This window comes from Tardiphaga sp. 862_B3_N4_1, from assembly GCF_051811085.1.
Taxonomy (GTDB): domain Bacteria; phylum Pseudomonadota; class Alphaproteobacteria; order Rhizobiales; family Xanthobacteraceae; genus Tardiphaga; species Tardiphaga robiniae.
The window spans coordinates 399,379-457,049 of sequence record NZ_JBPWQB010000002.1 but is presented as its reverse complement, the minus strand read 5'-3'; the positions used below and the strand labels follow the sequence as shown (position 1 = coordinate 457,049).

52 protein-coding genes, 2 tRNA genes and 1 pseudogene (2 of these 55 only partly in view) are annotated in these 57,671 nt (G+C 60.3%); 49 read left to right on the top strand and 6 right to left on the bottom strand.

Annotation, left to right across the window (positions count from 1 at the left end; translation table 11 throughout):
* Both AB8B02_RS19395 and AB8B02_RS19390 read right to left on the bottom strand, forming a co-directional pair.
* Window positions 1-332, bottom strand: partial view of a hypothetical protein gene (locus AB8B02_RS19395; RefSeq protein ID WP_439064909.1) — the 5' portion only. It extends 142 nt beyond the left edge of the window; the window shows 332 of its 474 coding nt (coding positions 1-332); its start codon is at window positions 330-332; its stop codon lies beyond the left edge, outside the window.
* On the bottom strand, window positions 329-1,240 hold the full coding sequence (locus AB8B02_RS19390; RefSeq protein ID WP_309943636.1) for a helix-turn-helix transcriptional regulator: 912 nt from the start codon (window positions 1,238-1,240) through the stop codon (window positions 329-331). The genes AB8B02_RS19395 and AB8B02_RS19390 overlap by 4 nt, the downstream gene beginning before the upstream one ends.
* A gap of 158 nt (window positions 1,241-1,398) precedes the next feature.
* Here AB8B02_RS19390 and AB8B02_RS19385 point away from each other — a divergent pair, with 158 nt between their 5' ends.
* The 20 genes from AB8B02_RS19385 (at window position 1,399) to AB8B02_RS19290 (ending at window position 24,284) form a co-directional block, all read left to right on the top strand.
* Window positions 1,399-2,949 (top strand): benzoate-CoA ligase family protein, encoded by a 1,551-nt coding sequence (locus tag AB8B02_RS19385; RefSeq protein ID WP_309943638.1) that lies wholly within the window; start codon window positions 1,399-1,401, stop codon window positions 2,947-2,949.
* 21 nt (window positions 2,950-2,970) lie between these two features.
* Window positions 2,971-3,789: an alpha/beta fold hydrolase gene (locus AB8B02_RS19380; protein WP_439064908.1), complete on the top strand. Its 819-nt coding sequence runs from the start codon at window positions 2,971-2,973 to the stop codon at window positions 3,787-3,789.
* Between the two features lie 36 nt (window positions 3,790-3,825).
* A complete protein-coding gene (locus AB8B02_RS19375) occupies window positions 3,826-4,296 on the top strand; it encodes a DUF309 domain-containing protein (protein ID WP_439064907.1) in 471 nt (156 codons plus the stop codon).
* Window positions 4,297-4,407: 111 nt separating this feature from the next.
* Window positions 4,408-6,096 (top strand): 2,3-epoxybenzoyl-CoA dihydrolase, encoded by a 1,689-nt coding sequence (gene boxC, locus AB8B02_RS19370; RefSeq protein WP_439064906.1) that lies wholly within the window; start codon window positions 4,408-4,410, stop codon window positions 6,094-6,096.
* A gap of 105 nt (window positions 6,097-6,201) precedes the next feature.
* The gene (boxB, locus tag AB8B02_RS19365) at window positions 6,202-7,647 is read left to right on the top strand and encodes a benzoyl-CoA 2,3-epoxidase subunit BoxB (protein ID WP_120286981.1); all 1,446 of its coding nucleotides are present in this window, start codon (window positions 6,202-6,204) and stop codon (window positions 7,645-7,647) included.
* A 77-nt stretch (window positions 7,648-7,724) separates the two neighbouring features.
* On the top strand, window positions 7,725-8,918 hold the full coding sequence (gene boxA / locus AB8B02_RS19360) for a benzoyl-CoA 2,3-epoxidase subunit BoxA (protein ID WP_439064905.1): 1,194 nt from the start codon (window positions 7,725-7,727) through the stop codon (window positions 8,916-8,918).
* A 93-nt stretch (window positions 8,919-9,011) separates the two neighbouring features.
* Window positions 9,012-10,901, top strand: coding sequence for a feruloyl-CoA synthase (locus AB8B02_RS19355; RefSeq protein WP_439064904.1), 1,890 nt, complete (start codon window positions 9,012-9,014; stop codon window positions 10,899-10,901).
* Between the two features lie 625 nt (window positions 10,902-11,526).
* The gene (locus AB8B02_RS19350; RefSeq protein WP_439065900.1) at window positions 11,527-12,246 is read left to right on the top strand and encodes an aspartate/glutamate racemase family protein; all 720 of its coding nucleotides are present in this window, start codon (window positions 11,527-11,529) and stop codon (window positions 12,244-12,246) included.
* 75 nt (window positions 12,247-12,321) lie between these two features.
* On the top strand, window positions 12,322-13,182 hold the full coding sequence (locus AB8B02_RS19345) for a VOC family protein (protein ID WP_439064903.1): 861 nt from the start codon (window positions 12,322-12,324) through the stop codon (window positions 13,180-13,182).
* Complete coding sequence (locus AB8B02_RS19340) at window positions 13,182-14,303, top strand: M14 family metallopeptidase (RefSeq protein WP_439065899.1); 1,122 nt, start codon at window positions 13,182-13,184, stop codon at window positions 14,301-14,303. Before AB8B02_RS19345 ends, AB8B02_RS19340 begins: the two co-directional genes overlap by 1 nt.
* A gap of 21 nt (window positions 14,304-14,324) precedes the next feature.
* On the top strand, window positions 14,325-15,338 hold the full coding sequence (locus AB8B02_RS19335; protein ID WP_120286977.1) for a zinc-binding dehydrogenase: 1,014 nt from the start codon (window positions 14,325-14,327) through the stop codon (window positions 15,336-15,338).
* Window positions 15,335-15,760, top strand: a complete 426-nt coding sequence (locus tag AB8B02_RS19330) for a PaaI family thioesterase (protein ID WP_439064902.1) — start codon at window positions 15,335-15,337, stop codon at window positions 15,758-15,760. The genes AB8B02_RS19335 and AB8B02_RS19330 overlap by 4 nt, the downstream gene beginning before the upstream one ends.
* An 89-nt stretch (window positions 15,761-15,849) precedes the next feature.
* Window positions 15,850-17,424, top strand: coding sequence for an ABC transporter substrate-binding protein (locus AB8B02_RS19325; RefSeq protein ID WP_439064901.1), 1,575 nt, complete (start codon window positions 15,850-15,852; stop codon window positions 17,422-17,424).
* Between the two features lie 14 nt (window positions 17,425-17,438).
* Window positions 17,439-18,407 (top strand): ABC transporter permease, encoded by a 969-nt coding sequence (locus tag AB8B02_RS19320; RefSeq protein WP_439064900.1) that lies wholly within the window; start codon window positions 17,439-17,441, stop codon window positions 18,405-18,407.
* Between the two features lie 3 nt (window positions 18,408-18,410).
* Entirely contained in the window at window positions 18,411-19,256 is an 846-nt protein-coding gene (locus AB8B02_RS19315; RefSeq protein WP_093756969.1) for an ABC transporter permease, read from the top strand.
* 7 nt (window positions 19,257-19,263) lie between these two features.
* Window positions 19,264-20,286: an ABC transporter ATP-binding protein gene (locus AB8B02_RS19310; protein WP_439064899.1), complete on the top strand. Its 1,023-nt coding sequence runs from the start codon at window positions 19,264-19,266 to the stop codon at window positions 20,284-20,286.
* On the top strand, window positions 20,264-21,253 hold the full coding sequence (locus tag AB8B02_RS19305) for an ABC transporter ATP-binding protein (RefSeq protein WP_439064898.1): 990 nt from the start codon (window positions 20,264-20,266) through the stop codon (window positions 21,251-21,253). Before AB8B02_RS19310 ends, AB8B02_RS19305 begins: the two co-directional genes overlap by 23 nt.
* A gap of 24 nt (window positions 21,254-21,277) precedes the next feature.
* Complete coding sequence (locus tag AB8B02_RS19300; protein ID WP_439064897.1) at window positions 21,278-22,786, top strand: class I adenylate-forming enzyme family protein; 1,509 nt, start codon at window positions 21,278-21,280, stop codon at window positions 22,784-22,786.
* Window positions 22,783-23,544: an SDR family NAD(P)-dependent oxidoreductase gene (locus tag AB8B02_RS19295; RefSeq protein WP_439064896.1), complete on the top strand. Its 762-nt coding sequence runs from the start codon at window positions 22,783-22,785 to the stop codon at window positions 23,542-23,544. The genes AB8B02_RS19300 and AB8B02_RS19295 overlap by 4 nt, the downstream gene beginning before the upstream one ends.
* A 224-nt stretch (window positions 23,545-23,768) precedes the next feature.
* On the top strand, window positions 23,769-24,284 hold the full coding sequence (locus AB8B02_RS19290; RefSeq protein ID WP_089266090.1) for an Lrp/AsnC family transcriptional regulator: 516 nt from the start codon (window positions 23,769-23,771) through the stop codon (window positions 24,282-24,284).
* 430 nt (window positions 24,285-24,714) lie between these two features.
* On the opposite strand, the gene AB8B02_RS19285 is transcribed toward AB8B02_RS19290, so the two are convergent.
* Window positions 24,715-24,789, bottom strand: a tRNA-Thr gene (locus AB8B02_RS19285).
* 336 nt (window positions 24,790-25,125) lie between these two features.
* Here AB8B02_RS19285 and AB8B02_RS19280 point away from each other — a divergent pair.
* The 5 genes from AB8B02_RS19280 (at window position 25,126) to AB8B02_RS19260 (ending at window position 29,033) form a co-directional block, all read left to right on the top strand.
* The gene (locus AB8B02_RS19280) at window positions 25,126-25,338 is read left to right on the top strand and encodes a hypothetical protein (protein WP_439064895.1); all 213 of its coding nucleotides are present in this window, start codon (window positions 25,126-25,128) and stop codon (window positions 25,336-25,338) included.
* Between the two features lie 35 nt (window positions 25,339-25,373).
* Window positions 25,374-27,083, top strand: coding sequence for an FAD-dependent oxidoreductase (locus AB8B02_RS19275; protein WP_439064894.1), 1,710 nt, complete (start codon window positions 25,374-25,376; stop codon window positions 27,081-27,083).
* Window positions 27,084-27,103: 20 nt separating this feature from the next.
* Complete coding sequence (locus tag AB8B02_RS19270; RefSeq protein WP_092145281.1) at window positions 27,104-27,412, top strand: UBP-type zinc finger domain-containing protein; 309 nt, start codon at window positions 27,104-27,106, stop codon at window positions 27,410-27,412.
* A 41-nt stretch (window positions 27,413-27,453) separates the two neighbouring features.
* Entirely contained in the window at window positions 27,454-28,377 is a 924-nt protein-coding gene (locus tag AB8B02_RS19265) for an alpha/beta fold hydrolase (RefSeq protein ID WP_439064893.1), read from the top strand.
* 149 nt (window positions 28,378-28,526) lie between these two features.
* A complete protein-coding gene (locus AB8B02_RS19260) occupies window positions 28,527-29,033 on the top strand; it encodes a hypothetical protein (protein WP_093756961.1) in 507 nt (168 codons plus the stop codon).
* A gap of 31 nt (window positions 29,034-29,064) precedes the next feature.
* On the opposite strand, the gene AB8B02_RS19255 is transcribed toward AB8B02_RS19260, so the two are convergent.
* Complete coding sequence (locus tag AB8B02_RS19255; RefSeq protein ID WP_244628296.1) at window positions 29,065-29,736, bottom strand: TetR/AcrR family transcriptional regulator; 672 nt, start codon at window positions 29,734-29,736, stop codon at window positions 29,065-29,067.
* Window positions 29,737-29,837: 101 nt separating this feature from the next.
* On the opposite strand from AB8B02_RS19255, the gene AB8B02_RS19250 reads away from it, so the two are divergent.
* The 20 genes and pseudogenes from AB8B02_RS19250 (at window position 29,838) to AB8B02_RS19155 (ending at window position 50,818) form a co-directional block, all read left to right on the top strand.
* A complete protein-coding gene (locus tag AB8B02_RS19250) occupies window positions 29,838-30,773 on the top strand; it encodes an SDR family oxidoreductase (RefSeq protein WP_089266097.1) in 936 nt (311 codons plus the stop codon).
* Between the two features lie 42 nt (window positions 30,774-30,815).
* Window positions 30,816-31,481, top strand: a complete 666-nt coding sequence (locus AB8B02_RS19245) for an epimerase (protein WP_439064892.1) — start codon at window positions 30,816-30,818, stop codon at window positions 31,479-31,481.
* 126 nt (window positions 31,482-31,607) lie between these two features.
* A complete protein-coding gene (murA, locus tag AB8B02_RS19240; RefSeq protein ID WP_439064891.1) occupies window positions 31,608-32,897 on the top strand; it encodes a UDP-N-acetylglucosamine 1-carboxyvinyltransferase in 1,290 nt (429 codons plus the stop codon).
* A gap of 19 nt (window positions 32,898-32,916) precedes the next feature.
* Complete coding sequence (locus AB8B02_RS19235; RefSeq protein WP_439064890.1) at window positions 32,917-33,363, top strand: DUF2948 family protein; 447 nt, start codon at window positions 32,917-32,919, stop codon at window positions 33,361-33,363.
* A 103-nt stretch (window positions 33,364-33,466) separates the two neighbouring features.
* Window positions 33,467-34,762: a histidinol dehydrogenase gene (gene hisD, locus AB8B02_RS19230; RefSeq protein ID WP_439064889.1), complete on the top strand. Its 1,296-nt coding sequence runs from the start codon at window positions 33,467-33,469 to the stop codon at window positions 34,760-34,762.
* Window positions 34,759-35,256 carry a UPF0262 family protein gene (locus AB8B02_RS19225; RefSeq protein WP_089266102.1) on the top strand — a complete coding sequence of 166 codons (498 nt, stop codon included), beginning with the start codon at window positions 34,759-34,761 and terminating at the stop codon, window positions 35,254-35,256. The genes hisD and AB8B02_RS19225 overlap by 4 nt, the downstream gene beginning before the upstream one ends.
* Before the next feature lie 6 nt (window positions 35,257-35,262).
* Window positions 35,263-35,730 carry an arsenate-mycothiol transferase ArsC gene (locus tag AB8B02_RS19220; RefSeq protein ID WP_068734774.1) on the top strand — a complete coding sequence of 156 codons (468 nt, stop codon included), beginning with the start codon at window positions 35,263-35,265 and terminating at the stop codon, window positions 35,728-35,730.
* Between the two features lie 74 nt (window positions 35,731-35,804).
* Window positions 35,805-36,428: a Maf-like protein gene (locus AB8B02_RS19215; protein WP_184511824.1), complete on the top strand. Its 624-nt coding sequence runs from the start codon at window positions 35,805-35,807 to the stop codon at window positions 36,426-36,428.
* Window positions 36,418-36,594 (top strand): DNA gyrase inhibitor YacG, encoded by a 177-nt coding sequence (gene yacG / locus AB8B02_RS19210; RefSeq protein WP_175366280.1) that lies wholly within the window; start codon window positions 36,418-36,420, stop codon window positions 36,592-36,594. The genes AB8B02_RS19215 and yacG overlap by 11 nt, the downstream gene beginning before the upstream one ends.
* Before the next feature lie 158 nt (window positions 36,595-36,752).
* Window positions 36,753-36,828 (top strand) — tRNA-Phe (locus AB8B02_RS19205).
* A gap of 86 nt (window positions 36,829-36,914) precedes the next feature.
* Window positions 36,915-38,459, top strand: a complete 1,545-nt coding sequence (locus AB8B02_RS19200; protein WP_439064888.1) for a DUF6538 domain-containing protein — start codon at window positions 36,915-36,917, stop codon at window positions 38,457-38,459.
* Between the two features lie 343 nt (window positions 38,460-38,802).
* Complete coding sequence (locus tag AB8B02_RS19195; protein WP_439064887.1) at window positions 38,803-40,203, top strand: DUF2130 domain-containing protein; 1,401 nt, start codon at window positions 38,803-38,805, stop codon at window positions 40,201-40,203.
* A gap of 1,310 nt (window positions 40,204-41,513) precedes the next feature.
* Window positions 41,514-42,761 (top strand): efflux RND transporter periplasmic adaptor subunit, encoded by a 1,248-nt coding sequence (locus AB8B02_RS19190; protein WP_439064886.1) that lies wholly within the window; start codon window positions 41,514-41,516, stop codon window positions 42,759-42,761.
* 34 nt (window positions 42,762-42,795) lie between these two features.
* On the top strand, window positions 42,796-45,966 hold the full coding sequence (locus AB8B02_RS19185) for an efflux RND transporter permease subunit (RefSeq protein ID WP_439064885.1): 3,171 nt from the start codon (window positions 42,796-42,798) through the stop codon (window positions 45,964-45,966).
* Window positions 45,914-46,084 carry a COX aromatic rich motif-containing protein gene (locus AB8B02_RS19180; protein ID WP_439065898.1) on the top strand — a complete coding sequence of 57 codons (171 nt, stop codon included), beginning with the start codon at window positions 45,914-45,916 and terminating at the stop codon, window positions 46,082-46,084. Before AB8B02_RS19185 ends, AB8B02_RS19180 begins: the two co-directional genes overlap by 53 nt.
* An 88-nt stretch (window positions 46,085-46,172) precedes the next feature.
* The gene (locus AB8B02_RS19175; protein WP_439064884.1) at window positions 46,173-46,487 is read left to right on the top strand and encodes an XdhC family protein; all 315 of its coding nucleotides are present in this window, start codon (window positions 46,173-46,175) and stop codon (window positions 46,485-46,487) included.
* Window positions 46,487-47,089, top strand: coding sequence for a MarR family winged helix-turn-helix transcriptional regulator (locus AB8B02_RS19170; protein ID WP_439064883.1), 603 nt, complete (start codon window positions 46,487-46,489; stop codon window positions 47,087-47,089). Before AB8B02_RS19175 ends, AB8B02_RS19170 begins: the two co-directional genes overlap by 1 nt.
* Before the next feature lie 115 nt (window positions 47,090-47,204).
* Window positions 47,205-47,955 (top strand): annotated as a pseudogene (locus tag AB8B02_RS19165) (SDR family NAD(P)-dependent oxidoreductase).
* Between the two features lie 412 nt (window positions 47,956-48,367).
* Window positions 48,368-49,378, top strand: a complete 1,011-nt coding sequence (locus AB8B02_RS19160) for a GlxA family transcriptional regulator (RefSeq protein ID WP_439064882.1) — start codon at window positions 48,368-48,370, stop codon at window positions 49,376-49,378.
* Between the two features lie 201 nt (window positions 49,379-49,579).
* Window positions 49,580-50,818 carry an MFS transporter gene (locus AB8B02_RS19155; RefSeq protein ID WP_439064881.1) on the top strand — a complete coding sequence of 413 codons (1,239 nt, stop codon included), beginning with the start codon at window positions 49,580-49,582 and terminating at the stop codon, window positions 50,816-50,818.
* A gap of 583 nt (window positions 50,819-51,401) precedes the next feature.
* On the opposite strand, the gene fahA is transcribed toward AB8B02_RS19155, so the two are convergent.
* Window positions 51,402-52,664: a fumarylacetoacetase gene (gene fahA / locus AB8B02_RS19150; protein WP_439064880.1), complete on the bottom strand. Its 1,263-nt coding sequence runs from the start codon at window positions 52,662-52,664 to the stop codon at window positions 51,402-51,404.
* A gap of 41 nt (window positions 52,665-52,705) precedes the next feature.
* Window positions 52,706-53,410: a TetR/AcrR family transcriptional regulator gene (locus AB8B02_RS19145; RefSeq protein WP_439064879.1), complete on the bottom strand. Its 705-nt coding sequence runs from the start codon at window positions 53,408-53,410 to the stop codon at window positions 52,706-52,708.
* Window positions 53,411-53,525: 115 nt separating this feature from the next.
* Between AB8B02_RS19145 and AB8B02_RS19140 the strand changes: the two genes are divergently transcribed.
* The 4 genes in view from AB8B02_RS19140 to AB8B02_RS19125 are tightly spaced (at most 38 nt apart) and all read left to right on the top strand, a layout consistent with a single transcriptional unit that may run on beyond the window.
* Window positions 53,526-54,314: a cyclase family protein gene (locus AB8B02_RS19140; RefSeq protein WP_439064878.1), complete on the top strand. Its 789-nt coding sequence runs from the start codon at window positions 53,526-53,528 to the stop codon at window positions 54,312-54,314.
* Between the two features lie 38 nt (window positions 54,315-54,352).
* Window positions 54,353-55,495 (top strand): ABC transporter substrate-binding protein, encoded by a 1,143-nt coding sequence (locus tag AB8B02_RS19135; protein WP_439064877.1) that lies wholly within the window; start codon window positions 54,353-54,355, stop codon window positions 55,493-55,495.
* Between the two features lie 28 nt (window positions 55,496-55,523).
* Window positions 55,524-56,393, top strand: a complete 870-nt coding sequence (locus AB8B02_RS19130) for a branched-chain amino acid ABC transporter permease (protein ID WP_439064876.1) — start codon at window positions 55,524-55,526, stop codon at window positions 56,391-56,393.
* On the top strand, window positions 56,390-57,671 hold the 5' portion of the coding sequence (locus AB8B02_RS19125) for a branched-chain amino acid ABC transporter ATP-binding protein/permease (protein ID WP_439064875.1). The gene runs 473 nt beyond the window's last position; 1,282 of the gene's 1,755 nt are visible here — the first part of the coding sequence; its start codon is at window positions 56,390-56,392; the stop codon falls past the right edge of the window. The genes AB8B02_RS19130 and AB8B02_RS19125 overlap by 4 nt, the downstream gene beginning before the upstream one ends.

Genomic DNA, 57,671 nt, shown 5'->3' with positions numbered 1-57,671 from the left:
GCGCGCGCGATGAAGCTGTGTAGCAGGTGCGCGGCGTCGTAGTCGTAGACGATATCGCCGGGAACGCTTCCCGGCTTGCGCAGCAGGAAGGTTCGCAGGCTTGTCAGGCGTGCCTGCCCGCCGTCTGTTGCGGCAAAGGAGAGCACGGCTGTCTGATGCGCGATGCGCGGGCCGTCCTGCATCCGGTCATACATCGGCAGCGCATTGGCGCTGATGACATCGGCGAGATCGCGGAAATCGTTTGAGACGTCTTCGATATGCAGGGTATTGCGGATCGCCATGACCCCGACGGGATCGAAGCCGCGTGCTTGCAGAAGCTCGCCCAGTGTCACGACGCAGCGCTTCTTAGTCCGAAAGCCTGGGCATTGGTGTTCAACACGCGCGACACCGCGCCGACCAGTTGCGCGGCAGCCTTGTCCTTGCTGAGGCCGGCCGTATCGACAATGGCGGATGCCCGGGAATAGAGCGGTTCGCGGCTCAGCAGGATCGTGCGCAATTCCTGCATGGCGGAGCGGTCGTCGGCCATCGGGCGCAAGTCACCTTGGCGGCGGACGCGCGCCATATGTTCTTCGGGCTTGGCCTTGAGCCAGATTGTGTAGAACGACGACAATACCCGATCGAAGGTCACGGGTTCCGAGACGATGCCGCCGCCGGTCGCAAGGACGATGGGCTCCTTGCGTCCCAGCAGGCCGTTCAGCGCCGCCTGTTCCATGCGGCGAAAGCCCTCCTGTCCATAGAGGGCGATGATCTCGGCGACCGATAGTCCGTTGTGCTGCTCGATCTCCTTGTTGAGTTCGACGAAGCTCCAGCCGATCTTGTCCGCCAGCAATTTGCCGAGGGTCGATTTTCCGGCGCCGCGCAGCCCGATCAGGGCGATGCCGCTGAATGACATATAATTCTGGAACTGACCGTTCCCCCGTCCGGCGAGAACGTCCTTGGCCTGGGCGATCTGGTTCGGTGTCGCGTTACGAACGAGGTCGCGAATGATCGGCCATTCCGTTGTCGGTTCGTCCGCTGGAATCAGATCTTCGAGATGGGCACCCATGGCGCCGGACACCCGGCGCAGCAGCACGATAGACACGTTGCCCTTGCCGCTTTCCAGTTGCGCGATGTAGCGCTCCGAAATCCCTGACACTTTTGCCAGCACCTTTCGCGACATGCCGCGCAGGCCGCGCATGGTGCGGACACGCTGACCGAGCTGTTCAAGAAAGGCAGTTTCGGGATCGGCCTGGTCGGTCATGTGGTGTGCGTGCTCGCAGAGGATTTCAGGAAAGATAATTCCGGATGCGATTGACAGCAACCGGAGTTGGTGACTTTATATGAATTATAATTCAAAAAAGACGATAGGGAGAGCACCGTGAGCAACGGTTGTGGAATCGCCCAAGGTGCAGACGCATCATGAGTGGGCCGTCCAGTTCTTACAATGCGGTGACTTGGCTTCTCGACCGCAACATCGATGAGGGCCGTGGCAGCAAGCTCGCCTTCACCGATACGGTGACCGAACTGACCTATGGCGACCTGCAGGTAAAAAGCTGCCAACTGGCCAATTTACTGAAGCGGCTCGGTGTCCGGCGCGAAGAACGCGTCGCGATGATTATGCTCGACACCGTCGACTTTCCGGTGGTGTTCCTCGGCGCGATCCGGGCCGGCATCGTCCCGGTGCCGCTCAACACTCTGCTGACCTCGGACCAATATGCCTATGTGCTGGCCGATTGCCGGGCGCGCGTGTTGTTCATTTCCGCGGCGTTGTTGCCGGCGGTCGACGACATGCTCGGTCGTTTGCCGGATCTTGAGCATGTGATTGTGGTCGGTGGCGCTGGCAATGGCCGCAAGAGTCTGGCTGACGAAGTCAGGAATGAGAGCACAAGCTTCACCACGGTCGCGACCCATGCGGACGAACCTGCCTTCTGGTTGTACTCGTCCGGATCCACGGGCATGCCGAAAGGCGTTCGCCATCTGCACGCCAGCCTGGAAGCAACGGCGACCACCTATGGCAAGCAGGTTCTCGGCATCCGCGAGGACGATGTCGGACTCTCTGCGGCCAAATTGTTCTTCGCTTACGGCCTCGGCAACGCCATGACATTTCCCATGTCGGTTGGCGCCACGACGGTGCTCAATCCGGAGCGACCCACGCCGGCCACCATGTTCGGCTTGATGCGCCGATATCAGCCGAGCATCTTTTTCGGGGTGCCGACATTGTTCGCGGCGATGCTGAACGATGAGGGTTTCAAAACGGAAGCTCGCCTCCCGCGCCTGCGCATTTGCACCTCGGCCGGCGAAGCGCTTCCGGAGCCGGTTGGGAATGGCTGGAAGAGCCGCTTCGGCGTCGATATTCTCGATGGCGTCGGCTCAACCGAACTGCTGCATATCTTCCTGTCGAATGCTCCCGGCGATATCAAATACGGCACGTCCGGCCGGCCGGTGCCAGGCTATCGCGTGCGGCTCGTCGATGATGCGGGCCTCGATATTGCCGATGGAGAAATCGGCGAGTTGCTCGTCGATGCGCCGTCCGCAGGCGAGGGATACTGGAATCAACGCAGTAAGAGTCGTCGCACCTTCGAAGGTCATTGGACGCGCACCGGCGACAAATATGTCCGCGATGCCGACGGGCGCTATACGTTCTGCGGACGTGCCGATGACATGTTCAAGGTGTCCGGCATCTGGGTGTCACCGTTCGAGGTCGAGAGCGCGCTGATTGCGCATCCCGCCGTATCCGAAGCGGCGGTTGTGCCGGAGGCCGACGCCGAGGGGCTGTTGAAGCCGAAGGCCTTCGTGGTGCTGAAGCCGAATGCCGTGGTCGAGGGCCTGCGCGAATCCTTGAAGGATCACGTCAAGCAACGGATCGGTCCGTGGAAATATCCACGCTGGATCGAGGTTGTCGATTCCCTTCCCAAAACAGCCACCGGCAAAATCCAGCGCTACAAATTGCGCGATGGAGCGACGGTCTGAAACCGAGAGATGGATCATTAGATGAGCGCATTGCAATCTGCGGGACGGCTGACCATCGGTGCGTCCGGACTCGAATACCGCATGATCGGTCCGCAACCGGACGCGGCGCCGACCATTGTGCTGCTGCATGAAGGGCTGGGCTCGGTCGCGCTGTGGGGCGACTTCCCGGACAAGCTTCAGGCAGCGACCGGCGCCGGCGTCTTCGTCTATTCGCGCGCTGGCTACGGTGCATCGACGCCGGTCGCGCTGCCGCGGCCGCTGGACTACATGCATGTCGAAGCACTCGAGGTGCTACCGCAACTGCTCGATGCCATCGGCTTTCGCCGCGGCTTGCTGGTCGGTCATTCCGATGGCGGATCCATCGCCGCAATCTATGCCGGCGGCATTCAGGATCATCGCATCCGCGGCGTCTCGATGATTGCGCCGCATTTCGTCGTTGAGGATATTTCCGTCACGTCGATCGCCGAAATCAAAACGAGTTACGAGCAGGGCGACCTCAAGGCCAAGCTCGCGCGCTGGCATGATGACGTCGACAACGCGTTCTATGGCTGGAACGGCGCATGGCTCGATCCGCAGTTCCGTGACTGGGATATTTCCGATTATCTCGCTTACGTGCGCGTGCCCGTGCAGATTTTGCAGGGAGCCGACGATCAGTACGGCACCATGAAGCAGATCGAGATCGCCGAGGTCGAATGCTATTGCCCGGTGGATGTCGAGATCATGCCCGGCGCTGCGCATTCGCCCCATCGCGAAGCCCCCGAGGCAACCTTGCGGGCCGTGGCGGATTTCGCCAATCGTCTGCTGCATTTTCACGGCGAGGGCGAATTACGCGCTGCGTAAGCGAGCACGATCGTGACTGTCACTCCTTCTCTCGCGATGCCGCGCTGGCCCTATCGGCTCGGCAAGCAGACGAAGGCTGATCACGACACGCTCGCGCAGGCCAAGGCGCTGGTCCCGCTGCGCTATGCCCGGTTCGTCCCGGCGGATGATCCGGCGTTGCGCTACGGGCTCGCGCTCAACGATGCCGGCTTCTTCTGGGAGGCTCACGAAATTCTCGAGGCTGTTTGGAAGGTGGCGCCGCAAAGAGGGCGCGACCGGATTCTGCTTCGCGCCTGTATTCAGGTTGCCAATGCCAATCTGAAACTCAGTCTGCAGCGGCCGCGCGCGGCACATCGATTGCTACAGGACGCACTGTCCGAACTCGATGAACTCGCCATGCGCCCGCCGGCGGGTATTGCCGGAAGCTTTTCCGAGCACTTTCCGGTCGCGATGCTGGCGTCTGCGCTCGCGCATCAACTGGCGGTCGACGAGGCCGAGCGGGGTCCGGTCAAGATCACCGGGACATGAAAGAAAATGCATAATTCTATCGGATTTCCCTAGACGCCCCCAATATCATGAATTATTGTGCATATAACCAAGGCGCACGGCGCATAAATCAAGACTGTCAAAGGGTGGAGCATGGCCGCAGAGCAACGCGTTCTCTCGAACGGCGCCAAATTTATCGACTTCCAAACCGATCCGTCGCGCTACCGCCACTGGAAGCTCAGTGTTGATAACGACGTGGCGACGCTCACCATGGATGTCGATGAGAATGGCGGTCTGTTCGAGGGCTATCAGCTCAAACTGAACTCCTACGATCTTGGCGTCGATATCGAACTGGCGGATGCCGTGCAGCGGCTTCGTTTTGAGTATCCCGAGGTCAAGGTCGTGCTGCTGCGCTCTGGCAAGAACCGCGTGTTCTGCGCTGGCGCCAATATCCGCATGCTGGCCGGCGCTACCCATGCTCACAAAGTCAATTTTTGCAAATTCACCAATGAGACTCGCAACGGCTTTGAAGACTCGAGCGAAAATTCCGGCCAGCGCTTCATTTCGGTGATCAACGGGACAGCTGCAGGCGGCGGCTATGAACTGGCGCTGGCCACCGATCACATTATCATGGCAGACGATGGATCGGCGGCGGTGGCGCTGCCGGAAGTGCCGTTGCTGGCGGTGCTGCCGGGCACTGGCGGTCTGACGCGCGTGGTCGACAAGCGCAAGGTGCGCCGCGATCACGCAGATTACTTCTGCACGATCGAGGAAGGCATCAAAGGCAAGCGCGCAGTGGCGTGGCGGCTGGTCGATGACATCATTCCGAACAGCAAGCTTGAAGCCAAGGTCGCGGAGCGGGCCAAAGAGTTTCTGGCGACGTCGAAACGTAGTGGCGCCGGCGATGGTCTCAAGCTGGCACCGCTGAATCGCCGCTTCGATGACAGCGGTATTCGTTACGGTCTGGTCAATGTCGATATCAATCGCGCAGAGCGAATTGCTACCATCTCGATTAAAGCGCCTGACGCGGCGGCGCCGTCGGATGTCGAGGGCATGATGGCGCAGGGCGCTTCCTTCTGGCCGCTGCAGGTGGCGCGCGAGCTGGACGACGCCATTCTGCATCTGCGAATCAATGAACTCGAGACCGCCATGCTGGTGTTCAAGTCGCATGGCGACGGCGCCAATGTACTGGCTCATGACGCCTTCCTCGAAACGCACAAGGCGCATTGGCTGGTCAACGAGATCCGGCAATACGGGAAGCGGGTGTTGAAGCGCATCGATGTGACGTCGCGCACGCTGGTGACGCTGGTCGAGCCGGGCTCGTGCTTTGTCGGCACCTTGGCCGAACTCGTTTTCGCTGCGGACCGCTCCTACATGCTGGTCGGCCAGAAGCAGGGCGACAACCGCGCGCCGCCGGCTATCGTGCTGAGCGCGATGAACTTCGGGCCTTACCCGATGAGCCACGGGCTGACGCGGCTGCAGTCGCGCTTCCAGGCCGATCCGGAGGATGTCACCCGCGCGGAAGCGAGGATTGGTGAGCCGCTCGATGCGGAAACTGCCGAGCAGCTTGGGCTCGTCACCTTCGCGCTGGATGACATCGACTGGGATGACGAGGTGCGTGTGTTCTTCGAAGAACGCTGCAGCTTCTCACCCGATAGCCTCACGGGCATGGAAGCCAATCTGCGATTTGTCGGGCCGGAGACGATGGAATCGAAAATCTTCTCGCGGTTGACCGCCTGGCAGAACTGGATCTTCCAGCGGCCCAATGCGGTCGGTGAGAACGGCGCGCTTGGACGTTACGGCACCGGCCAGAAGGCGCAGTTCGACATGACGCGCGTGTAAGCCTCCGCAACTGGAACAGCGCGGCCATGTGTCACTCTTTGGATAAATGCAAGTCGGTGGCTTGCCCAATTCGAACGATCAGAAATACAGCGGGAGATCCCAGTCATGAACATCATGAATGTCGACTACAGCACGAAGATTCCGAACAACGTGAATCTGGCCGAGGATCGCCAGGTGCTCAAGGCGCTGGAGGGATGGCATCCGGGCTATCTCGATTGGTGGAATGACATGGGGCCTGAAGGCTTTCAGGAATCCCTCGTCTATTTGCGCACCGCGATATCCGTCGATCCCAAAGGCTGGGCCAAGTTCGACTATGTGAAGATGCCTGAATATCGCTGGGGCGTGTTGCTGGCGCCGCAGGATACTGAGCGCAAGGTGAATTTCGGACGACACATGGGCGAACCCGCTTGGCAGGAAGTGCCCGGCGAATATCGCGCGATGCTCCGCCGTCTCGTGGTGATCCAGGGCGACACCGAACCGGCCTCGGTCGAGCAGCAGCGTCATCTCGGTCAGACCGCGCCGTCGCTCTACGACTTGCGCAACCTGTTCCAGGTGAATGTGGAGGAGGGCCGCCATCTCTGGGCGATGGTCTATCTGCTGCAGAAATATTTCGGCCGTGACGGCCGCGAGGAGGCCGACGATCTTCTCCGTCGCCGCTCGGGCGATGCCGATGCGCCGCGCATGCTCGGTGCGTTCAATGAGGCCACGCCGGACTGGCTGTCCTTCTTCATGTTCACCTTCTTCACCGACCGCGACGGCAAGATGCAGTTGGAGAGTCTCGCGCAATCCGGCTTCGACCCGTTGTCGCGGACCTGCCGCTTCATGCTGACGGAGGAGGCGCATCATATGTTCGTTGGCGAGACCGGCGTCGGCCGCGTGCTGCAGCGAACCTGCGAAGCGATGAAGGCGGCGGGGATCGAGGACCCCAACGCCATCGAGAAGATCCGCGCGCTCGGTGTGATCGACCTGCCGACCATGCAAAAGAAGATTAACCTGCACTATTCGCTGTCGCTCGATCTGTTCGGCTCTGAAGTCTCGACCAATGCCGCGAATTTCTACAATTCCGGACTGAAGGGCCGCTTCCAGGAGACCAAGATCGAGGACGATCACCAGCTCACCAACGACATCTATCAGGTCCTGAAATTCGTCGATGGCGAAATCAAGCTGGTCGACGAGCCGGCGCTGACCGCGCTCAACATGCGTCTACGCGACGATTACACCGCGGATTGTGCCAAGGGTGTTGAGCGCTGGAACAAGATCATCGAGAAAGCCGGCGTCAATTTCCGCTTCGATTTGCCTCACACCGCATTCCATCGCCAGATCGGTGAATTCCGCGATGTGAACGCTTCGCCGAAGGGCATCATCATGAGCGATGCCGCCTGGGCGAAAGCCAGGAACGACTATCTGCCGTCCGTTGACGACGGTGATTTCATCGCATCGCTGATGACGGCGGTCAGCGAGCCCGGCAAGTTCGCCAGCTGGATATCGGCGCCGAAGGTCGGCATCGATAACAAGCCGGGCGACTTCGAATACGTAAAGATTGCGGCCTGAAACGAGCGGATGCGGCGGAGGGATTTCCAGCTTCCCCCCGTCGCTGTCAGTCCTCGATGGCACGTGCGGGATTTGCCATGAACGCCCCTTTCAAACAGCATCTGATCGATCCGGAAATCTGCATCAGGTGCAACACCTGCGAAGAGAGCTGCCCGGTGGATGCGGTGACGCATGACGACAACAACTATGTCGTCAACGCAGAGATCTGCAATTACTGCATGGATTGCATCTCGCCATGTCCGACCGGCGCGATCGACAACTGGCGTGTCGTCGCGGCGCCGTATTCGCTCGACGAGCAGTTCTCCTGGAGTGACTTGCCGGCGCAGGAGGAGATCGCGGACAATAGCGCTGGTGCGGGCGCCATCGAAGCACTCGAGGATGAAATCGGCGCGTTGCTCGAAGAAGCGCGTAAGGGACTGGGCGGCAAGCCCGTCGCGCCGCTGTCGTCGAGCAAGGCGTCGGTCAATCTTTATAACCGCGGCAAGCCCGCGCTGGCCACGGTGACCGGCAATTTCCGGCTCACCCACGCGACGGCCGACTCCGACGTGCGCCATATCATCCTGGATTTCGGCGAGCAGCCGTTTCCCATCCTCGAAGGCCAGAGCATCGGCATCGTCGTGCCGGGCCTGGGTGCGGATGGCAAGCCGCATCAGGTGCGGCTCTATTCGATTGCGAGTTCGCGCGATGGCGAGAAACCGAACACCAACAATCTCGCGCTGACCGTGAAACGTGAGGTCGGTGGGCTGTGCTCGAACTACCTGTGCGATCTGCCGCGTGGCGCAAAGGTCGAAGTCACTGGACCGTTCGGTGCCACCTTCCTGCTACCGAACGATCCTTCGGCGAATGTTCTCATGGTCTGCACTGGCACAGGCTCTGCGCCATTCCGCGGCTTCACGGAGCGCCGCCGGCGCGCGATGCCTGGCGCGCCCGGGCGGCTACTCCTGTTCTTCGGTGCGCGCCGGCCCGAGGAGTTGCCCTATTTCGGCCCGTTGCAAAAGGTCCCGGAGGAGTTGCTGGGCAAGCACTTCTGCTATTCGCGCGTGCCGGGCGAGCCACGAGTCTATGTGCAGGATCGTATCCGCAGCGAGGCTGCTGCGATCACGTCGCTGCTGCGCGACGCACAGACCCACGTCTATATCTGCGGGTTGAAAGGCATGGAAAGCGGCGTTGAAGAGGCGTTCGCGGATATTTGCCGCACCGCCTCGATGGATTGGTCGGATATGAAAGCGGCGATGCGCGGCGGTGGAAGATATCACGTCGAGACTTACTGATCGATGTTGCATCCGATCCGAGCCGGCAACGACCGTTTCGATTGAATAGCCCGAATAAGAACAAAGACGGGTACGTTATGGGGGAGAGAAGCGATGGTTCTGGACCGCGACAATGCGGCTGGCTCAGGCAGTCCATTTTTTCTGACGCCGTCGGTTGACGCAGAACAGCGATCCGACGGTACGATCCTTCTTCGATCTGACACAGGGCTGCGTCCCTATGCGCGTTGTGTCGGGGACTGGCTTGAACATTGGGCACAACAGGTGCCGGAGCGGATCTTTCTGGCGGAGCGGTCCAGTCCGGATTTGCCTTGGGTGACGCTGAGCTATGCCGAGACGCTTCGGCGCGTGCGCAGCGCCGCTAGCTGGATTCTTGCACAAGAGATGAGTGCGCAGCGGCCCCTCGCAGTGCTATCGGACAACGGCATCGAGCATGCCGTTCTGGCCCTGGCAGCGATGCATGTCGGTGTGCCCGTTGCTGCGATTTCCCCGGCCTATTCGCTGATGTCGAAGGATTTCGAAAAGCTGCGTGGCGCGATTCAGCTTCTTGATCCCGGTGCCATCTACGTCTCGAACCTGCATCAGTTCGGTCCGGCCCTCGCTGCGATAGGCCCGTTTCACACTGCCGCCGTCATCGGCGGCGGCGCGGCTGCCGGAGCGGGATACTCATACGCCGATGTGATCACGACGCCGGTGAGCGCAGCGATCTATCATGCCTTCGCAGCGGTCGATGCCGATACGATCGCCAAGTTCCTGTTCACGTCGGGATCGACCGGCGCGCCGAAGGCGGTCATCAATACCCAGCGCATGCTGACCTCGAGCCAGCAGGCCAAGGCGCAGACTTGGCCGTTTCTCGAAACTCAGCAGAGCGAACTCGTTCTTCTGGACTGGCTGCCATGGAGTCATACCTTCGGCGGAAATCACAATTTTAATATGGTGCTTCGGAACGGCGGAACGCTTTACATTGATAGCGGCAAGCCCGCACCCGGATTGTTCGCGACGTCGATCGCCAATCTGCGCAACGTCATGCCAACTGTCTATTTCAACGTGCCGCGTGGCTTCGACATGCTTATTGCAGCCCTGCGGAAGGAGGATGGGTTGCGAGAGCGATTCTTCAGCGAGGTGAAGTTCGTCTTCTATGCCGGTGCGGCTCTGCCGCAAAGCACATGGTCGGCGCTGGAGACACTTTCCATCGAAACAATCGGGCGTCCGTTGCCGATGGTCTCCGCCTGGGGATCGACGGAAACATCGCCGCTTGCGACCGATTGTCATTTTCAGGCGCCAAGATCAGGCAATATAGGCGTGCCTATTCCTGGTACGGAGCTAAAGCTCGTGCCATCTGACGGCAAGTTCGAGGTGCGGGTGCGCGGGCCCAATGTGACGCCGGGCTACTGGAAGGCGCCAGACCTCACCGCGAAAGCTTTTGATGCGGACGGCTTCTATCTGATCGGCGATGCCGTTGCATTTGCAGATCCGGCTCATCCCGAGCAGGGCTTGCTGTTCGACGGGCGCATCGCCGAGGATTTCAAGCTGACATCAGGCACATGGGTCAACGTCGGAACGCTGCGCGTGGCGGGAATCTCTGCATTGGCGCCGCTGGTTCAGGATATTGTCGTGGCCGGCCATGGCGGCGAGGATGTGCGCTTCCTTCTTGTTCCCAATCTGGCTGCCTGCCGCGCCGTGTCGGGCCTGCCGGATTCAGCGAGCATCGATGCCGTGCTTGGCTGCGAAAATGTGCGTTCGTCCATAGGGGAAGGGCTCGCAAGACTGAAGGCGGCAGGCGGAGGGTCTTCCACCTATGCAACTTGCGCGCTGTTGCTGGCAGAGCCGCTATCTGTCGACGGCGGCGAGATTACTGACAAGGGCTACGTCAATCAGCGCGCCGTTCTTGCGCGCCGCGTAGCCGACGTGGAAGATCTGAACAGAGGGTTCTCAGGCCGCTTGATAATCTGCGCGAGCATCGAGCAATACGCCCGTCATGCCTAGCCGGGATATCCAGAACTCGAACGATGCATCGGGACAATAAAATATCGCGTTGATGGTGAAGGCATAAGGTCGAGCGACCACACGCAAGACTCTGCCGATGCGATCAACTGTCACATGCCGTGTCATGTCGTCGTCACACACCAGCGCGGGCGCCGTGGTCAAATATGGCGCTCTTCCCCAGAGCACATGGACCGGCGCGAGGGCATTCGCGCGCTCCACGAGGTCGCCTTTCCCTCCAGGAGGCGACCTCGTTTGTTTCTGATGAACGGCTCATGCGAAGTGTTCGCGGAACATGTCTGATTCGCATGCGTGTTAAGTTGCACTGAGTTCTACTCCTGGTGCAGACCGAACTCCGGCATTCTTCTCACACAGTGAGATTTCACGCGACACACACGGCAACTCCCGGCGCTGCACGTCGTTGCATCATTCTGGTCCGTCAGGGCCGAGCGAAGAAACGTTGATGCGGCGGAATGAAAAATTTGAAATCCTATTCCGCCGATCGCTCGAACTATGAAGTTTCATCTCAAGCAAACAGAGTATGATCGCTGCGATCCGCAATCGGATTGCGCGGCACCGATGCTATCGTTCCCGTCAAATACATCGACTGGAGAAGCGAGCAATGGTGATGCGGACGATAGGTTTGATTGGTGGAATGAGCTGGGAAAGTACTGCTGTTTACTACCGCCGGCTGAATGAGAAAGTCCGCACGGAGCTCGGTGGGCTCCACTCCGCGGATATTCTGATGCGCTCTATCAACTTCGATGCGATTGTGAGCCTGCAGAAGCAAGGGCGTTGGGACGAGGCCTGCCAGGTTCTTGCTGACATCGCCCGGGATCTGGAAGGAGGCGGTGCCGGTTGCATTCTGATCTGCACCAACACGATGCATAAGCTTGCCGACGAAGTGCAGCAGGCAGTGTCGATCCCGCTTCTTCATATTGCCGATGCGACTGGTGCTGCCGTGAAGGCTGCAGGGTTGCAGCGGCCGCTACTTCTGGCAACGCGCTACACGATGGAGCAGGACTTCTATGTGACGCGATTGCGCGAGGGGTTCGGGCTAGATCCCGTTATTCCGGCTGAGGCCGATCGTGTGTTCATTCACGACATCATCTTCGATGAACTATGCCAAGGCGTTGTTCGCGAGGATTCGCGCCGTCTCTATCTCGATGCGATTGCACGAGGAAAAGAGCACGGCGCTGACGGTGTAATTCTTGGTTGCACCGAGATATGTCTGTTGGTCGGCCCCGAGCACATCGATCTTCCCGTCTTTAATTCAACAATTCTGCACGCGGATGCGGCGCTGGCTTTTTCAATGTCGAAAGAAGAGCCGCGACCACGTGCTGCATGACATCGGCGTGATTGATCTTTGGATTGGCATCGATCTTGCTCGTCTCTCTAACCTGGAAGGCAATGAGGCTTTCGTATGAGTGATATGCGTACCGCGCAACGTAAGATCTCGCCGGTCCTCGACCACGTCGTCATTAACGTGATGGGCCAGCTTGATGAGGCTGCTGCGCAATATACTCGCCTCGGCTTTCAGTTGACGGAGCGCGGTCACCATACGCTCGGCTCCAGTAGTAACCTGGCGATCTTCGGCACGAACTATCTCGAACTTCTCGGCTATTTGCCGGGGCGTGAAACGATGCGTGCAGATCTCTGGACACATCCGCCAGGATTGAGCGGTCTGGTTTTCAAGTCCGTCGATGCCGATCTGGTTTATGCGACACTGAAGGACAACGCTGTTCCCGTCATGGAGCCAATGAGCTTCGCGCGGCCGGTCGAATTGCCGGGCGGCGCCCAAGACGCGCGTTTCAAGGTCATCCGCGTGGCGGGCGACGAAGTGCAGAACGGCCGCACGTTCTTCTGCCACCATGATACGCCGGAACTGGTGTGGCGCCCCGAATGGCAGACGCATGCCAATGGCGCTACTGAAATCGTCGAATTTGTCATCGCCTCGCAGCAACCGGCGCGAACTGCAGCGCTCTATGAACGCATGTTCGGCGCACCGCTCCTGACGCCGACGGATGGCGGCTTTTCGTTCAGCGCCGGTGCCGCGACGATCTTCATACTCGATCCTGCAGCCGTGGCCGATCGCTACGTCGGGGCCGCGCTGGTCAATCCGGATGGCACTGACCGCATGGGCGCGCTGGTGTTCAAGGTCGCGGCGCTCGACACGCCGCGCGCCGTATTCGATGCGGCCGGCGTTTCCTTCAAGCCCTATGCTGATGGCATCATCGTGTCGCATGCCGATGCAGCCAATGTCGCTCTGGGGTTCACGGCGTGATGGTAGCGCTCCCTAATGATTTCACCCGGAGTTTTGCGCTCGACTATGACGGCGCACGCGTGAAGTTTCGCAACGCTGCGAATGACGTCGGCGCCGCGTTGACCACCTACACCCATCCGGCGCTCAAGGGCCCGAATGGCCAGGATCTGTGCATCGACGTGGCGCGGCTCGGCGATCCGCGCGCAGCTTCGCAACTGGTGATCCTGAGCGGTACGCACGGCCTCGAAGGCCTCAGCGGTTCGGCGGCGCAGATCGGTTGGATGCAGAGCAATTTTGCACGCGCCCTTCCGCGCGGCGTGTCGCTTCTCTTCGTTCACGCGATCAATCCCTACGGCTTTGCCTGGGGTACGCGGACCACTGAAAACAATGTCGATCTCAATCGCAACTTCATCGATTTCGCCGCTCCCCGTCCGGCCAACCCGGGCTATGCGAAGCTCTATCCGCATCTGCTTCCGGAGGACTGGACGCCGGCAGCCCTGCAGATCTACGCCGACGCCGTCGAATCTTTCAAGGACGCGCATGGAGACGACGGTCTGTTCGACACGCTGGCGCGCGGGCAGTACGATTTTCCGGATGGTTCCAATTATGGCGGCGACGGGCGCGAGTGGTCCAATCTGACTCTGGAGACCATTGTCGCCGATCATCTCGGCGCGGCCGAGCGCGTCGGCTTTATCGATTGGCATACAGGCATCGGCGATTTCGGCGAGTCCTTCTTCCTGTGCTTCAACCCTGAAGGCGGCGCGCTTCATGCGGAAGCCGTGCGCTGGTGGGGGCGTGACCGCATCGTCGGCCAGAAGCCGAACAATTTTACGCGGCCCAATTATCAGGGACTCGTGTTTCACGGCATGACCAGGTTCCTCGGCGAGCGACCGATGGTCGGCGCAGTAATCGAATTCGGTACGCGCGGTACCAAGGTTCGTCGCGCCTTGCAGCTCGATCTCTGGCTGAAGTTCAAGGCCGAGAAAGACAGCGAGCGCGTTCGCATGCTGCGCGCAGACCTGCACGATTGCTTCGTGCCCGTGTCGTCGCACTGGCGTGAAGAGACCACAGAACAAGCCATTTCCATCACTCAACAGGCGGTAGAGGGGTTAGCAAGCTGGTCCCTCTCCGCCGCAGCCTGAACCAACGGAGCGAGGTAGATCATGCGAGCAGTTGTCCTTCACGAACACGGCGATAACGATAAGCTGCAATTCACGGCGGATTATCCGACGCCGAAAGCGGGCGAGGGCGACGTTGTCATCCGCGTGCGGGCATCGTCGATCAACTATCACGACGTCTTCACCCGCCGGGGTATGCCCGGCATCAAGGTGCCGCTGCCTGTCATCATTGGTCTCGACGTGGTCGGCGAGATCACCGAACTTGGCGCGGGCGTCACCGGCTGGAACATCGGTGATCGCGTGCTGATCGATCCCGTCAACCGCGTCGAAGGCGGCCTGATGGGCGAGACCCAGGACGGCGGCCTCGCCGAATTCTGCCGCGCCAAGGCGCATCAGCTCGTCAAGATTCCGGAAGGCGTCAGCTTTGAGCAGGCGGCCGCGCTGCCGGTCGCCTATGGCACCGCTATTCGCATGATGAACACCATCGGCCAGATCAAGGCCGGCGAGAAGGTTCTGATCCTTGGCGCCAGCGGCGGCGTCGGCGTGTGCTGTGTCCAGCTCGCCAAGCTGGCCGGCGCCTACGTGATCGCCTGTGCCGGCAGCGAGGAGAAGGGTAAGCGTCTCACCGAACTCGGCGCGGACGAGATCATCCTCTACACGCAGTCCGACTTCATGAAGACGATCTATGAGCGCCACGGCAAGCCACATCGCCGGCGCTTCGTCGAAGGCGGCGGTGTCGATGTGGTCGTCAACTTCACCGGCGGCGATACCTGGGTCAAATCGCTGCGCTGTCTGAAGCTCGGAGGCCGCATTCTGACTTGCGGGGCGACTGCCGGCTACTCGCCTACTGAAGATCTTCGCTTCATTTGGACCTTCGAACTGGAGATCAAGGGCTCCAACGGCTGGGAACGTGACGATATCACAAAACTGTTCGATCTCGTCGCAGCCAAGAAGCTGCAGGTGCTGATCGACAAGACCTATCCGCTGGAAGAAGCAAAGGAGGCTGTGCGCGTCATCGAGGACCGTGCGGTATTCGGCAAGGTCGTGGTGACGCCGTGAGCAAACCCGACGCCAAGATTTTGACGGCTGCCGAGATTCAGCAAATGCTGGACGTGTCGCCGTTCAATCTGTTCCTCGGCCTTGAGGTGATTAAGGCCGATCCGGCAACGCAGGAAGTGACGATGCGGTCGCCGATGCGGCCGGAATTCGAACGCCGCCCGGGCTCCAAGCAATGGCATGGCGGCGTCATTGCCTCGGTCATCGACACCGTCGGCGATTTCGCCGTCGGCATGATGGTCGGGCGCGGCCTTCCGACCGTGAACTTCCGGGTCGATTACCTGAAGCCGGCTGTCGATACCGCCTTGGTTGCCGTGTCGCGGGTGCGCCGTGCCGGCAAGAGCGTCGGTGTCGCTGATGTCGATGTGTTTGACGAAAAGGGGGCGCTGCTCGCCATCGGTCGCGGCACCTATTCGACGCTTTAAGCAAATAATAGCAGGAACGCGCGACGGGCCCGGCTCCTGTTTCCAACAAAGGACGAACAATGAGCGGTTTTAGCAGACGTGATTTTTTGATGACGACAGCCGGTGCTGCTTTGGCCTCCGGCTTTGCCGGTTCTTCCAAGGCGGCAACCGGGGCCCCGAAGCGCGGCGGCACGCTAGTCGGCACATGGGGCGGATTTGAGCCGCAATCGCTGTTCGTTCCAGCGGGTGGCGGCTCCAGCCCGTATTTCACGTCGACCAAGGTGTTCGAGCGGCTGATCCGCCTGACCGCCGATCTCAAATTCGAACCGGTGCTGGCTCTCGGGATCGAACCGGCAGAAGATTTCCGCAGTTACACGATCAAACTACGTCCGAACGTCACCTGGCATGATGGCAAGCCGCTGACCTCGGACGATCTGGTCTTCAATGCGATCCAATACTGGAAGCCGATATCCGCCGGCGTCACACTGGATGCGCTGCAGACCGCAGAGGCCGTGGATCCGCTGACCGTGGTGCTGAAATTCAAAGTGCCCGTGCCAGAGTTCTTTCTCAAGTCCGTACTGGCCGGCAAGGCCGGTCTTGTCATTCCCAAGCATATCTATGACGGGTCGAATATCATGACGAACCCGATCAACAACACGCCGATCGGCACCGGTCCGTTCAAGGTCAAGGAGTGGGTGCGCGGCAGTCACGTCGAATATGCCCGCAATGACACCTATTGGAATGCTGGCAAGCCCTATCTCGACAAGCTGGTGATCCGCTGGTGGCGGGATCCGGCGTCGCGGTCGGCTGCGTTCGAGGCTGGCCAGCTTGATATAGGCACATTCAATCCGATTCCTGCGCCGGACATCGCGCGCCTGACGGCCACCAAGAAGTTCGTTGCCGAGACCAAGGGCTATTCGAATTCGGCGTGGATCACGAGTGTAGAGTTCAACCAACGTCGCGAGATCTTCAAGAAGCGCGAGGTGCGTCAGGCCCTGCTTCATGCGATCGACCGCAGCTTCATCGCGGATACGGTTTTCTTCGGTCGCGCGCGTCCCTCGCTTGGTGCTCTCCACTTCTCGAATTCGATCTTCTTCACCAAGGACGTTCAGGATTATCCGTTCGACGTTAAAAAGGCGGCCGCGTTGCTCGATGCTGCCGGCTATCCGGTGAAGGCCGGTTCGCGCTTCAAGATGAGCCTGGTATCGGCCGGGTGGTTCGAGGAAAACGTCAAGATCGGTCAGTATCTGAAGCAGGCCTTCGAGGACGTCGACATCACCGTCGATCTGGCGATCCCCGATCGCGCGACCTCGCTGAAACGCATCTACACCGACTATGACTATGACGTCGCGGTGTCGAACAATTCAGCCAGCATCGAGCCGATCCCGCAGACAACGCAATACTACACCACCGACGGTATCGTGAAGGGGGCGGCCTTCCGCAACGCCACGGGCTATTCCAATCCGAAGATGGACGAAACCGTCAGCAAGATGGCGATCGAGACCGATGAGAAGAAGCGCGTATCGCTGGTGCACGAGTTCGACAAGCTCGCAGCGAGCGACGCGCCGGTCCTTCCGATGGTCGACCTTGAACCCGTGACGATCGCTCGTTCTGATGTCCGCGATCATTCGCTGACAGCGGACTTCATGGGCGAAAGCTGGGCCGAGGTCTGGCTGGACCGCTGAGAGCGGAGGCAAACGTGCGTCGCATCATCATCCGCAGGCTCGTGCAAATCATTCCGCTGATCTTCGCGGTCATTGTGATGAATTTTGTTCTGATCCATCTGGCGCCGGGGAGTCTGTTCGACGTGATGACGTCCGAACAGCAGATCACCGACCCGAAGATGCTGGATCAGCTGCGTCACACCTACGGCGTCGATCAGCCGGTGTCGGTGCAGCTTGCCAAATATATCTGGTCGGTGATGCGGCTCGATCTCGGCTATTCGTACCGGCAGAACGCGCCTGTGTTTGATGTGATCATGCAACAGCTTCCGGCGACCTTGATCCTGATGCTGGCGGCAATCGGAATTGCTTTGCTCGTTGGCGTCACGGCCGGCGTGCTGGCGTCGATCAAGGTCAACACAATCTGGGATAATCTGATCTCGCTCGGTGCGGTATTCTTCTTCGCTGCACCGAGCTTCTGGCTTGGCATCATGATGACGGTGATGTTTGCGGTGAAGCTCGGCTGGTTTCCGGTGGGCGGCATGCGCACCATCGGCGTCGACGAAAGTGCCTTCGGTGCCGTTCTGGATGTGATGCATCATCTCGTCCTTCCCGCAACGGCACTAGGGCTGTTCTATGCCGCGACCTTCGCGCGCGTGATGCGAGCCTCAATGTTGGAGGTCGCCCGGCTGGATTTCGTGCGAACAGCGCGTGCCAAGGGCCTGTCGGGCGGTCGGGTGGTGCTGGCACATGTAATGCGTAACGCGATGTTGCCGATCGTCACGCTGCTCGGACTGCAGCTTGGCACCATGCTCGGCGGCAGCGTCGTCATCGAGGCCGTGTTCAGTTGGCCCGGCATCGGCAGCCTGCTGTTCGACAGCGTGATGAGTCGCAATTTCCCCATGGTGCTCGGTGTGCTCATCCTCGGTTCGCTGCTGGTCGCGGTCTGCAACGCGACCGTCGATCTGCTGTATCTGCGGCTCGATCCCCGGATCAAGGCGAGGTAGATCATGCTGACATTGTTCTTCGACTTCGCCCGGCGCTTCGCCCGCAACCGCGCGGCGCTGGTCGGTCTGTTTCTCGTCCTGGTCGTCGTCGGTGTTGCTATTGCCGCGCCATGGTGGTTCCCGCGCAACCCGCTTCGTATTGTCGGGCGGCCGGAGATCTGGCCCTTCATGTCGTCGCGTTATCCGCTTGGCACGGATTCTCTGGGTCGTGACATTGCGGCGATGATTGCCCACGGCGCCCGCACCACGCTTCTGATCGGTCTCTGCGCCAGCCTGACCGCCACCATCATCGGCATCACCGTTGGCGCCACCGCGGCCTATGTCGGCGGCTGGGTCGATGAGCTGCTGATGCGCCTGACCGAATTGTTCCAGACCATCCCAAACCTGATCTTCGTGCTGACTATCGTGTCGATCCTCGGGCAGAAGATCGAATATGTCACCATCGCAGTGGGCGTCGTGACCTGGACGCCGATCGCACGGCTGACGCGTGCAGAGTTCATGTCGCTGCGCGATCGCGAATTTGTGCAGGCCTGCCGGGCCATGGGGATGGGCAGTCTGCGGATCATGTTCGGCGAGATACTGCCGAATGCACTGCCGCCGGTGATCGTGCTGTCATCACTGGTCGTTGCCGGGGCCGTTCTGTTCGAGTCCGCTGTGGCATTCCTCGGGCTCGGCGATCCCAATGTCACCAGTTGGGGACAGTTGATCGGGGACGGCAGGACGCTCATCCGCTCGTCCTGGTACATCTGCGCGGTGCCGGGTCTCGCGATCATGCTCACTGTGCTGGCGCTCAACCTTGTGGGCGATGGCCTCAACGATGCGCTCAACCCCAAACTGCGGGACCGCTGAGATGATCATGGGCAGCAAAGCCGGTCCAGCGCCGATCCTCTGCATTGAGAACCTGCAGGTGTCGTTGTTCACGCGCCGTGGCGTGTTGCCTGCGGTCGATGGTCTGTCGCTGACAGTCTCGGCCGGCGAGACTCTGGCCATCGTCGGTGAATCCGGCTGTGGCAAGTCGTTGACGGCGCTGGCGATCATGCGGTTGTTGCCGAACCCGCCGGCAAAGATCGTCGGTGGCGCCGTCCGCTTCATGGGGCGTGATCTCGCTGCCTTGTCCGAGCGCGAGATGCAGCGGGTCCGCGGCAAGGACATCTCGATGATCTTCCAGGATCCGATAACATCGCTGAACCCTGTGGTCGCGGTTGGGGATCAGCTGATCGAGGCAATCAGGCGCCACAATGACGTGTCGCGTCACGAGGCGAGAGACCGCGCGGTCGAGTTGCTGCGCCGGGTGCGTATCCCGGATGCGGAACGCCGCTTCAACGATTATCCGCACCAGATGTCCGGCGGCATGAGCCAGCGCGTCATGATCGCCATGGCGATTGCTTGTGGGCCGAAGCTCCTGATCGCCGACGAGCCGACGACTGCGCTCGACGTCACGATCCAGGCGCAGATCATCGAACTGATGAAGGAGCTGCAGTCCTCATCCGATATGGGCCTTATCATCATCACCCACGATCTCGGCGTGGTTGCCGAAGTCGCCGACCGGGTGGCCGTGATGTATGCCGGCCGCAAGGTCGAGGAAGCGCCGGTGGAGGCATTGTTCGAGCGGCCGCTGCATCGCTACACGCGTGGGCTGCTGGGGGCGACGCCGTCGGCACAGCGCCGACGTGGCAGTCGTCTCATCGAAATTACGGGCAACGTGCCGGCGCTGTCCGATTTGCCGCAGGGCTGTGCCTTCCAGAACCGCTGTCCCGATATATTCGATCGCTGCCGTGCCGAGCGACCACAGCTGGCGCCGTTGCTGCCGCACCGTTCCGCCGCATGTTTTGCTGCCGAGAAGGAGTTATCGCGCGATGCCGCTACTATCGGTGCTTAGTCTCTGTGTCCAATACCAGAGCGCACAGGGCGTCGTGCGGGCGATCGACGATGTGAGTTTCGACCTGGAGCCCGGCGAGACTGTGGGGCTGGTCGGGGAATCCGGCTGCGGCAAGTCCACGCTCGGCAAGGCGATCATGCGCCTGGTGCCGACGTCCGACGGACGCGTCTTCCTCGATGGTGACGATGTCACGCGGATGCAGGCAGGCGCGTTGAAGGCCTCGCGGAAGTCGATGCAGATGATCTTCCAGGATCCCTATGGCTCGCTCAATCCACGCCACGACGTCGGCACCATCGTCGGGCAACCGCTCAGCGTCGCCGGCTGGTCGCGCCGTGATATCAAGGATCGTGTCATTGAGCTGATGGGACAGGTGGGCCTGCCGGCCGATGCGATGCGGCGCTATCCGCATGAGTTCTCTGGCGGCCAGCGCCAGCGTCTCGGCATTGCGCGTGCACTTGCGCTCAAGCCCAAGGTCATCATCTGCGACGAGCCGGTATCTGCGCTGGACGTTTCGGTGCGCGCGCAGGTCATCAATCTGCTCGAGGACCTGCAGCAGGCAACGGGCGTGTCGTATCTATTCATCTCGCACGATCTCTCGGTCGTCGAGCATATTTCGGATCGGCTGATCGTGATGTATCTCGGTCGGATCGTCGAAACAGGCCGCAGCGAGGACTTCTGGGATAGACCGGCGCATCCTTATACGGAGGCATTGCTTGCCGCCGCGCCGATCGCCGATCCGCGCACCGCACGCAGCCGCACCCGCAGCGTGCTGCAGGGTGAGTTGCCCAGCCCGCTCAATCCGCCGCCAGGCTGCAGCTTCAATACGCGCTGCCCATACGCTCAGGCGCTTTGCCGCGAGGAGCGACCGATGCTGCGCGATGTCTCCGACGGCCGCAAGGTGGCTTGTCATTACGATCTGCTTGAACAACCCGCGGCGCTGCCGCGGGTTGCGCGGGTGGCCAATTGAGTTCTCAGAAGTGGAGTATTGCCAATGCGGTGGAATAATCTCGGTGACCTGATCGATCGCAGCGGTGACCTTGATCGGGAGGCGGTCATCGATCTGATCGATCCCGCGCATCCCAGGCGCTACACGCACCGTCAGATTGACGAGATGGCAAACGGGGTCGCCGAGTATCTTGTCGATAGTGGCTACAAGCGCGGCACACATATCGCGATCCTGTCGTTTAACCGCGCCGAATACATCATCTGCTATTTCGGCATCATGCGCGCCGGATGCATCGCTGTTCCGGTCAATATCAAGGCTGCGCGCGACACGGTCGATTTTGTGATGGACGACGCGAAGATCGCGCTGGCATTCGTCGACAATGTCAATCGGCCGATGGTGCGCGACGACATTCCCGTCATCAATTTCGACGACAACGGCCCAGAGGGCTTTTTCGCGACGATCAAGCCCGCCTCGTTCACAGCGGTCGAAACCACGCGGGAGGAGGTCGGGCAAATGCTCTATACGTCCGGCTCCACCGGCCGCCCCAAAGGCGTACCGCTATCGCATTACGGCCAGCTTTGGGCGATCTCAACACGGACCAGCGGTGCGCTCAATCAGGATGATCGCTACATCATCGCGCAGCCGCTGTTTCACATGAATGGCCTGTTCGCTATCAAGACGATCTTCGCTCAGAATGCGTCTGTGGTGGTGCTGCCGTCGTTCGAGACCCGCAGTTATATTGAGGCCATCGCCAAGTACAAGGTGACCGCCGCCACGGCCGTTCCCACCATGTGGGCCCGTGTCGTCAAGGAAACGGAACTGCTGGCGAAGAATGATATCACCTCGGTTCGTCGCCTGATGCTTGGGTCGGCGCCGATGACCATGGGTCTGTGGGACAGGATCAAGCAGGCGCTGCCCAACGTCGTAATGACGATGGGCTACGGCACCACGGAAGCGGGGCCGGCTGTGTTCGGCCCGCATCCCGACAATATCCCGACGCCGCCGTTGGGCTTGGGCTATCCGATCCGTCTGGAGGATGTCCGGCTCGTCAACGGCACCGAGAACGAAGGCGTGCTGTTGATGCGCAATCCGGCGGTGCTGGATCACTATCACAATCTGCCGCAGCAGACCGCCAAGGTGCTGACCGACGGCTGGTACTACAGCGGCGACGTGATGCGCCGCGATGCCAACGGCTTCTATTTCTTCGTGGGCCGTGCGGATGACATGTTCGTCTGCTCCGGCGAAAACATCTATCCGGGCGAAGTCGAAAAGCTGTTGGAGCGTCACCCGCAGGTCCAGCAGGCGGCGGTGGTGCCGTTGCCCGACGAGGAACGGAGCCAGGTGCCGGTCGCCTTTATCGTCACGCGCGCCCAGCCGATTCCGAGCTTCGATGATATCCGTCAGTTCGCCATCGCCAATGGTCCGGCATATCAGCACCCGCGCCGCGTTGAATTCGTCCACGAATTGCCGTGGGCGGGCACCAACAAGATCGATCGCAAGGCGCTGATCGATCGGGCGCGCAGCCTGGAAGCCAGTCACGGCTGGTCCGCATGAGCGGGCTGACGGGGAAAATCGCGCTGGTGACTGGCGCAAGTCGGGGGATCGGTCAGGCTATCGCGCTTCGCTTGGCGAAGGACGGCGCAACCGTCGCGGTCCATTACAACGCCTCGGTCGATGCCGCGAATGCGACTGTGGCGGCCATCGCCGCTGCTGGGGGCAATGCCTTTGCCATCAAGGCCGATCTCTCGGAGCGCAGTGGAGCAACCTCCCTGGCCGCTGATCTTGGTGCCGAACTGACCAGGCGTTATGGCAGCCCTGCATTCGATATTCTCGTCAACAACGCCGGCGTCGGAAAACGCGCGACCATTGAGGATATTTCCGAGGACGACTTCGATCTTCTGCTGCAGACCAATCTGAAATCGCCGTTCTTTCTGATCAAGGCACTGATGCCGCATCTTCGCAATGGCGGCCGTATCATCAATATCTCGTCGATGGGGACGCGTTCGGCCTATCCGACCATGGCCGCCTACGCGCCGGCCAAAGCGGGTCTGGAAGCGCTGGGCCGATTGCTGGCCGTTCAACTCGGTGGTCGACAGATCACGGTGAATTCCGTGATGCCCGGTGCGACCGCGACCGACATGAACATCGTCGCGCGCGATCCGGTAGCCAGTCGCGCAGTGGCTGAGACAATCGCGCTCGGCCGGGTCGGGCAACCCGACGATATCGCAAGGGTCGTCGCCTTTCTCGCGTCGGGCGAAGCGGGCTGGGTCACTGGCCAGCAGATCGATGCCAGTGGTGGCCAGCGACTGTAAGAGGCCACGCGTTCAATCAACGAGCCGATATCACGACACGCGGTAGCGAATTCATCTTAGCACTGCGTTAGCAGAGGCGTCGCTTTTGACGCCAGCCTGCTGCTCGAATGCGCAGCGATGATAATTGTTTATGCTCGCGAACTTTCAAATCTCGCAATAGCATTGCGTCACGATGGCAATGAACGGCAGAAATATTCTGCGTACACCCTTCATCGGAGGTCACAATGCTCGACGAGCTCGACCGCAAAATTCTCGCGGCACTCCAGGTAGACAGCAGCCTTTCCATGCAGGACCTGGCTGATCGCGTTGGCCTGAGTTCCACGCCGTGTTGGCGTCGCATCCAGAAGCTCGAAAGCTCTGGCTACATCAAGCGACGCGTTGCACTTCTCGATGCAGATAAGCTGAATTTGGGTGTCAGCGTTTTCATCGCCGTGCGAACGAACCAGCATAACGCGGAGTGGGTTCAGCGTTTCCGGAAAATCGTCGTCAGCTTCCCCGAGGTGGTCGATTTCTATCGCCTGAGCGGCGACGTGGACTATCTGATCCGGGCTGTGGTCTCGGACATCCGGGCCTACGACGATCTTTATCAGCGGCTGATCGCCAAGATTGATCTGCATGATGTGTCGTCGATGTTCACCATGGAGCAGATCAAGTCGACGACCGAATTGCCGCTCATGAATGCTTTGGTGAAGCAGGGGCGGGGCGATATATCTTCGGCGGCGCATTCCCTGTCGCATTGAGAGGCCGCGGCTCCGAAGCTGCCGCATGGAGTGTAATCGTTCGTGTGCTGCGGGCAGCACCGTTCCACGATTTCCGGCTAGAGCGGTACGTGCCGGCCGATCGCATCTGCGTCTTCTACGGTTCGACGAGGGTCGGCAGAGGCATTATGTGGGCCAAACGAAAAACCCGCCGGTTAGGGCGGGCTTCGGCGGTCGTCTCGATTTTGGTCCATCATTCAAAGCCACAAGTGTACTGCCCCCGCGAAGGGGGTCTGTTTCAAGCTCGTTTGAGTCCGGTGATAGGGCTGCTTATGCCGGATGATTGGAACAGGCAGGGAACAGAGCCCCGGATAGTCCCGTATTGAACCGCGATTGGCGTTCTGTTCTGCCGCGAGATGCCTGATTGTCAGGTGCCTCGGTCGGGAGAACTTATTGATTTAACAGGGAAAAATGGTGCTGCCAGACAGGATTGAACTGTCGACCTCTCCATTACCAATGGAGTGCTCTACCACTGAGCTACGGCAGCATGCTGGGTGCAGGAATCAGCCTCGAGGGCGCCTACCAAGCGGGGCGATCCTTGCCACAAGGTCACGGGCGGCGCAAGCGCGGGTGGCACTTAGAATGCATCATTATAACAGGGGTGTGGTCGGCCTGTTGCGGTTGCAGCCGCCTTGCGCTTCGCCATTGGCGAGTCGATCCGGTTCCCCATGGCCTCGATAACCGCCGGCAGAGCCTTCATTGGCCGGATCATCATCTCGAAGTCGATCATCTCGCCTGACGCGTTGAAGGCGGTTATGTATGGGGTCACAGGATCCAATCGGGCGCATCTGTGTGCACGCCATTCGATCGACCATAACTGCCCATGACCGGTAAGCCGAGCAAACCCGCCAAGGAAAGTGCAACTGCCCGTCAGGACAGGCTGCGCCAGGCGCTGCGTGAAAATCTCAAGCGCCGGAAGGTGCAAATGCGCGGGCGCGCCAGTCAGGCCAGCGATGCCGTCGCAGTCGAGGCGTCATCGGATGACGATAAGACACAGGACTTCTGTTCAAGACCCGTCGATCCCGATCGAGATTGATGGCACCTGTCCGCCGCGTGAGCATGCGAGTTTAAATGTCATCAGAATCCCAGGCATCATCCAGCGCCGAGCTGCCGGCCTACGCGCCGCGGGCGGCGCTGCCGCGTCACGATCAGACTTTTCCCGTGCTGACGGCGGCGGAGATCGAGCGGATGCGCCGCTTCGGTGAGATCCGGCATTACAAGGATGGCGATTGCCTGTTCGAGACCGGCAAGCCCGGTCCCGGCATGTTCGTGGTGTTGTCCGGACATGTGGCGATCACCCAGCGCGACGGCTTCGGCCGCATCACGCCGGTGGCCGATCAGTGCACCGGACAGTTCGTGGCCGAGATCGCGCAACTGTCGGGCCGCGTCGCGCTGGTTGACGGTCATGCTGAAGGCGATATCGAGACACTGCTGATTCCGCCGGAACGGCTGCGCGCGCTGTTGATCGCGGAAGCGGATCTGGGCGAGCGCATCATGCGTGCGCTGATCCTGCGTCGGGTGAACCTCCTGCAGGGCAGCGCTGGCGGTCCGGCTTTCATCGGCACGGCCAATTCCAGCGATGTCATTCGCCTGCAGGGCTTCCTCTCCCGCAACGGCTATCCGCATCATCTGCTCGACCCCGCAACGGACAAGGACGCCGCCGATCTGATCGCGCGCTATACGCCGTCGCCGGAGGATCTGCCGCTGGTGGTGGTGGCCGACGGCACGGTGCTGCGCAATCCGTCCTTCTCCGAACTCGCCCGCGCGATGGGCATGATCAGCCATATCGCCAAGGGCAAGACCTATGACGTCGCCATCGTCGGCAGCGGACCTGCGGGCTTGTCCACCGCGGTGTATGGCGCGTCGGAAGGCCTGTCGGTTGCGGTGTGCGATGCCAAGTCATTCGGCGGCCAGGCCGGCGCCAGCGCGCGGATCGAGAACTATCTCGGTTTCCCGACTGGCATCTCCGGGATGGCACTCACGGCGCGTGCCTTCAACCAGGCGCAGAAGTTCGGCGCCGATATCATGATCCCGGCGGCCGTGAAGTCGCTGGACTGTTCACGCAAGGACGGACTGTTCGCTCTTGAACTCGACGATGGCGATGTCATGCGTGCCAAGGCCATCGTGGTGGCATCGGGCGCACGCTATCGCCGGCCGGACATCGAGCGGCTCGCCGATTTCGAAGGTCGCGGCGTCTGGTACTGGGCATCTCCGATCGAGGCCCGACTCTGCAGGGAGCAGGAAATCTACCTGGTCGGCGGTGGCAATTCGGCAGGTCAGGCGGCGGTGTTTCTCGCGAGCCAGGCCAACAAGGTGCATATGGTGATCCGCGGCGGCGGCCTCGGCGCCAGCATGTCGCGCTATCTGATCGAGCGCATCGAGGCGACACCGAATATCGAGCTGGCCTTCAACACCGAAGTCGTGGCGCTGGAGGGGACGCAGGAGGCGGGGCTCGAACGGATCTGTACCCGTAGTCGGCTGTCCGGCGAGGAGTCCTGCGCTGACATCCGTAATCTGTTCCTGTTCGTCGGCGCCGATCCCGCCACCGAGTGGCTGGCGGACTGCGGCGTCACGCTCGATCGTCATGGCTTCATCATCACCGGCATTCCCGCCAATGGCCGCAGCGTGCAGGCGCTGGAGACGTCGGTGTCCGGTGTCTTTGCGGTCGGTGATGTGCGCTCGGGTTCGGTGAAGCGTGTCGGCGGCGCGATCGGCGAGGGCGCCCAGGTGGTGGCGGCGCTGCATGGTTTTCTCGGCGATACGGCCACGCCAACCCTTTGAGCTCATAACGGGAGATCATCATGCCGAAAGGCTGCACGCATATTTCCGGCATTCGCGATGTGACACCCAGCGCACTTGGTTGCGAGGAATGCCTGAAAACGGGCAGTATGTGGGTGCACTTGCGGATCTGCCGGACCTGCGGTCACGTCGGCTGCTGCGACGACTCCCCGAACAAGCACGCGACCAAGCATTTCCACGCCACGAAGCATCCGATTATCGAAGGCTACGATCCACCCGAAGGCTGGGGCTGGTGCTATGTCGATGAAGTCATGTTCGATTTGTCGGATCGAAAGACTCCGCACAACGGGCCGATTCCGCGCTACTACTGAGACAATCGTCCCGACGCGGGCGACGTTTCAGTGGGGACTTCATGCACATTTTTACGATCGGACGCCGGGCTTTGTTGGGTGTGCTGCTGGCCGTCCTGGCAGCGCCGTTTCTCCCCGTATCCGCTTCAGCGCAAGCTCCGCAAAGCCGCTTCGCCACCATCAACGGCGTCAAGCTGCATTATCTCATTGCGGGCAAGGGCGATCCGATCGTGCTGCTGCATGGCTATGCCGAGACTAGCCATATGTGGCGCCCGTTGATCGCAAAACTTGCAGCCAGTCATACGGTGATCGCACCGGATCTGCGTGGCTTCGGCGATTCCGACGCGCCGGCCGATGGCTACACCAAGGTGGCGATGGCCCGCGATATCCATGCGCTGGTGGTCGGCCTGAAATATCCCAAGGTGAAAATTGTCGGCCACGACATCGGCCTGATGGTCGCCTATGCCTACGCTGCGCAATATCCGAGCGAAGTCGATCGTATCGCGTTGATGGATGCCTTTTTGCCTGGTGTTGGCGACTGGACGCATGTCTGGCTGTTGCGCGACCTCTGGCACTTCCATTTCTACGGCAAGACGCCGCTGGCGCTGGTCGCGGGCCGCGAGCGCATTTACCTTGAGCACTTCTGGAATGATTTCGCCGCGGACCCGAAGAAGTCGGTGCCGGAAAAGGACCGCGTGTTTTACGCCAAGGCCTATGCGAAGCCCGGCCATATGGCAGCCGGTTTCGAGGTCTTCCGCGCTTTTGAGAAAGATGCCGCCGAGTTTGCCGAACTTGCCAAGACCAAACTGCCAATGCCGATGCTGGTCCTCTCCGGTGAGAAGGCCGGTGGGTCCTTCCTGATCGAGCAGGGGCGCCTCGTCGCCAGCAATGTGGACGGTGTTATCGTCAAAGGCTCAGGCCATTGGCTGATGGAAGAAGCCCCCGATCAGGTGATCCCGAAACTGGTTGAGTTTCTCAACAAGTAGGATTTCGCGGCTCTATCGATCGAACGCAAATATCTTGAACGAAACGGCACCTTGCACGCAAATGTATATGATGAGTGTCAGCCAAAAATCATTGGCAAGTTCCCGTGTCGCACCCTAAGATTTGAGGGGTTCTAAAGCAGGGGTGCATCATGGTTTTGGGAATGAGCTTGGCAACGTTCACGTTGCTTCATGTGGTGGTCAGCCTGATCGGCATCGTCGCGGGCCTGGTCGCAATGGTCGGCCTGCTGAAATCAAAGTCGCTGCCCGGCTGGACCGGTCTGTTTCTGCTGACGACGATCCTGACCAGCGTGACCGGCTTCTTCTTCCCGGTCGAGAAATTGCTGCCGTCGCATGTCATCGGCATCATTTCGCTGGTGCTGCTGGCGATCGCCTGCCTGGCGCTCTATGGCCAGAAGCTGGCGGGGCGCTGGCGCTGGATTTATGTGCTGACTGCGATGATCTCGCTTTATCTCAACGTGTTCGTCCTGGTGATCCAGAGCTTCCTGAAGGTCCCGCCGCTTCATGCGCTGGCACCGAGCGTGCCGCCGAGTGAGCCGCCTTTTGCGATCGTTCAGGGCATCGTGCTGGTGTTCTTCGTCGTCACGACCTTCCTTGCGATCAGGAAGTTTCGCCCGATGCCCGGCGGCTTCGCCTGATCGCCGGGCGGCGATCTCCCGCCGATAGCCGCTAGGCTTTGCCTTTTCGGGCGGGCGATTCCCGGAGGATCGCCCGTATCTCGCCGAAGGTGCGCTTCACAAGCGCCTCGGGTCTTTCGCCTGCGTCCTGCGCCAGCCAGATCTCGCCGCCGATCCGCATCGCGCCTGTCGTGATCATGGCGACCAGCCGCGCCTGCAATTGCCCGGATTTGTCTTTGGCGCGGTTGCCGAGCGCGGCAGCGATGGCGCGCTCCATCTTTTCGTATTTCACGTGGTCGCGCGCGCGCAGCGCGGGATTGCCGTGCTTCAATCGCGCAATGGCGATCGCCTCGGAGCTCTCGAGCTGCTGTGCCATCGAGAGCAAAGCATTTTCCGCGGCCAGCAGCATCGGCTCGTCTGCGGGCCTTGCGGCGATCGCGGCCACAAGGAAATCCGTGCTGGCATCCTGCCACGCCAGCACGAGGTCTTCCTTCGACGCGAAATAATGGAAGAAGCTGCGGCGCGAGATCTCTGCGGCGGCCGCAATGTCGTCCAGCGTCGTTTCCTCGAAACCGCGCTTAAGAAACAGCTCCATCGCGACCTTGGTGAGCCGCTCTCGCGTCTGCTGGCGCTTCCTTTCGCGCAGGCCGGTCGGCGGCGCAGCAGGTGCCGCAACCGATTCCGCTTCTGTTTTCCTCGGCTTAGCCGGCATCCTGGCGGTCACAACAATCCTCGATCTGCACCTATTGCAAGTTTGCACTGAGTGCACATTTATGTCCGGCGGCCGCGCCGCGCAACGATTCTCGATCCTGGGGAGATATAAGCATGACGGACTGGAGCATCGACCATATTCCACCCATGACCGGCAAACTGGCCGTGGTGACCGGGGCGACAGGTGGCCTCGGCTTCGAGACGGCAATGGCGCTTGCGGGAGCTGGCGCCGAAGTGGTGCTGACCGGCCGTAGCGACACCAAGGGGAGCGCTGCGATCGAGCGCATCTGCGAGCGACATCCCGACGCGATCATCAGCTATGAGCACCTCGATCTTGCCAGCCTGGACTCGGTCGCTACTTTCGCACGCCGTTTCGATGCGATGTATGCGTCGCTTGATCTGCTGATTAATAATGCCGGCGTGATGGCGCTGCCGACGCGCCAGACCACCGCCGACGGCTTCGAGATGCAGCTCGGTACCAATTATCTCGGTCACTATGCGCTCACGGCGCGTCTGCTCCCGGTGCTTCGCCGCAACAAGGCGCCGCGTGTGGTCAATCTCAGCAGTCTTGCGCATCGTTCGGGCCTCATCGATTTCGACGATCTTCAGGGCGCGACATTCTACAAGCCGTGGAAAGCCTATCAGCAGTCGAAGCTCGCGATGCTGATCTTCGCGATCGAGTTGCAGCGGCGCAGCGATGCCGCAGGCTGGGGTCTGATGAGCAATGCCGCGCATCCCGGTTTCGCGCTCACCGATCTCATTCCGAACGGCCCCGGCAGCGGTGGCTTGATGGGGCTCGGAAGCCGGTTGCTGCGTCCGCTGAGCCATTCAGCCGCCGCCGGTGCCTTGCCGACATTGTTTGCAGCCACCTCACCCGATGCGAAGCCAGCTGGCTATTACGGCCCGAACGGCGTCTACGAAATGAAGGGGCCGCCGGCTCCCGCGAAGATCATGCCGCGAGCTCAGGATGCCGCCGTCGGCGCGCGGCTGTGGGAGGTCTCAGCTGCGCTCACCGGCATGTCGTTTGATCAGGTCGCAATTGCCGCCTGATTGCATCGCGCGATCGACTGTCAGTCATCCAAAGGAAGTCTCATGAAAGTCATTCTGTTCGGTGCGACCGGCATGGTCGGGCAAGGCGCGCTGCGCGAATGCCTGCTCGATCCCGATGTCGAGGCCGTGCTCGTGGTCGGCCGCAGTCCTACCGGGCAATGTGATGCCAAGTTGCGTGAGATCACGCATACGGATTTTTTCGATCTGTCGGCCATCGCGCCCGACTTGACGGGCTATGGCGCCTGCCTGTTCTGCCTTGGCGTCTCGTCGCTGGGCATGAGCGAGCCGGACTATCGTCGGATCACCTACGACATCACCCTCGCGGTGGCGAACACGCTGGCGCGGCTCAATCCTGGCATGACCTTCGTCTACGTGACCGGCCAGAGCACCGATAGCACCGAGCAGGGCAGCGTGATGTGGGCGCGGGTCAAGGGCAAAACCGAGAACGACTTGCTCAAGCTGCCGTTCAAGGCGGCCTATATGTTTCGCCCCGGTGGCATCCAGCCGCTGCACGGTGTGCGCTCGAAGACGGCGTGGGTTCAGGCGATCTACACCGCGACCGCGTCTCTCTGGGCGCTGCTGGTCCGGATCGCGCCAAAATACGTCACCACGACGGAGAAAGTCGGCCGCGCCATGATCCGGGTGGTTCGTAACGGTTATTCCAAGCCAATCCTGGAAACCCCGGATATCAATCAGGTCGGAGCGTAAACGGGCCGATTCGGCCCTTTTTTAGATTTGCTGCCGGCCTCATCGAAAAACCGCAAATTTCGACGCTTTTGCTTTAAAGAGGCCATCCGCCCTATAGTCGGGGCACAGCAATCAGCGGGAATCGGTATGGATCGCATTCGCATCGTCGGCGGCAGCAAACTCAATGGCACGATCCCGATTTCGGGCGCCAAAAACGCGGCGCTGCCATTGATGATCGCCGGTCTGCTGACCGACGAGACGCTGATTCTCGACAACGTGCCGCGTCTGGCCGACGTCGCGCAGTTGCAGCGCATTCTCGGCAATCACGGCGTGGACATCATGTCGGCCGGCAAGCGCCCGGGCGACCATGAATATCAGGGCCAGACCCTGCATATCTCCGCCGCCAACATCATCGACACGACAGCGCCCTACGAACTGGTCTCGAAGATGCGCGCGTCCTTCTGGGTGATCGCGCCGCTGCTGGCGCGTATGCACGAAGCCAAGGTGTCTCTGCCCGGCGGCTGCGCCATCGGCACCCGTCCGGTGGATCTCTTGATCATGGCGCTGGAGAAGCTCGGCGCAGAACTCACCATCGACGGCGGTTATGTCATTGCCAAGGCCCCCGGCGGCCTCAAGGGCGCCGAGATCGATTTCGCCAAGGTCACCGTGTCCGGCACCCATGTAGCGTTGATGGCTGCGACGCTGGCCAAGGGCACGACCGTCATCAACAATGCTGCGTGCGAGCCGGAAATCGTCGACGTCGCCGACTGCCTGAACAAGATGGGCGCGCGCATCTCCGGCGCCGGCACCCCGACGATCACGATCGAGGGCGTGGCCAAGCTGAATGGCACGCGCCACACCGTGCTGCCGGATCGCATCGAGACTGGTACCTATGCCATGGCCGTGGCCATGACCGGCGGCGATGTGCAACTTTCAGGCGCACGGCCTGAATTGCTACAGTCGGCGCTCGACGTACTGGTCGAGGCCGGCGCGACGGTGACGCCGAACAACGACGGCATCCGCATCTCGCGCAACGGCGCGGGTATCAAGCCGGTGAACGTGTCGACGGCACCATTCCCCGGCTTTCCGACCGATCTGCAGGCGCAACTGATGGCGCTGATGACGACAGCCACGGGCTCCTCGCGTATCACCGAAACGATCTTCGAAAACCGCTTCATGCATGTGCAGGAGCTGGCACGCTTCGGCGCGCGAATTCACCTCGACGGTGAAACCGCGACCATCGACGGTACGGCCAAGCTGCGCGGCGCGCCCGTGATGGCGACCGATCTGCGCGCCTCGGTCTCTCTGGTGATCGCCGGCCTCGTTGCGGAAGGCGAGACCATGGTCAACCGCATCTATCATCTCGATCGCGGCTTCGAGCGGCTCGAGGAAAAGCTGTCCGCCTGCGGCGCCACCATCGAGCGCATCAGCGGCTAGGTTCTCACATGAGGTCGTCGTGACGGGTCAACGCAAGCTGATTGCACTGGATGCCGACGACCTCGCGGTGATTTCCGCGCATGTTCAGGATGCGGCTGTCAATGTCGGCGACATTATCTGGCGGCAGAGCGAGAAGCGGCTCGTGGTCGGCATGAGCCGGCTCGACTGGGATCAGACGATTTCAGGGGAAGTCACGCCGCGCCGGCTGGTCTCGGCGCTGCGCTTCGACCGCGTGCTGGCCTGCAAGTCCCGCGATATCGATCTCGACACGCCCGACATCGCGCTGGAACTGTTCGGCATCGAATTCCATGCCGCCGAGCCTCCTGGCGGTAGCGTCGTCCTGATCTTCGCCGGTGGGGGCGCACTCCGGCTGGATGTCGAGTGTCTCGAGGTCGAACTGGCCGATCTCGGCCCGGACGATCTGACCAGCGATGCCGGCACCGAGGCCTCCGGTCTGGACGCCTGATCCGCTATTCATCCTTTCCATGGCAGCACAGGGTTGACGGCCCTTTGTCGCCGCGCCATTGAGCAGGGGGCCTTGGCCGGCAAGGCCCCGCCGGAACACCAGAATGCCAATTCGTATCGATACCGCCAGCGCCGATTTCACCCAGCGCTTCAATGCTTTCCTGACCATGAAGCGTGAAGTAGCGGCCGATATCGAGGCCGCCACCCGCGCCATTGTCGACGATGTCGCCGCCCGCGGCGACGATGCGCTGCTCGAAGCGACCCGCAAGTTCGACCGGTTGGACCTCAAGGCCTCCGGCCTGCGCGTGACCGCGGCCGAGGTCGATGCCGCCGTGGCGGCCTGCGATGCAGAGACAGTGGATGCCCTGACATTCGCCCGCGACCGCATCGAGCTGTTTCACAAGCGCCAGCTGCCCAAGGACGACCGCTTCACCGATGCGCTCGGGGTCGAGCTTGGCTGGCGCTGGAGCGCCATTGAAGCTGTCGGTCTCTATGTGCCCGGCGGCACCGCCGCCTATCCATCGTCGGTGCTGATGAATGCCGTGCCGGCCAGGGTCGCCGGCGTCGAGCGCGTGGTGATGGTGGTGCCGTCGCCGGACGGCAAGCTCAACCCGCTGGTGCTGGCCGCGGCGAAGCTCGGCGGTGTGTCCGAGATCTATCGCGTCGGTGGCGCGCAGGCCGTGGCCGCTTTGGCCTATGGCACCGCGAGCATCGCGCCGGTGGCCAAAATCGTCGGTCCCGGCAATGCCTATGTGGCCGCTGCCAAGCGCCAGGTGTTCGGCAAGGTCGGCATCGACATGATTGCCGGCCCCTCAGAAGTGCTGGTCATTGCCGACGATACCGCTAATGCCGACTGGATTGCCGCCGATCTGCTGGCGCAGGCGGAGCACGACGCCAATGCGCAGTCGATCCTGATCACCGACAGCGAGCGCCTTGCGGACGATGTTATCCTTGCCGTCGAGGCCCAGCTCACCACACTGCCGCGCGCCGAGATCGCGCGTGCGTCGTGGGAGAGTTTCGGCGCGGTCATTCTGGTCGATAAGCTCGATGACGCCGTGCCGCTCGCCAACGCCATCGCCGCCGAGCATCTCGAAATCATGACGGCCGATCCTGAGGCGTTCTCGCTCAAGATTCGCAATGCCGGCGCCATCTTCCTCGGCGGCCATACGCCGGAAGCGATCGGCGATTATGTCGGCGGCTCGAACCACGTGCTGCCGACCGCACGCTCGGCGCGGTTCTCGTCGGGTCTCGGCGTACTTGACTTCATGAAGCGAACATCGATCCTGAAGTGCGGGCCGGATCAGCTGCGGGCGCTGGGACCGGCTGCGATGACGCTGGGCAAGGCCGAAGGCCTCGATGCTCACGCACGTTCAGTCGGATTGCGCCTCAATTTGCGATGAGTAATGCCCCTCCACCAGAGGATGACAGCAACAACCGCATCGTCGCGGTGACGCTCGATGAGGAATCGATCGGCCGTTCCGGGCCGGATATCGAGCATGAGCGCGCGATCGCGATCTACGACCTGATCGAGCAGAATCTGTTCGCGCCGGAAGGCGCACACGTCGGCCCGTTTACGCTGCATATCGGCATTACCGGCAGCCGGCTGATGTTCGACATCCGCCGCGAGGACGGCACGCCAGTCGTCGCGCACCTTCTGTCGCTGGGGCCGTTCCGCCGCATTGTGAAGGACTACTTCATGATCTGCGACAGCTACTATCAGGCGATTCGCACCGCTACGCCCGACAAGATCGAGGCCATCGACATGGGCCGCCGCGGCATCCATGACGAAGGCTCGCGGACGCTGCAGGAACGATTGGCCGGCAAGGTGCGCGTCGATTTCGAAACGTCGCGCCGGCTTTTTACGTTGATCTCTGTCCTTCATTGGAAAGGCTAGTCGCTGATGGCCGCGCCGCCACGCGCGCGTACGCCGCAGGCGGTGTTGTTTGCCTGCGGCCAGAATAGCGTGCGCTCGCCGATGGCCGCCAGCCTGTTGCAGCAGATGTTTCCGCAGGCGCTGTATGTGAAATCCGCCGGGGTGAAGAAGGGCGAGCTCGATCCCTTCGCAGTGGCCGTGATGGCCGAACTCGGCCAGGACATCTCCAGACACAAGCCCATGACCTTCGAGGAGCTTGAGGACTGGGAAGGGCTCAATTTCGATCTCATCATTACGTTGTCGCCGGAGGCGCATCACAAGGCGCTGGACCTGACGCGCACCGATGCCGCCGAGGTTGAATACTGGCCGACGGTGGATCCCACGGGAACCGAAGGTAATCGCGACCAGAAACTGGCCGCCTATCGCGAGGTCTGCGATGGACTGCTGCTGCGGATCCGCAAGCGTTTCGCCAAAGGCGGTGCTGCCAGCGGTTAAATAACCGCACCGCGGTTGTCGAAGCAGAGCCCTTCCGATAGGTTCCGGCCGCATTTCCAGGATCATCGCCCCGCATGCTCGGCCGCCCCAAATTCGTTCTCGCCTCCGGTTCGCCCCGTCGTCTCAGCCTGCTCAATCAGGCCGGGATCGAACCCGATGCGCTGCGCCCCGCCGATGTCGACGAGACCCCGAAGCGGGGCGAGTTGCCGCGCGCCTGCGCCAATCGCCTGGCACGCGCCAAGGCGGAAGCGGCGCTCAAGTCAGTTCAGCTCGACGACGAACTCCGCGGCTCGTTCATTCTTGCAGCCGATACCGTGGTGGCCGTCGGTCGTCGCATCCTGCCCAAGGCGGAACTGGTCGATGAGGCTTCGCAGTGCCTGCGGTTGCTGTCGGGCCGCAACCACCGTGTCTATACGGCGGTCTGCATCGTCACCCCCAAGGAAAGCTTTCGGCAGCGGCTGATCGAGACCAAGGTGCGCTTCAAGCGCCTTAACGAAGAAGACATCTCGACCTATATCGGCTCTGGCGAATGGCGCGGCAAAGCCGGTGGCTACGCCGTGCAGGGCATTGCCGGTTCCTTCGTGGTCAAGATGGTCGGCTCCTACACCAATATTGTCGGCCTGCCGCTCTACGAGACCGTCACACTCCTCGGCGGCGAGGGCTTCCCGATCCGTTTCGGATGGTTGAATGCAAGCTAAGGCGTCCAAATCTGGCGAAAAGCCGTGCCCGATCTGCGGCAAGCCCGCGGTGGAGGCCTCCAAGCCGTTCTGCTCCGAGCGTTGCCGCGACGTCGATCTCAATCGCTGGCTGTCGGGTTCCTATGCGATTCCCGGCAAACCGACGGATGACGAGGACGCCGAATAGGCTTGACGGGCATTCGCGCTGTCCAAGCCGGTCCGAAGCGGTCATTTCCCATTGTTTTGACGGGAAAATCTTCGTTCACAGAAATGCCATCGGGCGGGTGGACAGGGCCGATTTGCCTGACTATAAACCGGCGCTCCCTGGACCTGATCCGGGGCGGCGCCCAGGTAGCTCAGTTGGTAGAGCATGCGACTGAAAATCGCAGTGTCGGTGGTTCGATCCCGCCCCTGGGCACCATAGGCTTCCTAAGCCTTTGTCCCTAAAGACAATTCAGTGAAAACAATGACTTGAGGGCTACCCGGTAATACACACGGGTGATACACATGCCCCTTCAAATGTCACGTCCTTGGAAGCACCCCAAAACGGGTATCTATTGGCTGCGAAAACGCGTTCCGGACGAGCTCATTAAGCTCGTGGGAAAGCGAGAGGAGCTTCGCACGCTCGGGACCAAGGATCCCGCGCTAGCGAAAGTGAAGCATTCCGCCGCCCTGGCTGAAATCGAGGCGAAATGGGCCAATCTCAGATCCGGCCAGAAGAGCCTGACTGAGCGTGAGGCGCATCATCTGGCCGCGGCATTCTACGACAGATGGTTACAGCGATACCTGGAAAATCCGAGCCAGCAGACTGATTGGCGCGTGGATCTAGGCCCGCGGCTTTTTCAGCCCAGCCCGATCTCGGCGAATTACGAGTTCCTCTACGACGCCGCTGCGATCGTCGTAGATAGGGATGAGCTACGGGTCCGAGAAATGGAGCGGTGGTGCCTGGAATGGGCCGATAGCTGCGCCTCAAATGTCGGCCTTCGACTGGCCGCAAGCGACAACAGGATATTGGCTCGCGCGATCGGAGCTGCGGTTCAGCGTGCCAGTGTCGCTTTGCAGCAGCTGTCGCAAGGCGTCGGCGCGGCGGCGCCTATCGCTGCGAGCAGCTCGCCTATCTTAGCTTCATTGCCCTCTCAGGAGCCATTCCCATTCAACGATCTGGTTGACGGCTGGGCTAAAGAGCGCCGTCCTGTTGAGAAGACGTTATATGAATGGTCACGCGTCGTGAAACAGCTGGTCGCGTTCTTAAAGCATGACAATGCTCGGGCCCTTACTGGCGACGACATGGTTCGCTGGAAAGAAGCTATGTTGACCGAGGGTCTTCGGCCCAAGACCATCCAGGATGCCAAACTCGCACCGGTTCGGGCGATCCTTCAATGGGGCGTCGCCAATAAGAAGCTGACCACGAATGTTGCGGATGGAATTTCGCTCGATACGCGAAGCAAGCAGAGTGAGAAGAAGCGAAGCTTCACTGATGAGGAGGCCAAGATTGTTCTGCTCGCCGCAACGGCGTCTTCGGATCCGGTGAAACGTTGGGTGCCCTGGATTGGGGCTTATTCCGGAGCTCGCGTATCTGAGATCTGCCAATTGCGTCGCGAGGACGTGGTCGAGATCGACGGCATCTGGTGCATGAAAATCATGCCGGAAGCTGGCTCGGTAAAGACGTCTGGATCTGAGCGTATTATTCCGGTGCATCCCGCACTGGAAGAGAGTGGGTTTTTGAAATTTGCACTTCAGAAAAAGACCGGGCCCATATTCTCCGAGCTGTCGCCAGATAAATTCGGAAAACGCGGCGGCAACGGGACAAAGGTTATTGGCCGCTTTGTTCGCCAGCTCGGTATTAGAGATCCTCGCATCTCTCCCAGCCATTCATGGCGCCACCGTATAAAGACGTTGGGGCGCCGCTACGGGCTTGCGAAGGATATTCTGGAAGCCATGACCGGCCACGGCTCGAAGTCAGTGGCTGACGCGTACGGAGAGTTTCCGGTCGAAGCATTGTATAGGGAGCTGTGTAAGTTACCTAAACTGAGCATCAGTGCTTCCGGATGATCGGCAGGCCACGAATTCGTCGGTCATAGGCACGCTCTTGTGCACACGGCACGGCGATGCGGCTAGCCGTGCGCGGGGGGGGGGCGGCAAATGTGGGCCCACCCGGGCGTTCATTGGGCAGACTCCCTCTCGATGTCAGTCAGCCCGCTCCGCAATGGCAGGGCATCGGGGGATGTTCAGTTGAAATTGCGTGTAAGCCTTGCGCAATGCTTGACCGTTCAAGTCGGCAAGTTCTATTTTTGTTCTCGTGATTCATGGCAAGCTGCGTTCACGCCATGTCGCCGGCGTTGGCAAGATCGGTGGCTTTTCGGATAACGGCGCCGCTTCGACAGGACCCGGAAAAATGAACGAGATCATCTGTCCCCACTGTGACAGGGCCTTCAAGGTCGACGAATCCGGCTATGCCGAGATTCTGAAACAGGTCCGCGACGCGGATTTCGAACTGCAATTACACGAACGCCTGGAATTGGCCGAGCGCGATAAGCAAAGCGCTGTGGAGCTGGCCAAGGCGAAGGTTAGCAACGATTTGCAGAAGACCGCGGCCGCCAAGGACGCCGAAATCCAAGAGCTGAAATCCAAGCTTGACGCGAGTGTCGTTACTCAGAAGCTTGCTGTAACTGAAGCCCTTGGTGCAGTGGAGAAAGAACGCGACACGCTTGCAAACGCGCTTGCGCAAGCCGAACGCGAGAAGAAAGCCGCCTCTGAGCTTGCTGAGGCGCTTTTAGCCGGCGAGCTGCACAAAGTCTCCGCTTCCAAGGAAGAAGAGATCCGAGAGCTGAAAGCCAAGCTCCATGCTGTCGAGCTAGAAAAAAAGCTCGCCGTGACCGAAGCTGTCGGCGCAGTCGAGAAAGAGCGGGACGAACTAAAGAACGGCATCAAGCAGGTGATGCTGGAGAAGCAGCTCGCCGAACAGTCCCTCAGGGACAAGTATGAAACGCAGATCAAGGATCGTGATGACGCGATCGAGCGTCTCAAGGATATGAAGGCGCGCCTCTCGACCAAGATGGTCGGGGAAACCCTTGAGCAGCACTGTGAGACCGAATTCAACCGAGTGCGCTCGATGGCCTTTCCGCGGGCCTACTTCGAGAAGGACAACGACGCGCGGTCCGGCAGCAAGGGCGATTACATCTTTCGCGATTCGGGCGATGCCGGCACCGAGATCATCTCAATCATGTTCGAGATGAAGAACGAGAGCGACAAAACCGCAACGAAGAGCAAGAACGAGGATTTCTTCAAGGAACTTGACCGGGATCGCGCGGAAAAGGGCTGCGAGTACGCCATCCTGGTCTCATTGCTCGAACCTGACAGCGAACTCTACAACGCTGGTATCGTCGACGTCTTTCACCGCTATCCGAAGATGTACGTTATCCGGCCGCAGTTCTTCCTGCCGATGATTACCCTTTTACGGAACGCCTCCCTGAACTCGTTGAAGTACAAGACGGAGCTGGCGCTCGTTAAGGCGCAGAATATCGACATCACACAGTTCGAAAATCAGTTGGAGACATTCAAGAACGGATTCGCCAGAAACTATGATCTCGCCTCCAAGAACTTCCAGACTGCAATCGCCGAGATTGATAAGTCCATCGATCATCTTCAGAAAACAAAAGACGCATTGATCGGTACAGACCGGAACCTGCGCCTTGCGAACGACAAGGCCCAGGACGTGACGATCAAGAAGCTGACCCGGGGCAATCCCACGATGGCGGCGAAATTTGCAGAGTTAAAAAGTGAGGCCGCCGAATGACCGAGGCAGATGCCTGAATCGCCTTGCAGGCTTCTAGACTATGTGTCGCTGAGCGGTGCCAGGTCCGTGGGGATATGACTATCCGGATAACCTGAAGGTCGACATCCGGACGCAGAAAAGTATGTCGCGGGATGCTGCGGTTATACAGTTTGCACTTCCCGAGTCGATCCGAGCCAAAATTCGCCCCGCTGTGGCCTGCCGAGCGACGTTTCTGGTCGCCGCCAAATAAAGATGACTTGAAGATCCAGGCCTTGCTGGAGGATCAAACAACCCCCGAGCCGCGCGGCGACCCACGCTGGATCAGGAAGTTTGGCCGATAGGTTGCCGAGCTTGCCTGGAGGGCACCGGGGGAACACTGTCTGCCGCCGTTCTTTTTGAAGAGCATCTCTTCAATCCGCCTTGTTCAACCGTATGTCGGCTTTCGAGGGGTGAATGACCTCGGTGCTTCGCAGACCTGCGCTTATTTAAAGACGCAACCGAGGGGCCGGCGACATTGCGTTGGCCGAACCCACGCAGCCATTCGTTTACGGCATAACGCGGACTTCACGAAGGTCCGAAAGCACAAGCGTTTCACTTGTATCCGCGTTGCACGAGGCAAGCATAATGCGATTTCAGAGGGCGGCACTACGCTCCCGCAGGAGAACATTGCTTGTTGGCGTCGCCGTCCTGTGTCTTGACATGGCGGTGAGCAATGAAAGTTTTGAGATTCATGCTATTTCGCAAGCCGCTTCGGTTTGGCGCCGCGATGTGCAAAGATCTCATCCGATGAGAGCTTGCACTATTTTGCCGCTGTGTGTCTCGCCAAATTCGGCAAATGATCCACGATAGTGCATCGGACCGTCGCCTCATCGGCCCCAGAGTGACGCGACCGAAGTTCAACTGCTCGATAAATGGGGCCGCATGTCTCCCGCAAGAGCGCCGACCCTCACGTCCGATCCCGCCGCTCTTGATGATCATCATGACCGGATTCGAGGTATCTCTGTCATGGACTTGTGCGACGCCGCGATCGATTGTCCTTACGATATCGCACGCCACGCGGCCAGTTAGATAGCGATCAACCTGCCGCGTCCGATCGCCTCTGCTCGAGACGATCGAAGCACCCTTTCCACTTAACATCACGGAATTGATGTCCCTCGTAAATAAAATCGCAAATCCGCCGTCGACCTACGTTGAGAGCATGTCGGATACCCGAACCAGGCGGTCGTCTTGTGATGTGGGACGATCTGCAACTTCGGTCGAGGACGATACTGCGATCGAGTGCGGCGGACGTTCGATCCTTTCACCTCTTCGAAACTGAGCGATCAGATAAAATGAGCGCATTCACGAACGACCTCGAAACTGGCGTGCCCCTGCGTTCGCGTAACGGCCGCTTGATGTGGGGGGGAGTCATCGGGTTGGCGATGCTTGGAGTGCCGATCGCAGCCATGCTTCTGTCCCGCGACCCGCAAACCGCTGTAGCCGCTCCGCCACTGCCGGTGGTATCGGTTGCGCCGCCGCTTTCGCGCACGGTCAACGAATGGGACGCGTACGTCGGTCGCTTCGCGCCAAGCAAGAGCGTCGACGTGCGCCCGCGGGTCTCCGGACAGGTCATCGCGCTTCACTTCGCAGATGGAGCCATCGTAAAGCAGGGACAGCTGCTCTTCACTATCGATAAGCGCCCCTTCGAGGCGGCTCTCGGAGAAGCTCAAGCCATGCTGGAGAGCGCCAAAAGCGATCTGGCGCTGGCACGCACCGACGTCGCGCGCGCCGACCAGCTCAGCGATGCGGCGATCTCGAAGAGCGAAGTCGATCGGCGCCGCGCAAAGATGCAAGCCGCCGTGGCATCCGTCGCCGCAGCCGAGGCGCGCGTGCAGTCTCGAGCTCTGGACATGGAATTCACCGACGTGCGCGCCCCAATTGCAGGTCGCGCTTCGGACCGCCGCGTCGATCCCGGCAACCTAGTCATGGCGGGCGACGGGGCCAACAGCACGCTGCTCACGACCATCAACGCTCTCGATCCAATATACTTCAATTTCGATACGTCGGAAGCGATCTTCCTCAAAACGAAGCGCGCTCAACAATCGGGTGCCGAACCGTCCCGGGTCGAGGTCCGCCTTCAGGACGAAACGAACTATCGCTGGAGTGGTCAACTCGATTTCATCGATACCGGCCTAGATCCGCGTTCCGGCACCATCCGTACGCGCGCAGTGTTGATGAACCCGGACATGTTCCTGACGCCCGGAATGTTCGGCAACATGCGACTCGCCAACGGCACGGCGTCAACGGCGCTGCTCGTGCCCGACTTCGCGATACAGACCGATCAAGCTCGAAAAACGGTTTTGACCGTCGCGTCCGATGGCAAGGTGATCGCAAAACCGGTTCAGCTCGGGGCGGTGGTCGACGGGCTTCGTATCGTCAAGAGCGGTCTGAACGCAGACGACCTCGTCATCGTCGGCGGGATTATTTCAGCCGTGCCCGGAGCCAACGTCGCGACAAAGGCCGGAGAGATCGTGCCGGTCACGTCTTCGCCCAGGACACCAATGCTTGCTACGAGCGGCGAGGTCACGTTCGCCCGCTGAGCGGAGCGATCGCAGGCAATCAGGACTGTCACGCATGCATTTTTCCCGGTTCTTCATCACCCGGCCGATCTTCGCCGCGGTCATCGCCGTCGTGATCACTATCGCGGGCACCATCTCCTACTTCAAGCTGCCGGTCGCACAATATCCCGACATCATTCCACCCACGGTCGCGGTCTCAGCCACATATCCAGGCGCGTCGGCAGAGACGGTTGCCGAAACAGTCGCGTCGCCCCTCGAGCAGGAGATCAACGGCGTCGACAACATGCTCTACCAGACCAGTCAATCCACCGCCGACGGGAGGGTGGTGATATCGGTGGTGTTCAGAGTCGGGACCAATCTGGACGCCGCGCAGATGCTCGTGCAGAACAGGGTCGCGACCGCGGTACCGCGACTGCCGGAGACCGTCCAACGTCTGGGCGTAACCACGCGGAAGACGGCGCCGAGTGCCTTGATGGCGGTCAATCTGGTGTCTTCGGACGGTTCGCTCGATCAAAGCTACATCTCGAATTACGCGCTCACTCAGATCCGCGACCGGCTCAGCCGCATTGAGGGCGTCGGCGATGCCCGGATCTTCGGCAGCCGCGAGATCGCGATGCGCATTTGGATCGATCCCGGCAAGGCATCCGCATTAAACCTCACGGCCGGCGAAATCGTTGCGGCGCTCCGGGCGCAGAACGTCCAAGTGGCTTCGGGAGCCCTTGGTCAGCCGCCCACCGCCAACAACGATGCATTCCAATTGAACGTCCGTACACAAGGGCGCCTGACCGAACCGAGCCAGTTTGCCGACGTCATCGTCCGCACCGACGCCGACGGTCATCAGGTGCGGGTACGGGACATCGCGCGCGTCGAAATAGGGGCCGCGGACTACGGAACGAACGCCTATCTGTCCGGCGACGCTTCGGTCATGATCGGCATTTTCCAACGGCCAGGCACCAACGCGCTGGAGACCGGCTTGACCGTGGAACGAGAAATGGAAGAGGCCGCCAAGAAATTCCCTCGTGGTCTCGAATTTCGGATCATGTGGAATTCCACGAAATTCATAGCTCAGTCGACCGAAGCCGTACGCGATACGCTCTTCGAGGCGGCCGCGCTCGTCGTAATCGTGATCTTCGTATTCCTTCAGAACTGGCGCGCGGCGATCATTCCCGTTGTCGCGATCCCTGTTTCCCTGGTGGGTACGTTCGCCGCGATGGCGATCGTAGGATACAGCTTGAACAGCCTCTCGTTGTTCGGTCTCGTCCTGGCGATTGGTATCGTGGTCGACGATGCCATTGTCGTAGTCGAGAATGTCGAGCGCAACCTCGAACGAGGCTTGGCTCCGCTCGAGGCCGCGCGCGTGTCGATGGACGAAGTATCCGGGGCTTTGGTCGCCATCATGCTCGTTCTCTGTGCGGTCTTCGTCCCGACCTTCTTCCTCACCGGGCTATCCGGCGCCTTCTACAAGCAGTTCGCGCTCACGATTTCGGCCGCGACCGTCGTATCGCTGATCGTCTCGCTGACGTTATCTCCGGCGCTTGCCGCGCTCCTTCTCCGGCACGACCATTCGCCCCGTCCGCGCGGATGGGCCGGACGCGCGTTGCGGGCCGCGGGCGGCGCCTTCAATCGAGGTTTCGATCGCCTGAGCGACGGCTACGGGCGCCTCACCGCGCGCCTGATCGCCAACTGGAAGATCATGATGGTCGCGTACGGCGCGCTGATCGTGGCCACGGTCGCAGTTCTTTGGACGACGCCGACCGGCTTCGTGCCCGCGCAGGACCAGAGTTATCTCATCACGATCATCCAGCTTCCTCCAGGCGCATCGCTCGCCCGCTCAGACGCTGTCCTGCAGCAGGTTTCCAAACGCATCCTCTCGGTTCCGGGTGTGCGGGGCACAATCATGCTTGCGGGGTACAACGCCGCTTCGGATTCGAGCGCGCCCAATTCCGCAACGATTTTCGTACCCCTCAATCCATTTGATCAACGGAAGACGTTGGACCTGTCGGCGAACAGCGTTCTCGCTGAGGCCCGCAAGAGGGTCGCGGACATCGACGAAGCCAGGGTCTTGGTCATTCCGCCGCCTTTGATTGACGGCATCGGATCGGCCGGCGGCTATCGCATGATGGTTCAGGACAGGAGCGGGCAGGGCTATAAGGCGCTGGCGGTGCAGTCCGACAAGCTCATCGCTCACGCGAACGCGACGCCCGGCCTCGCGCAGGTGTTCACGTTCTTCAACACAGCCACGCCGAGAGTGTACGCGGACATCGATCGTCCGAAAGCGGACATGCTCGGAGTACCGCCCGAGCGCGTGTTCGAGACGCTGCAGGTGTATCTCGGTTCGACCTACGTCAACGACTTCAATCTGCTCGGCCGCACGTTCCAGGTCATCGCTCAAGCCGATCAATCGAGCCGCCGCACCGAGGCCGACATCGGCAATCTCAAGACAAGGTCGGCAAGCGGCACGATGGTCCCGATCGGTTCGGTTGCGACATTCAGGGACGAGACCGGGCCGTATCGCGTCGTTCGATACAACCTATTCCCGGCGGTGGAAGTCGATGGCGACACGGCGCCCGGCTACTCGACCGGACGTTCGCTCGCGACGATGGAAAAGCTCGCCGCCGAACAGCTACCTTCAGGTTACAGCTTCGAGTGGACGGCCATCGCCTTTCAACAACAGATCGCAGGAAATACCGCAAGTCTTGTGTTCGTGCTCGCCGTCGTACTCGTCTTCCTTGTTTTGGCGGCGCAGTACGAAAGCCTGACGATGCCTCTCGCGATCATTCTGATCGTACCAATGTGCATTCTCGCAGCGATGACCGGCGTGAACCTGCGGGGTATGGATAACAACGTCCTCACGCAGATTGGTCTCGTGGTGCTGATCGCCATGGCCGCGAAAAACGCCATCCTCGTGATCGAATTCGCCAAGCAAGCGGAAGAACGCGACGGACTCGGGCCGATCGATGCAGCCGTGCAAGCCTCTAAAACCCGCTTGCGGCCGATCCTGATGACCAGCTTCGCGTTTGTCCTGGGCGCCGTTCCGCTACTCGTAGCCCGGGGCGCAGGCGCCGAACTGCGCCAAGCTCTGGGGACAGCCGTCTTCTTCGGAATGATCGGCGTCACCGGCTTCGGTCTGATCTTTACGCCGATCTTCTACGTCGTTTGCCGTTCGTTCGGCGATCTGCTGTCACGACGGCGGAGCTCCGACGCGGTGGTGGTCCCGGCCGAGTAGTCAAAACAAGGCTGCGCCGGCTGTGCTCGACCGTGGTGCTTACCTCCATCTGGAACGTCCCAGCGAGAACGTTTCCGTAAAATACTTCGGCAAGTTCGACGAGGTCGGTATGCCTTGAGATCTGACCTTTGCGATGTAATACCATGCCGCCGAATGCCATTCGGCGTGTCATCTAAGCTCCATACACGAGATGGCGAGGACAAAGCATGCAGCAAGATATCCTGAAGATTGCGGAAGAATGGATCGTTGCAGGTCATGGGGTTGCCATAGCGACCGTGGTCGAGACGTGGGGATCGGCTCCCCGACCTGCCGGCTCGAACCTCGTCATCAACGACGAGGGTATGTTTCTCGGTTCGGTATCTGGCGGCTGCGTCGAAGGTGCGGTCGTTGCCGAAGCGCTCGAGGTCATCGAGAGCCAAACGCCTCGCCTGCTCGAGTTCGGCGTAGCGGACGAAACGGCGTGGAAGGTCGGCCTCACTTGCGGCGGAACGATCCGCGTATTCGTCGAAAAGGTTGGGTGATGAAAGACCGTCGATCGCCGCCCGCTTCGATCGCGGACAAGCCGATTATAAACCCTCGAGGCGAGGAGAGCAGTTCCGCAACAGCGTTTCAGGCAATGATGCCGAAAGCAGGCGTGAACATAAAAGGGGGCGCGCCTCACTCGCCGGATGCCGAACGCTTCTGCTGGGACATGATCACGATCGACGCGCACCTCGCGGAGATAAGAGCCTACCTGGCCGGGAAGCTGAAGGTCAGCGTGCCGCAGTGGGTTCTGATTTCGGTCCTGGAAGACCGCGGTGCGGGAGAGGGGGTCTCAGTCCGCGAGGTGTCGAAATGCATGGCGGTCGATGCATCGTTCGTGACGACGCAATCGAAGCTGCTCGAAGCGAAAGGGCTCGTACGCCGGGTCCAATCGTCGACCGATGCGCGGGTAATTCTGATGTCGCTTTCCCAAGTCGCGCGGGACCGGATTGAAGCCATTTCGGGAGAGCGCGGTTCGATAAGGGACTTTATGTTCGGAGATTTGGACGCAGACACTCTGAAGACTTTCCTGAAAGGTCTTGCGCAGGTGAGAGACAATATTTCCAGAGCTTCCCGCCTGGTCTCGCTCTTTCCGCTTTAGCGGCCTGGAGCGCGCGCCGACAGCGCCCCGGCCCCGCGTGATGAACGAATCCGCAGAGACAATTTGATCAGGGGGGCGCGACGATTTCCAACATCGAATAAGGAGCGAGACCATCATGACAAGCCAAGGATCGAACGTACCTAAGCGCACCATGCTGTTGACCGGCGCCAGCCGCGGCATCGGCCATGCAACCGTCATGCGTTTTTCGAGTGCCGGCTGGCGCGTTCTGACCTGCTCGCGGCATCCGTTCCCCGAAGTCTGCCCCTGGGATGCGGGCCCGGAAGATCACATCCAGGTCGATCTCGCCGATCATGACGATACCGTGCGCGCGATCGAGGACATCAAGGAACGCCTCAACGGTGGCGCGCTGCATGCGCTCGTGAACAATGCGGCGATTTCTCCCAGAATGCGGCGCGCGGATGGGCGCGATCGGCACCGACGTCGCCATCTGGTCCCATGTGTTCAAAGTCAACTTCTTCGCGCCGATCATGATGGCGCGTGGCCTGATGGAGCAGCTGAAGGCTGCTAAGGGCTCGGTGGTCAAAGTAACCTCGATTGCCGGATCGCGTGTGCATCCTTACGCAGGCGCTGCCTACGCTACCTCCAAAGCGGCGCTCGCTGCACTGACGCGAGAGATGGCGTTCGACTTCGGTCCACTCGGCGTCCGCGTTAACGCAATCGCCCCGGGCGAGATAGATACATCGATCCTGTCACCGGGCACGCAGACTATCGTCGACCAGCAGATTCTGATGCATCGCCTGGGCACTCCCGACGAGGTTGCTAAAATCGTGTATGTGCTATGTACGGAAACCGGCTCATACGTGAACGGTGCTGAAATTCACATCAATGGTGGCCAGCATGTTTGATTGGCGACTACGACGCTGGACGTCCTGAATGTTGATCAGTGCAATGCGTTTTGGGATACTGCGTTAACGAGCTCTTGCAACATTCCTAAAAGGTAACCTCCTAGTTGCCCCTATCTTGAGCCTCGCTCTTGCCGGCAGCCAAGCTCGTCAACGCACCTTGTGGGATCTTCCTAGCCAGAAGCCACCCGACATGATCAGAAGCTCTCCTGATGATCCCTTCCCGAAGTCAAGCCGTCCCCCCTCAATAACTTTTTGTTCCGAACCGGCTTTGCACCTCATATCACGCCACATATCCCACAAATAACGCCATCCGCCGGTTTATGTGATCGTCGCGAATGTTTACCCGAAGGCACAAAATAAGGGATTATCCGTTTGCGCCGAGAGATCAACATCGGCGTAGTAAGGTTTAAAGATGACGCGCCAAGTCGGTATTCTCGTCTACCCGCATTTTCAGCTTCTCGACATGAGCGGACCAGCTGACGCTTTTCACATGGCCAATCGGGCAAGCGGCCGCGAGATTTACAGCGTGAACTTGATATCTCAGGAAGGCGGATTAGTGTCGAGCGCTGTTGGGATCAGCGTATCTACGGAAGCGTACTCGCCTCGCCGGTACGACACTTTCCTCATCGTCGGCGGTGACGTACCGAGCACGAGTTTCGAACAGTGCGACGAACTGATCGATGTAGCCAGGATTGGAGCCTCGAACGCGCGCCGTACCGCAAGCGTCTGCACCGGTGCCTTCGTCCTCGCTGCTGCCGGCTTGCTGGATGGACGCTGCGCCACGACACATTGGAAACATGCGGGCCAGCTTCAACGGGCGTATCCGAACGTGCGGGTCGATAGCGATCGGATATTCATCAAGGACGGCGATATCTGGACATCGGCGGGCGTCAGCGCTGGCCTGGACCTGGCACTTGCGATGGTCGAAGAGGATGTCGGTGCCGATATCGCGCGGGCGGCGGCGCAGATGCTCGTCGTCTATCATCGTCGACCCGGAGGACAGTCGCAGTTTTCGGCCCTTTTGGACATGGAGCCAGGTTCGGATCGCATCCGGAACGTCCTCACCTTCATCCGAGAGAATCTTACCGAGCCCTTGTCCATCGACAGATTGGCGGACGTGGCCTGCCTCAGCCCTCGTCAGTTCGGACGAGCATTCCTGTCGGAAACCGGAGAGACGCCCGCCAAGGCGGTCGAGCGCGTGCGCGCGGAAGTAGCTCGTGATCGAGTAGAGAACGGCAGCGAGCCGCTCGAGGTAATAGCCCGCAATGTCGGCTTTGTGGATCCGGAACGGATGAGACGCGCGTTCTTGCGCATTTTTGGCCATCCGCCGCAAAGCATGCGCCGAATGAACTCCTATGACATCACCGCCAACATCCAGCAGAAGTGGCGAACGCCGGCTCAATCGGTGATGACGGACGCCTGAGACACTATCCTTTTCGTCACGTGCCGGGTCGCCTTCCAGAGAGGCATCGATCCCCGGCCGCACGATGGCTGTATGGGGTGAATAGCTGAAGCACTACGATGGCGGGATTCGCGGGATGTTCGTCATTCGCCAAAAAGCGTGATCGGGTTACACCAGCAAATCGGGTGGTTCAATTTTGGTCACCCTTTGCCGGAAAACAAGATGACCGTGCACGTCGATGATCAGGATCCATTTTTGACCCCAGTCTCTGCGCGGAGCGGACATCGAAATCCGATGGTGCTCGCTGTCGCGCAGGGGCTTTTCACAGCGGCACTCGCGATCGACCTGACGCTCACCGGCTTGACCGGATATCAGCTTGCGCCAGATAAATCCCTTGCCACGCTTCCGTTCGCCATGATCACCGTCGCCGGCGCGGTTACATCCCTATTCGCCTCGCTGATGATGGAGCGCATCGGACGTCGCGCCGGGTTTACATTCGGAGCGATGGTGGGAGCCATTGGCGGACTGGTATCTGTTTGGGCCGTCATCCACGCCAGCTTCTGGCTGTTCTGCGTCGGAACCGCCGGCGTCGGCATCTTTCAGTCTTTCGCTTCGTTCTATCGGCTGGCCGCTGCGGACGCTGTGGATGCGGATGACAAGGCGAGGGTAATCTCACTGGTACTAGCGGGCGGCGTGATAGCTGCAGTGATAGGACCGGCCGTCGCTGCGTGGAGTAAAGACTGGTTCCCGCCGTTGTTTGCGGGGTCCTACCTTGTCGTCTTCATCTTGTGTCTCGCCAGCACTTTTCTGCTGGGTATCACCTACCGCGACGTTCCAAACGAATACGTCCCGGCTCCCAGCGCCGCAACTTCATCCCGCAGCCTCATCCTGATCTTCTCCCGACCCATCTCCCTTGCGGCTCTTGCCAACAATGTCATCGGCGGCGTGGTCATGATGTTCGTCATGACAGCGGCTCCCCTTGCTGCGGTTGCTTGCAGTCATTCCATCGACGATGGCGCGAACATTATTCAATGGCACTTAGTTGGAATGTATGCGCCATCCTTCGTGGCCGGTCGTCTGATCGCGCGGTTCGGTATGCCGGCGGTCCTATACGCCGGAATGGTCATGAGTGCCGCGTGCGGCGTTGTGGCAGCGTTTTCTACAACCTTGCCTGCTTTCTACATCGCGCTGCTTTGCCTCGGCGTCGGATGGAATTTCATGTTTGTCGGCGGGACGACTCTGCTTGCAGCATCGCATTTCCCGCATGAGCGGGCATCTGTGCAAGGCATGGCGGAGCTGATTCGCGGCTTTCTCACTGCGATCGCTACGCTGGCCGCCGGACCAATCCTCGAGACCTTTGGGTGGGCGGAGCTGAACCTCGCCATCATTCCCATGCTCGTAGTCTCGTTCTTCTTGACCCACCTTTGGGTGCGAACGGGCGCGAAGATCTCCCCCGCTTAGACGGTCCACGGAGCCGTGATCCGGACGTCGGACAACCTGTCCAATGGTCACCGTCGATCGCGTAATTGAACATCGCACCTAGCAACAGACGCCCTGATGATCGACGACTCGCTACTCGATAGGAACCTATATGCAATCCTTTAAGCTCGCTTTGAACGTCGTAGTCGCAGCATTAGTCTGCCTGACGATCGCTCTGGTGCTTATCTATTGAAATGAAGGGGCTGTTTCCCACGTAGCGGTGACACCGAAATTGATTACCGCGCCCAAGGCAGAAGCAAAGCGTTAAGAACAGCCTGCGCGACGGCCGCACTCTGGCGGCTCATGAAGAGGTCGAGGCATTTCCTCGACGCGTCGGCTTTGAAGCGGTGTTCGCTTCATCCAGGGCGTGGCAGCCGTCGAGCGCGACCTAATCGGTCGGTTGGAGCTTCTTGCTGACGAGCCTCCACTGATCGCCTGCCTATATCAGGTTGAAGAAGGCAATATACCGAGAGCCAGTCTGACCGTTCGTATCGATGCGAGCACCGGCAGCTGTGCCGACGATGAATTGCCGCATGGATACCCGGCCAAACCGGCCTTCCTCGCTCTACATACTTGGAACGATGGTGCCTTCTACTCCACCAAAGCCGATCTTGTAACATGCGCCGGAGCAATGGCCCCAGATGGTGAGCGAATCTCCGTCATTCAGGAAAGACCGCTCGACCGAAGGGGCAAGTTTGATCGGGTCGGTCCCATTCCAACTGAGCTCCAACATACTACCGCGTTCTTTTGGGCCGGGACCGCTGATCGTGCCGGAGCCGAGCAGGTCGCCGACTTCCATGGCACATCCGGAAGATGCGTGATGCACAAGCTGTTGAATGGGCGACCAATACATTTGTTTGAAGTTCGTGCTGCAGATGTTTGCTGGAACCTGCATTTCGGATCCTCGAAGCGTCACGTCGAGAGCAATATCATAGTTGTTGGCACCGGTCTGATGCAGATATGGAAGTGGCTCGGGGGACTGCGTCGGTCCATGAACACGGAATGGCTCCAGGGCTTCCCGTGTCACGACCCACGGACCCACTGAAGTGGCGAACGCTTTCGCCTGAAATGGACCGAGCGGCACATACTCCCATTGCTGGATATCACGCGCGCTCCAATCATTCAGGAGCACGAAGCCGAATATCATCGCCTCAGCCTGTTGTTCACTCAGAGTGGTGCCCATGGCTGACGGTTGTCCGATCACCGTTCCGATCTCAAGTTCGAAGTCCAGCCGCAGGCAGGGGCCGTGGCTCGGTGTCGAGTCGAAGGGACGTTTCGTCTGACCAAGTGGCCGCCTGATTTTGGTCCCGCTCACAACGACTGTCGATGCTCTGCCGTTGTAGCCGATCGGGATATGGAGCCAGTTGGGCGACAACGCGTTTTCTTTGTCGCGGAACATCGTTCCGACATTAGTCGCGTGATCGCGCGAAGAATAGAAATCGGTGAAGCCGGACACGCGAATTGGAAGATGTAGTCTTGCTTCACTGCGGGCGAAGAGGGCGCGGGCTCTCAGGCTCGCATCGTCACGAAGGACAGGATTATTGTGGCGCAGAAGTTCGCTGATCCGGGCTCGCGTCGCGGACCAGATCTTTGGACCCAATGCCATGAAAGCGTTGATCGTCGGTTCGGAAAAGACATCAGCGGGCCCGATCAAACCTGCGCTTTGCAGCGCGTGGAGATCGAGAACGAAATCGCCAATAGCAACGCAAACCCGCCGTGAGAGCGTAGATTCTGTTGAGAAGACTCCATAAGGGAGGTTCTGGATCGGAAAGTCAGAGTCGGGCGAGACGTCGATAAAGGATCGTAGTGAAGGATCGTTAGGGTGCATGATGAGTCCCTGAGGGGGCGGAGACCGCCAATTGCGCTCTCCTAGCGTGGCTTATTCGGAGTTCGGGCTGGCTTTGTGGGACGTGCGGATCTCACCGGTGGCAGCGACAGCCCGGCAGTGAGAAAGGGAATCACGTTTTCGAGGGCTTCGTCCGGATCGGAAAATGAGATGTCATCCCCCAGAATCTCCTGGATACGCCCGTTGTCGCCGCGGATGTACAGCATTGCGCCGTAGACACAGGCGAGGCGCCAGGCGAGTTCCTTCCGGTCTATATGCGAGCAGGCCTTAGTGACTGCGTCGATGAAAGCCTTTCCGACGGAGTGGTAGAAGCTGAATACTGTTTTTCTTACTTCTGGTGATGGATCCATCGAGGAACGTGCAGCCAGAATCTTGAAACTCTGTTCTCCAGGTGAGTTGCCGATTCCGAGCGTAGGACCGATGAACGCCTTCAGGATCGCCGAGATATCCGGGGCGGAGCCGCCAGCGTTCAGCACCTGAGCAATTAGTTCTTCTCGGTGGCGGTTGATTGGACCCAGGCGCCTTTCGAAGACCGCGGAGATGAGAGCAGCCTTCGAACCAAAGTGATAGTGCGCAGCAGCATTGTTTACCCCGGCTGCTTCCGTGATTGCCCGGGTCGATACGCCGTTGAAGCCCCGTTCTGCAAAGAGCCTCTCAGCAGCATCGAGAAGTTTGTCTGCCGTGTCGGCAGGCAGTGGGGCGGTAAGTGCATCTGTTTTCGTGCTCATGACCGACCATTGCCGAACATACCAATTCAGTCAAGCGACTGTTTCAAGCAAGCGCTTGACTGGACAGTTTCGCTTGAGTAATGGGGAGGGCATGGGAAACACGGGAAACGGCCAGATGCGGGTGTTGGATATATCGGTGCCTATCGAGAACGATGTGGCGAGTGACCCCCCGTTCGCGCGGCCGCGCATCGCATATCTCGATCATTCGATGACGATCGACCGGATGCAGGCGTTCTTTCCCGACCTCGACAACAGCAAGCTTCCGGACGGGGCTGCTTGGGCGATGGAGAAGGTCGAGCTCACCACGCACAACGGGACGCATCTCGATGCGCCTTATCACTTCCATCCAACAATGAATCATGCGCTGAAGGATGGTGGAGAGAGATCTCTCACCATCGACGAGGTGCCGCTCGAATGGTGCTTCCAGCGCGGGGTGAAGCTCGACTTCAGGTCGCTGGCCGATGGCTACGTTGCCACAGCGGACGACGTTGAAACCGAACTGCGGCGCATCGGTCACGACCTTCAGCCCTTGGATATTGTTGTAGTCAATACGCGCGCGGGCGAGCGTCTCGGACAGGCTGACTACGTGTCAGCCGGTTGTGGTGTAGGACGGGAGGCGACGTTGTTCTTGACCGAGCGAGGGGTCAAGATCACCGGTACGGATGCCTGGAGCTGGGATGCGCCGTTCGAATATACAGCCAAGCGCGTCGCACAGACACAGGATTACGGTCTGGTGTGGGAAGGCCATAAGGCTGGACGCGAGCGCGCGTACTGCCACATCGAGAAGCTCCATAATCTCGAGAAGCTGCCGCCATCCGGTTTTCGCATTGCCTGTTTCCCGGTGAAAATTCGCGCTGCTTCGGCGGGCTGGACACGCGCCGTTGCGATTTTTGACGACCAGTAAATCGAGCGATGCGGGAACGAAGACGTCTCGCAATAAGAATGTTTAGGGAGATTGAAATGGTAGTTTCTCGTAGAGGGCTTGCTGCGTTGGCTGTCGGTGCTTTTCTGACGGCAGGTTACCCGATGAAAGCGTGCGCACAGTCCGGAAAGCCAGTGAAGATCGGCGTGATTTATCCGACGAAGTCCGTCATCGGAAAGCAGGGCGTGCAGGGCAGTAATATCGCTGTCGAGATGTTGAACGCGGCGGGTGGCATCCTGGGTCGCCCGGTTTCGCTGGTCACCTACGACACAAATTACGCGCCGGTCGAAGGCGTTTCTGCCGTCCAGAAGCTGCTGACACAAGATGAAGTGAAGTTCGTCGTCGGCGAGATCAGCAGCACGGTCGCTTTGGCTGTGATCCCTGTGATTAAGTCGGAAGATGCGCTCCTCATGCTGGCAGTGCCGAAGCATCCTGATGTGACCAAGCAAGGCGGCGGAAATATCTTCCGCCTGAACACGACCTCGGCAATGGATGCAAAATCGTTCGATCGCTATCTCGTTGATACTGTCGCGCCCTCGAAGGTGGCACTTGTCGCCGAGAACAACGATTACGGCAGGCTGAACGTCGCGAACTTCAAGGCCCTATTCGGAGACAAGCTGGTCTACTCGGACCTCTTCTCCATGACGCAGAGTGACTTCTCGGCGATGGCCAGCAACCTGCGCGGATCGGGCGCGGATCTGGTCTGCATCGTCGCGAGCAATCCGGAGCAGTCGGGCAACATCCTGCGTGGCATGAAGGACCTTGGATACAATCCCAAGCGCTGTATCACGCCCGGGCTGCTCAACAACGATACTCCCAAGATCGGCGGCGCGGCAGCGGAAGGCGTGTTCTCGGAGGACGTTTACAGCCCGACGCTCAAGAACGAGCTCAACCAGAAGTTCGTGGCCGCCTACGAGAAGAAGTATGGCGAGACGCCCGGCAAGGTCGAGGTCCTTGGCTTCGAGACGGTCTGGATCACCGCTAACGCGATCCAGGCGGCGGGCAGTGAAAAGGATACGAATAAGGTCGCCGAGACCATCCGTGCAGGCACGTGGGAAACCCCGCGAGGCAGCGTGCGGTTCGACGCCTCAGGCCAAGCCTCCGGCGACAATGTCGTCCGGGTCGAAGTGCGCGGTGGCAAGGTCGTGGAAGTGAAATCCTGACGCGCGATCGTAAGGACGGGGAATTAGCGTGAGCACTCTTATCTTCCAACAGATGGCGAACGGCCTTTCAGTCGGAATGGCGTATGCGTTACTGGCGCTGGGCCTGACGCTGATATTCGGCGTGCTGCACGTGATTAATTTCTCGCACGGCGAATTTTATATGATCGGCGGCTTTGTCGCCGCCATCCTGACCTCTTACTTCGGGCTTCCGTACCTTCTGTCGCTCCCGGCGGCGGTCGTGGCGGTAGTCCTGCTCGCCCTCCTTGTTGACCGGATTGCGGTACGGCCTGTCCTCGACGGGCCGGACGGTGACTCGATCGTGCTGATAAGCACCTTCGCAGTCGGGATACTCGTCTATCAGACGATACTGGCGACCTACGGACCGCAGCCTATCCGCGTCGATGGTGTGCCCGGTACATTCGTGCTCGGGTCGGTGACGCTGACCTACCAGCGTATGTTTGCGATCGTAGTGGGCGTATGCCTGCTGGTTATTCTCGAATGGTCGCTCCGGCGCACCGCCTTTGGAAGAAAGCTCCGCGCCGTGGCCCAGAGCGCTTTCGCTGCCAAGGTGGTCGGTATCGACGTGCCGAAGATAAGGACGGCGACCTTCATCGTCGCGGCTGCACTCGCCAGCCTCGCGGGCGCTCTTCTCGCACCCACGGTCGCCTTCAGTCCGGCTATGGGCCAGCATGCCATTATCAGTGCTTTCGTTGTGGTCGTGATCGGCGGCATGGGCAGTGTGTCGGGCGCAGTTGTCTGCGGCCTGCTGCTCGGTATCGTCGAGTCGGTGTCGAGCATTTGGCTCCCACAGGAAGTCGCGTCCGCGTTTATCTACGGTCTGCTGCTGTTGACGTTACTGGTCAGGCCACGCGGGCTCTTCTCAGGCGGTCTCTCATGAAATTCATTCCAGCCATCGTACTTGTCGGCCTTATCATCGCTGCAGGTCTGACGCCGAGCTATTATGCAGGGCTTGCGACGTATGCCGCGGTGCTCGCTCTTCTCGGTCTGTCGGTCAATGTCACGCTGGGTTATCTTGGGCTGATCTCGTTTGGACATGCGGCGTTCTTCGGCGTTGGCGCTTACACGGCAGGGCTGCTTTCGGTCAATCTGGGCCTGAATTACTGGGCGGCGATTCCAATCGCGATCATTCCCGGCGTGATCCTTGGTGTTTTCGTCGGCTTCGCCTCGCTGCGTCTGGCTGGGCCGTATTTCGCTATCGCCACGCTCGCCACGGCCGAGATCTTCCGCCTCGTCGCGCTCAATTGGGTCAGTCTGACGCGTGGCCCTCTGGGCATCATCGTGCCGCGTCCACGGATACCGGCTTTCGAAGCGGCCGGACTGACCTTCGCGCAATATCACCTGATCATCTGCCTGATTGTGGTGGCGTTCGTGCTGCTGGCGTTGAAGCGGCTCGTCAACAGTCCCTATGGCAGGGCCTGGTTCGCTTTGCGCGACCAGCCCAATCTTGCGGAGAGCATCGGGATTGCCGGGCTCAAGTTCAGAATCCTTGCCATAGCACTTTCTGGCGGAATCGCGGCGCTCGCAGGTGCGCTTCTGGTGCCAAAGATCCTCGTTCTTAGCCCCGATCTGTTTGGCCTGTCGCAGTCGTCAACGGGACTGCTGGCTGCGATCCTCGGGGGCCGCGGCATGCTCCTGGGGCCGGTCGTCGGTGGCATTATCTTTGCCATTCTTCCGGAAACGCTGCGGTTCGTCGATGAATACAGGATCGCGATCTTCGCGCTCATCCTGCTTCTCGTCGTCCGCCTACGGCCCGAAGGCCTGCTGTCGTTGCTTCCCGTGCGGTCTCCGGCGGGAAATCCCCGTGGGAAGTCAGATGTCACCATTCCTGCATCCGAACCGAAACGGCAGACTTTGGCAATCAAAGGGCTGTCGCGGAGCTTCGGTGGCCTGAAGGCTGTGCAGGACGTATCCTTCTCCATCACGCCCGGTGAAATTGTTGGGATCATCGGACCCAATGGCGCAGGCAAGACGACGAGCCTCAGCTTGATCTCCGGCTTTGTCAGTCCGACGTCGGGAAGCGTCATCTACGGCGCACACCAGATCGGCGGCCTGCCTCCGCACGAGATTGCGGCGCTCGGTCTCGTCCGCACCTTCCAGCACACCGCGCTATGCCCGGGCTTGTCCGCATTCGAAAACGTAATGATTGCCAGCCATC

Bases quoted from the DNA above. Each gene is read 5' to 3' on its own strand.
- AB8B02_RS19390 (WP_309943636.1), bottom strand. From the start codon at position 1,240: ATGACCGACCAGGCCGATCCCGAAACTGCCTTTCTTGAACAGCTCGGT.
- AB8B02_RS19385 (WP_309943638.1), top strand. From the start codon at position 1,399: ATGAGTGGGCCGTCCAGTTCTTACAATGCGGTGACTTGGCTTCTCGAC.
- AB8B02_RS19380 (WP_439064908.1), top strand. From the start codon at position 2,971: ATGAGCGCATTGCAATCTGCGGGACGGCTGACCATCGGTGCGTCCGGA.
- AB8B02_RS19375 (WP_439064907.1), top strand. From the start codon at position 3,826: ATGCCGCGCTGGCCCTATCGGCTCGGCAAGCAGACGAAGGCTGATCAC.
- boxC (WP_439064906.1), top strand. From the start codon at position 4,408: ATGGCCGCAGAGCAACGCGTTCTCTCGAACGGCGCCAAATTTATCGAC.
- boxB (WP_120286981.1), top strand. From the start codon at position 6,202: ATGAACATCATGAATGTCGACTACAGCACGAAGATTCCGAACAACGTG.
- boxA (WP_439064905.1), top strand. From the start codon at position 7,725: ATGAACGCCCCTTTCAAACAGCATCTGATCGATCCGGAAATCTGCATC.
- AB8B02_RS19355 (WP_439064904.1), top strand. From the start codon at position 9,012: ATGGTTCTGGACCGCGACAATGCGGCTGGCTCAGGCAGTCCATTTTTT.
- AB8B02_RS19350 (WP_439065900.1), top strand. From the start codon at position 11,527: ATGCGGACGATAGGTTTGATTGGTGGAATGAGCTGGGAAAGTACTGCT.
- AB8B02_RS19345 (WP_439064903.1), top strand. From the start codon at position 12,322: ATGAGTGATATGCGTACCGCGCAACGTAAGATCTCGCCGGTCCTCGAC.
- AB8B02_RS19340 (WP_439065899.1), top strand. From the start codon at position 13,182: ATGGTAGCGCTCCCTAATGATTTCACCCGGAGTTTTGCGCTCGACTAT.
- AB8B02_RS19335 (WP_120286977.1), top strand. From the start codon at position 14,325: ATGCGAGCAGTTGTCCTTCACGAACACGGCGATAACGATAAGCTGCAA.
- AB8B02_RS19325 (WP_439064901.1), top strand. From the start codon at position 15,850: ATGACGACAGCCGGTGCTGCTTTGGCCTCCGGCTTTGCCGGTTCTTCC.
- AB8B02_RS19315 (WP_093756969.1), top strand. From the start codon at position 18,411: ATGCTGACATTGTTCTTCGACTTCGCCCGGCGCTTCGCCCGCAACCGC.
- AB8B02_RS19310 (WP_439064899.1), top strand. From the start codon at position 19,264: ATGGGCAGCAAAGCCGGTCCAGCGCCGATCCTCTGCATTGAGAACCTG.
- AB8B02_RS19305 (WP_439064898.1), top strand. From the start codon at position 20,264: ATGCCGCTACTATCGGTGCTTAGTCTCTGTGTCCAATACCAGAGCGCA.
- AB8B02_RS19300 (WP_439064897.1), top strand. From the start codon at position 21,278: ATGCGGTGGAATAATCTCGGTGACCTGATCGATCGCAGCGGTGACCTT.
- AB8B02_RS19295 (WP_439064896.1), top strand. From the start codon at position 22,783: ATGAGCGGGCTGACGGGGAAAATCGCGCTGGTGACTGGCGCAAGTCGG.
- AB8B02_RS19290 (WP_089266090.1), top strand. From the start codon at position 23,769: ATGCTCGACGAGCTCGACCGCAAAATTCTCGCGGCACTCCAGGTAGAC.
- AB8B02_RS19280 (WP_439064895.1), top strand. From the start codon at position 25,126: ATGACCGGTAAGCCGAGCAAACCCGCCAAGGAAAGTGCAACTGCCCGT.
- AB8B02_RS19275 (WP_439064894.1), top strand. From the start codon at position 25,374: ATGTCATCAGAATCCCAGGCATCATCCAGCGCCGAGCTGCCGGCCTAC.
- AB8B02_RS19270 (WP_092145281.1), top strand. From the start codon at position 27,104: ATGCCGAAAGGCTGCACGCATATTTCCGGCATTCGCGATGTGACACCC.
- AB8B02_RS19265 (WP_439064893.1), top strand. From the start codon at position 27,454: ATGCACATTTTTACGATCGGACGCCGGGCTTTGTTGGGTGTGCTGCTG.
- AB8B02_RS19260 (WP_093756961.1), top strand. From the start codon at position 28,527: ATGGTTTTGGGAATGAGCTTGGCAACGTTCACGTTGCTTCATGTGGTG.
- AB8B02_RS19250 (WP_089266097.1), top strand. From the start codon at position 29,838: ATGACGGACTGGAGCATCGACCATATTCCACCCATGACCGGCAAACTG.
- AB8B02_RS19245 (WP_439064892.1), top strand. From the start codon at position 30,816: ATGAAAGTCATTCTGTTCGGTGCGACCGGCATGGTCGGGCAAGGCGCG.
- murA (WP_439064891.1), top strand. From the start codon at position 31,608: ATGGATCGCATTCGCATCGTCGGCGGCAGCAAACTCAATGGCACGATC.
- hisD (WP_439064889.1), top strand. From the start codon at position 33,467: ATGCCAATTCGTATCGATACCGCCAGCGCCGATTTCACCCAGCGCTTC.
- AB8B02_RS19225 (WP_089266102.1), top strand. From the start codon at position 34,759: ATGAGTAATGCCCCTCCACCAGAGGATGACAGCAACAACCGCATCGTC.
- AB8B02_RS19220 (WP_068734774.1), top strand. From the start codon at position 35,263: ATGGCCGCGCCGCCACGCGCGCGTACGCCGCAGGCGGTGTTGTTTGCC.
- AB8B02_RS19215 (WP_184511824.1), top strand. From the start codon at position 35,805: ATGCTCGGCCGCCCCAAATTCGTTCTCGCCTCCGGTTCGCCCCGTCGT.
- yacG (WP_175366280.1), top strand. From the start codon at position 36,418: ATGCAAGCTAAGGCGTCCAAATCTGGCGAAAAGCCGTGCCCGATCTGC.
- AB8B02_RS19200 (WP_439064888.1), top strand. From the start codon at position 36,915: ATGCCCCTTCAAATGTCACGTCCTTGGAAGCACCCCAAAACGGGTATC.
- AB8B02_RS19195 (WP_439064887.1), top strand. From the start codon at position 38,803: ATGAACGAGATCATCTGTCCCCACTGTGACAGGGCCTTCAAGGTCGAC.
- AB8B02_RS19190 (WP_439064886.1), top strand. From the start codon at position 41,514: ATGAGCGCATTCACGAACGACCTCGAAACTGGCGTGCCCCTGCGTTCG.
- AB8B02_RS19185 (WP_439064885.1), top strand. From the start codon at position 42,796: ATGCATTTTTCCCGGTTCTTCATCACCCGGCCGATCTTCGCCGCGGTC.
- AB8B02_RS19175 (WP_439064884.1), top strand. From the start codon at position 46,173: ATGCAGCAAGATATCCTGAAGATTGCGGAAGAATGGATCGTTGCAGGT.
- AB8B02_RS19170 (WP_439064883.1), top strand. From the start codon at position 46,487: ATGAAAGACCGTCGATCGCCGCCCGCTTCGATCGCGGACAAGCCGATT.
- AB8B02_RS19160 (WP_439064882.1), top strand. From the start codon at position 48,368: ATGACGCGCCAAGTCGGTATTCTCGTCTACCCGCATTTTCAGCTTCTC.
- AB8B02_RS19155 (WP_439064881.1), top strand. From the start codon at position 49,580: ATGACCGTGCACGTCGATGATCAGGATCCATTTTTGACCCCAGTCTCT.
- fahA (WP_439064880.1), bottom strand. From the start codon at position 52,664: ATGCACCCTAACGATCCTTCACTACGATCCTTTATCGACGTCTCGCCC.
- AB8B02_RS19145 (WP_439064879.1), bottom strand. From the start codon at position 53,410: ATGAGCACGAAAACAGATGCACTTACCGCCCCACTGCCTGCCGACACG.
- AB8B02_RS19140 (WP_439064878.1), top strand. From the start codon at position 53,526: ATGCGGGTGTTGGATATATCGGTGCCTATCGAGAACGATGTGGCGAGT.
- AB8B02_RS19135 (WP_439064877.1), top strand. From the start codon at position 54,353: ATGTTTAGGGAGATTGAAATGGTAGTTTCTCGTAGAGGGCTTGCTGCG.